The organism is Streptomyces phaeochromogenes (assembly GCF_001418655.1).
Classification (GTDB): Bacteria; Actinomycetota; Actinomycetes; order Streptomycetales; family Streptomycetaceae; genus Streptomyces; species Streptomyces phaeochromogenes.
Map to the genome: position 1 here is coordinate 1 of NZ_LIQZ01000072.1, position 49,630 is coordinate 49,630.

42 protein-coding genes and 2 pseudogenes are annotated in these 49,630 nt (G+C 68.6%); 31 read left to right on the top strand and 13 right to left on the bottom strand.

Features of this window, described 5'->3' with window-relative positions; all coding sequences use genetic code 11:
• Positions 1–2,482 (bottom strand): NACHT domain-containing protein (locus AOK17_RS10855; RefSeq protein ID WP_055612181.1); only part of this gene is annotated, 2,482 nt, incomplete at its 3' end.
• 167 nt (positions 2,483–2,649) lie between these two features.
• Between AOK17_RS10855 and AOK17_RS10860 the strand changes: the two genes are divergently transcribed.
• Positions 2,650–2,931 carry a hypothetical protein gene (locus tag AOK17_RS10860; protein WP_055612182.1) on the top strand — a complete coding sequence of 94 codons (282 nt, stop codon included), beginning with the start codon at positions 2,650–2,652 and terminating at the stop codon, positions 2,929–2,931.
• Between the two features lie 145 nt (positions 2,932–3,076).
• Here the strand turns inward: AOK17_RS10860 and AOK17_RS10865 are convergent, their stop codons facing one another.
• The gene (locus AOK17_RS10865) at positions 3,077–3,955 is read right to left on the bottom strand and encodes a nucleoside triphosphate pyrophosphohydrolase family protein (protein ID WP_055612183.1); all 879 of its coding nucleotides are present in this window, start codon (positions 3,953–3,955) and stop codon (positions 3,077–3,079) included.
• Between the two features lie 123 nt (positions 3,956–4,078).
• Here AOK17_RS10865 and AOK17_RS10870 point away from each other — a divergent pair, with 123 nt between their 5' ends.
• The 4 genes from AOK17_RS10870 to AOK17_RS10885 are packed head-to-tail and all read left to right on the top strand — an operon-like array spanning position 4,079 to position 6,467.
• A complete protein-coding gene (locus tag AOK17_RS10870; RefSeq protein ID WP_055612184.1) occupies positions 4,079–4,339 on the top strand; it encodes a phosphopantetheine-binding protein in 261 nt (86 codons plus the stop codon).
• Entirely contained in the window at positions 4,336–4,743 is a 408-nt protein-coding gene (locus tag AOK17_RS10875; RefSeq protein WP_055612185.1) for a helix-turn-helix domain-containing protein, read from the top strand. Before AOK17_RS10870 ends, AOK17_RS10875 begins: the two co-directional genes overlap by 4 nt.
• Positions 4,740–5,636 carry an ImmA/IrrE family metallo-endopeptidase gene (locus tag AOK17_RS10880; RefSeq protein WP_055612186.1) on the top strand — a complete coding sequence of 299 codons (897 nt, stop codon included), beginning with the start codon at positions 4,740–4,742 and terminating at the stop codon, positions 5,634–5,636. Before AOK17_RS10875 ends, AOK17_RS10880 begins: the two co-directional genes overlap by 4 nt.
• Positions 5,637–5,678: 42 nt before the next feature.
• Positions 5,679–6,467, top strand: a complete 789-nt coding sequence (locus AOK17_RS10885; RefSeq protein ID WP_055612187.1) for a thymidylate synthase family protein — start codon at positions 5,679–5,681, stop codon at positions 6,465–6,467.
• 39 nt (positions 6,468–6,506) lie between these two features.
• Here AOK17_RS10885 and AOK17_RS10890 read toward each other — a convergent pair whose 3' ends face one another.
• Positions 6,507–7,469, bottom strand: a complete 963-nt coding sequence (locus AOK17_RS10890; protein ID WP_055612188.1) for a nucleotide kinase domain-containing protein — start codon at positions 7,467–7,469, stop codon at positions 6,507–6,509.
• 116 nt (positions 7,470–7,585) lie between these two features.
• On the opposite strand from AOK17_RS10890, the gene AOK17_RS10895 reads away from it, so the two are divergent.
• From AOK17_RS10895 to AOK17_RS10925, 6 genes are all read left to right on the top strand, one after another.
• The gene (locus AOK17_RS10895) at positions 7,586–7,873 is read left to right on the top strand and encodes a hypothetical protein (protein ID WP_055612189.1); all 288 of its coding nucleotides are present in this window, start codon (positions 7,586–7,588) and stop codon (positions 7,871–7,873) included.
• Between the two features lie 632 nt (positions 7,874–8,505).
• Positions 8,506–10,092 carry a helicase associated domain-containing protein gene (locus AOK17_RS49905; RefSeq protein ID WP_055612190.1) on the top strand — a complete coding sequence of 529 codons (1,587 nt, stop codon included), beginning with the start codon at positions 8,506–8,508 and terminating at the stop codon, positions 10,090–10,092.
• 280 nt (positions 10,093–10,372) lie between these two features.
• On the top strand, positions 10,373–10,702 hold the full coding sequence (locus AOK17_RS10905) for a hypothetical protein (protein ID WP_342671498.1): 330 nt from the start codon (positions 10,373–10,375) through the stop codon (positions 10,700–10,702).
• A gap of 204 nt (positions 10,703–10,906) precedes the next feature.
• Positions 10,907–12,850 carry a tetratricopeptide repeat protein gene (locus AOK17_RS10915; protein ID WP_245697084.1) on the top strand — a complete coding sequence of 648 codons (1,944 nt, stop codon included), beginning with the start codon at positions 10,907–10,909 and terminating at the stop codon, positions 12,848–12,850.
• 741 nt (positions 12,851–13,591) lie between these two features.
• Positions 13,592–15,157, top strand: coding sequence for a hypothetical protein (locus tag AOK17_RS10920; protein ID WP_055612222.1), 1,566 nt, complete (start codon positions 13,592–13,594; stop codon positions 15,155–15,157).
• Positions 15,157–16,809 carry a UvrD-helicase domain-containing protein gene (locus tag AOK17_RS10925; protein WP_055612194.1) on the top strand — a complete coding sequence of 551 codons (1,653 nt, stop codon included), beginning with the start codon at positions 15,157–15,159 and terminating at the stop codon, positions 16,807–16,809. Before AOK17_RS10920 ends, AOK17_RS10925 begins: the two co-directional genes overlap by 1 nt.
• A 118-nt stretch (positions 16,810–16,927) precedes the next feature.
• Here AOK17_RS10925 and AOK17_RS10930 read toward each other — a convergent pair whose 3' ends face one another.
• Genes AOK17_RS10930 through AOK17_RS10940 form a run of 3 tightly spaced genes read right to left on the bottom strand, consistent with a single transcriptional unit; the run spans position 16,928 to position 20,028 of the window.
• Entirely contained in the window at positions 16,928–17,497 is a 570-nt protein-coding gene (locus AOK17_RS10930) for a hypothetical protein (RefSeq protein WP_157881299.1), read from the bottom strand.
• A gap of 22 nt (positions 17,498–17,519) precedes the next feature.
• Positions 17,520–19,178: a hypothetical protein gene (locus tag AOK17_RS10935; protein WP_157881300.1), complete on the bottom strand. Its 1,659-nt coding sequence runs from the start codon at positions 19,176–19,178 to the stop codon at positions 17,520–17,522.
• Positions 19,159–20,028, bottom strand: a complete 870-nt coding sequence (locus AOK17_RS10940; protein WP_055612197.1) for a restriction endonuclease — start codon at positions 20,026–20,028, stop codon at positions 19,159–19,161. Before AOK17_RS10940 ends, AOK17_RS10935 begins: the two co-directional genes overlap by 20 nt.
• Before the next feature lie 194 nt (positions 20,029–20,222).
• On the opposite strand from AOK17_RS10940, the gene AOK17_RS10945 reads away from it, so the two are divergent.
• Positions 20,223–23,051 carry a dsDNA nuclease domain-containing protein gene (locus AOK17_RS10945; RefSeq protein ID WP_055612198.1) on the top strand — a complete coding sequence of 943 codons (2,829 nt, stop codon included), beginning with the start codon at positions 20,223–20,225 and terminating at the stop codon, positions 23,049–23,051.
• 338 nt (positions 23,052–23,389) lie between these two features.
• On the opposite strand, the gene AOK17_RS48235 is transcribed toward AOK17_RS10945, so the two are convergent.
• Positions 23,390–24,175, bottom strand: a complete 786-nt coding sequence (locus tag AOK17_RS48235; protein ID WP_079052929.1) for a helix-turn-helix domain-containing protein — start codon at positions 24,173–24,175, stop codon at positions 23,390–23,392.
• A 9-nt stretch (positions 24,176–24,184) separates the two neighbouring features.
• Positions 24,185–24,418: a hypothetical protein gene (locus AOK17_RS10955; protein WP_055612200.1), complete on the bottom strand. Its 234-nt coding sequence runs from the start codon at positions 24,416–24,418 to the stop codon at positions 24,185–24,187.
• A gap of 817 nt (positions 24,419–25,235) precedes the next feature.
• On the opposite strand from AOK17_RS10955, the gene AOK17_RS10960 reads away from it, so the two are divergent.
• Both AOK17_RS10960 and AOK17_RS10965 read left to right on the top strand, forming a co-directional pair.
• Positions 25,236–25,652, top strand: a complete 417-nt coding sequence (locus AOK17_RS10960; protein WP_055612201.1) for a hypothetical protein — start codon at positions 25,236–25,238, stop codon at positions 25,650–25,652.
• 107 nt (positions 25,653–25,759) lie between these two features.
• Positions 25,760–28,138, top strand: coding sequence for a hypothetical protein (locus tag AOK17_RS10965; RefSeq protein ID WP_157881301.1), 2,379 nt, complete (start codon positions 25,760–25,762; stop codon positions 28,136–28,138).
• Between the two features lie 372 nt (positions 28,139–28,510).
• On the opposite strand, the gene AOK17_RS48240 is transcribed toward AOK17_RS10965, so the two are convergent.
• Complete coding sequence (locus tag AOK17_RS48240; protein ID WP_245697085.1) at positions 28,511–29,185, bottom strand: hypothetical protein; 675 nt, start codon at positions 29,183–29,185, stop codon at positions 28,511–28,513.
• A gap of 829 nt (positions 29,186–30,014) precedes the next feature.
• Between AOK17_RS48240 and AOK17_RS52105 the strand changes: the two genes are divergently transcribed.
• The gene (locus tag AOK17_RS52105; RefSeq protein ID WP_425424603.1) at positions 30,015–31,817 is read left to right on the top strand and encodes a DUF2637 domain-containing protein; all 1,803 of its coding nucleotides are present in this window, start codon (positions 30,015–30,017) and stop codon (positions 31,815–31,817) included.
• A gap of 176 nt (positions 31,818–31,993) precedes the next feature.
• Here AOK17_RS52105 and AOK17_RS10980 read toward each other — a convergent pair.
• Positions 31,994–32,656: pseudogene (locus AOK17_RS10980) on the bottom strand (protein-L-isoaspartate(D-aspartate) O-methyltransferase); the annotation flags it as partial.
• 137 nt (positions 32,657–32,793) lie between these two features.
• On the opposite strand from AOK17_RS10980, the gene AOK17_RS10985 reads away from it, so the two are divergent.
• The gene (locus tag AOK17_RS10985; RefSeq protein WP_055612205.1) at positions 32,794–33,807 is read left to right on the top strand and encodes an NAD-dependent epimerase/dehydratase family protein; all 1,014 of its coding nucleotides are present in this window, start codon (positions 32,794–32,796) and stop codon (positions 33,805–33,807) included.
• On the opposite strand, the gene AOK17_RS10990 is transcribed toward AOK17_RS10985, so the two are convergent.
• Positions 33,808–35,133, bottom strand: coding sequence for an NsdA family TPR-like regulatory protein (locus tag AOK17_RS10990; RefSeq protein ID WP_055612206.1), 1,326 nt, complete (start codon positions 35,131–35,133; stop codon positions 33,808–33,810).
• Between the two features lie 406 nt (positions 35,134–35,539).
• Here AOK17_RS10990 and AOK17_RS48245 point away from each other — a divergent pair, with 406 nt between their 5' ends.
• The 13 genes from AOK17_RS48245 (at position 35,540) to AOK17_RS11050 (ending at position 47,620) form a co-directional block, all read left to right on the top strand.
• Positions 35,540–35,998: an ATP-binding protein gene (locus AOK17_RS48245; protein ID WP_245697086.1), complete on the top strand. Its 459-nt coding sequence runs from the start codon at positions 35,540–35,542 to the stop codon at positions 35,996–35,998.
• 14 nt (positions 35,999–36,012) lie between these two features.
• Entirely contained in the window at positions 36,013–36,495 is a 483-nt protein-coding gene (locus AOK17_RS10995) for an ATP-binding protein (protein WP_055612207.1), read from the top strand.
• Positions 36,496–36,659: 164 nt separating this feature from the next.
• On the top strand, positions 36,660–37,655 hold the full coding sequence (locus tag AOK17_RS11000; RefSeq protein WP_157881302.1) for a hypothetical protein: 996 nt from the start codon (positions 36,660–36,662) through the stop codon (positions 37,653–37,655).
• A 66-nt stretch (positions 37,656–37,721) separates the two neighbouring features.
• Positions 37,722–39,230, top strand: coding sequence for an amino acid permease (locus tag AOK17_RS11005; RefSeq protein WP_055612209.1), 1,509 nt, complete (start codon positions 37,722–37,724; stop codon positions 39,228–39,230).
• Positions 39,230–40,618, top strand: coding sequence for a glutamine synthetase family protein (locus AOK17_RS11010; RefSeq protein WP_055612210.1), 1,389 nt, complete (start codon positions 39,230–39,232; stop codon positions 40,616–40,618). Before AOK17_RS11005 ends, AOK17_RS11010 begins: the two co-directional genes overlap by 1 nt.
• A 22-nt stretch (positions 40,619–40,640) precedes the next feature.
• Complete coding sequence (locus AOK17_RS52110; protein WP_055612211.1) at positions 40,641–41,864, top strand: GntR family transcriptional regulator; 1,224 nt, start codon at positions 40,641–40,643, stop codon at positions 41,862–41,864.
• Positions 41,857–42,444 carry a GntR family transcriptional regulator gene (locus tag AOK17_RS11020; RefSeq protein WP_055612212.1) on the top strand — a complete coding sequence of 196 codons (588 nt, stop codon included), beginning with the start codon at positions 41,857–41,859 and terminating at the stop codon, positions 42,442–42,444. Before AOK17_RS52110 ends, AOK17_RS11020 begins: the two co-directional genes overlap by 8 nt.
• Positions 42,437–43,561, top strand: a complete 1,125-nt coding sequence (locus AOK17_RS11025) for a CPBP family intramembrane glutamic endopeptidase (RefSeq protein ID WP_157881303.1) — start codon at positions 42,437–42,439, stop codon at positions 43,559–43,561. Before AOK17_RS11020 ends, AOK17_RS11025 begins: the two co-directional genes overlap by 8 nt.
• Positions 43,562–43,732: 171 nt before the next feature.
• Positions 43,733–44,431, top strand: coding sequence for a nucleoside monophosphate kinase (locus tag AOK17_RS11030; RefSeq protein WP_079052931.1), 699 nt, complete (start codon positions 43,733–43,735; stop codon positions 44,429–44,431).
• A 1-nt stretch (position 44,432) separates the two neighbouring features.
• Positions 44,433–45,572 (top strand): radical SAM/SPASM domain-containing protein, encoded by a 1,140-nt coding sequence (locus AOK17_RS11035; protein ID WP_055612215.1) that lies wholly within the window; start codon positions 44,433–44,435, stop codon positions 45,570–45,572.
• A gap of 67 nt (positions 45,573–45,639) precedes the next feature.
• Positions 45,640–46,077: an NUDIX hydrolase gene (locus AOK17_RS11040; RefSeq protein WP_055612216.1), complete on the top strand. Its 438-nt coding sequence runs from the start codon at positions 45,640–45,642 to the stop codon at positions 46,075–46,077.
• Positions 46,074–46,976 carry a carbohydrate kinase family protein gene (locus tag AOK17_RS11045; RefSeq protein WP_055612217.1) on the top strand — a complete coding sequence of 301 codons (903 nt, stop codon included), beginning with the start codon at positions 46,074–46,076 and terminating at the stop codon, positions 46,974–46,976. Before AOK17_RS11040 ends, AOK17_RS11045 begins: the two co-directional genes overlap by 4 nt.
• Positions 46,973–47,620, top strand: a complete 648-nt coding sequence (locus AOK17_RS11050) for a hypothetical protein (RefSeq protein ID WP_055612218.1) — start codon at positions 46,973–46,975, stop codon at positions 47,618–47,620. Before AOK17_RS11045 ends, AOK17_RS11050 begins: the two co-directional genes overlap by 4 nt.
• A gap of 38 nt (positions 47,621–47,658) precedes the next feature.
• On the opposite strand, the gene AOK17_RS11055 is transcribed toward AOK17_RS11050, so the two are convergent.
• Entirely contained in the window at positions 47,659–47,997 is a 339-nt protein-coding gene (locus AOK17_RS11055) for a helix-turn-helix domain-containing protein (protein WP_055612219.1), read from the bottom strand.
• Between the two features lie 130 nt (positions 47,998–48,127).
• Here AOK17_RS11055 and AOK17_RS53535 point away from each other — a divergent pair, with 130 nt between their 5' ends.
• Both AOK17_RS53535 and AOK17_RS11060 read left to right on the top strand, forming a co-directional pair.
• Positions 48,128–48,253: a hypothetical protein gene (locus AOK17_RS53535; RefSeq protein ID WP_281198597.1), complete on the top strand. Its 126-nt coding sequence runs from the start codon at positions 48,128–48,130 to the stop codon at positions 48,251–48,253.
• Between the two features lie 136 nt (positions 48,254–48,389).
• Positions 48,390–48,695, top strand: coding sequence for a nucleoside triphosphate pyrophosphohydrolase family protein (locus AOK17_RS11060; RefSeq protein ID WP_055612220.1), 306 nt, complete (start codon positions 48,390–48,392; stop codon positions 48,693–48,695).
• Between the two features lie 409 nt (positions 48,696–49,104).
• On the opposite strand, the pseudogene AOK17_RS51580 reads toward AOK17_RS11060, so the two are convergent.
• Positions 49,105–49,630, bottom strand: a pseudogene (locus tag AOK17_RS51580) (hypothetical protein); the annotation flags it as partial.

Below are 49,630 nucleotides of genomic sequence, written 5' to 3' on the forward strand. Positions count from 1 at the left end.
GGGCAGGGCGGTAGGGCACGTGGGTGCGGTGGTGGGTGTCGCCGGGCGTCTGGTTGAAGAGGCTGGTCAGCAGCGTGGTCAGGTGCGCGCGCTGTGCCTGGGTGAGGCGGGTGAGTTGTTCGCTGGTGTTGCTTACGACTTCGACCCGATCGGTAAGCGGGACGTGGGAGAGCAGTGCATACAGCCGGCCGTCGTCGACGGGGTGGTCGTTGTCTGGGCTGGTGGCGGCCAGGAGTTGGCGAAGTTCGCCGGTGACCAGGCGGGTCAGCAGGTATTCGCCGAAGGTGGCGTGCAGGAATTCGTAGGCTTGGCGCTCGTGGCCGGTGACGACTGCCTGGGCTTCGTGGATGAAGAAGAAGCGGCCGAACAGCAGCGGCGTGGCGTCACCAGGAGCGGTGCCGAGCAGGGCGGCCAGGTCGTTTTCGGCGTCGGTGGCGGTGATGCCTTGCCGGTGGCGGTTGAACATGCCGATCGCGATGACGGACAGGCGCTGCAGTTCGTGTGCGACGCGGGCGGTCTCGGTGCCGGCCGGCAGGGCGTTGTGCTTGGTCACCTGGCGGCGGACGAACTCGGTCAGCAGCCGCTCGTACAGGCCCAGGCGTTGGATGTCCTCACCGTGCAGCAGGTGCAGGGCGTTGCCGGAGGCGTCGTAGAGAGCGAGCATGAGCAGCAGCAGCGGCTGGCCGGCGAGTTCTTCGTGACGGCCCACCACGTCCCAGGTGAGGGGCTGCAGGGCGTGGGTGGAGAAGTAGCGGCGGTTGGTGGTGTTCCAGACGTGGAGCCAGCCGCGGATGCGGTCGGCGTCGAAGGGTTCCAGGCGGATGACGGTGCTGGGATGCGGGGTCAGGGCCTGGTCGGCGACCACGGTGCGGCTGGTGACGATCACGATGGTGGGGCGTGCGTGGTCGGCCTCGCGTTGCTGGAACTGCTGCACGCTTTGCAGGTAGGCGAAGTGGTGTGCGGGATCCATGTGATCGGCCGCAGCCTGGAGGAGTTCGTCGAAGCCGTCCAGGAGGACGACTCTGACGACGCCTGTGTCCGGGTCGGTGACGTCGGGCCAGGGCGTGCGGCGGCCGGTGGAGCGCAGCACGGCCTCCTCGAGCTGTTCCTGGACGCCCAGGTCTGCGGACAGGTGGCGCAGTTCGACGCGCTGGCAGAAGAACTCCGCTGCGGGCAGCCGGGCGGCAATCAGCTTGGTCAGCAGCGACTTGCCGGATCCGGGGTGGCCCAGGATCAGCAGCGGCGCGCGGGTGGCGTCCTCGGTGAGCAGATGGGCTGCGAGGAAGTCCTCCAGGTCGTCCCACAGCGGCTGGACTTGCCACCAGTCGTCACGGGCCAGGTCGCGGTCACTTGAGCGGCCGGCCACGCGAAAGGCGGGGTTGATGTAGCCGGTTTCCAGGTCGGGGATGCGCGGGCCCGACTCCTCGACCTGGGCCAGAGGGGCACGGAGTTGCTGCTGGTGTGCCGGAGCAGGGGCGCCGTTGTCCTGGGCGAAGGTCTCCAACAGCCGGGACAACCCGGCAAGGCCCCGGCTGGGCAGGCCCGCCTGCATCGCGGCCGGAGGCGGCTCCAAGGCTTCGGGCGGGTCTTCCGTCTCGGAGGTAAGGCGCAGCTCGGCGCATTCCCACGTCACCTGGGCCAGCAAGGCTTCGTAGCGGCGCCAGGCGCGGTACGCGAGCTTGTCCGGCCGCTGGCCGCCTACGCCGCTTTCGTCGCATACGGTGTCGGCCGCGTAGGCGTAGGCGGCGGTGATTTCCGCGCGCAGGTCGGCGGGATGCCTCACCCGCTGCGATCCCAGGGTGACACGCTCCAGTTCGACCACCACGTCACTCGTGAGATCGGCCTGCTCATGCCCGAGTTCGGTCGTGTAGCGGATGCCGGAGGCGGCCACGGTCTCGCAGAACGCCGTCACCAGGATGACCAGATCGGCCGCGCGCAGCAGGGCGGTTCGGGTGGTGCCGCAACTGGCTCCTACCCGGTCGGCGAATCCTTCCAGCACGGCGTTCAGGTCGGTGACGACGGCACCGACCAGCTTCAGTGGCTCCAGTAGTTCTGCGGCCAGCCGATCGAAGCCCGTCCTTTCTCCGATGAGGACGCCCACGGCGCTGACGAAGTCGTCGGGCACCTCGGCGATGGTCTGGGCGGGCGGCAGAGCAGGCGGTGTGGCGCCGCGCGGCCGCGGTGGCGCCTGGTCGGCGTCGGTTTCCGCCTCGCGGTGGCGGTGGCGCCAGTAGGCCAGGTCGGGGTTGAGCCCGGACGGAGGGGTGGTGGTTGAGCGTTGGTGGCAGTACTCCACGATGCGCGCGACATCGTCCCAGGGAGGCAGGGTGGAGCGATGCCCGTTGAGGAGCATGGAGATGGCGGCGGTGCTGCGGTTCACGGCGCGTGCCAGGTCGCTTTGCTGGATGCCGCACTCGCGCACCAGGCGTCCCAGCAGCTTGCAGAAGACTGCTACCGGTCCCGAGGTCTCCCCCGCGCTCACGCACCCACCCCCGCCGTTCACGCTGATTCAGTGTGATCTCTGGCAGCGTAGGGAGTGACCTGCGCCAACTCCCGTCTGCTTTGGGACTTTTCAGCGAAACCCCGACCCGAGCCTGCCGTCCGCCACGGTCGATGAGACACAACCCCGGCCTTCTTCGAGGAGTGCGCATGTCCTGGCTCACCGACCATGTACCGGCTCTGGTGCTGGCCCTCGTGTTCTTTGTGTTTGCAGGCGTCGTGCTGCCCGCGGTGTGGTCCACACGGCCCGCACGCCGGAAGGCAGCCGCCGCCGTTCTTGCGCAGCTCCTCCAAGCCGGGCGCGATGTCGGCGGCACACGGCTGTCCATGCCGCCGTCCCCGCCTTCTGCCGGGCCTGCCACGGCCGTTCACCGGCAGACGCAGGTCCAGCCACACCACCCGGACAACGACGCGCAGGACGCGGCATCATGAGCCCGCGACATGGGGCCAGCCCGCATCGTCCGCGCTCGGCATGCCGGTGGGATGTGTCTCCTCGGCCTTGCTGTCACCGACCGGCGCGCTCATGTTCGAGGCGGTTCGGAACGCGTCGGCCGGGGCGTTCCGAACCACCGGCGTGTCAGTCCTGGGTGACGGCGAGGGTGCGCTGATCGAGGTCGAGGTGGACGGTGCCGCCGTTGTGATCGCGGAGCTGGCGCCAGGCGGCATAGCCGGTGAGGATGGCGTGTTCCCAGTCCGCTGCGCGGCAGATGCTGACCTCGAGGTGGGCGGTCATGTGACCGATAGTGGCCAGGAGTTCGTGGTCGATGTGCTTGATGTCGGTGAGGTAGCGGTGGCGGGCGGCGTAGGAGAAGACGAGGGCGGAGATGCCTTCCTCGATGGCGATGGCGCGGCCGCCGTCTTCGGCTTCGTCGGCGCGGGGGTCGCTTTTGCGTTTGCGGGCCAGCAGGAAACGGGTGACGGGGGACCAGCCCAGCACGGTGGCGTGGGCGAGGTGGAAGATGTCGTGGAAGCGGTAGTCGTCTTCGACGTGGGAGGCGCTGGTGAGGGGGTCGCCTGCGGGGGTTCCGTCTTCCCGGGTGAGGACGATGACGGTGCGGCCGTCGTCGGTCTTGGTGGGCGTGAAGGTGAGTGTGGTCTGCCGGGGCAGCTGTTCGTGGGCGGGGAAGCCGGCGTCGAAGGGGGCGTGCTCCTCTTGGGGGGTGGGGCGCCAGCGGTCTTTGACCTTCTCCAGGTTGGCGGCGGCGACGTCGTCGAGGTCGAGTCCGAAACGGTGGGTGAGAGCGGCGATGTACCACAGGACGTCGCCGAGTTCTTCGCGTAACTGGTGTTTGCCCTGTTCGAAGGCGGGTCCGTCGCGCAGGAATTTCTTGTAGGCGGTGGTCAGGGATCCGACTTCGCCGGTGAGGCCGAGGAGGGGGACGAGGACGGGGTCGACGCCGTCCGCGGGGGGTTGGAGGGTTTTGATGGCCGCTTGTTGGTAGCGCTTGAAGTCCACATACGCCCCTGTCTGATCTTGGGACAGCCTCGTTGGCTTTCCCGACAACGTGTCGTATGCTACGACAGCGCCGTTGGATATGCAGACGATTGGGGAGAGTTGTCGAACACAGGCACACCGAGCATGGACGACATCACCTCGGTCGTCATCGACTTCCTCGCCGAGTACGAGGGCGTCTCCCCCGACGGGCTCCGCTCCGAACTGGAGCAGGGCGGGCGGGAGTTGCCCGTGGACTCCCTCCTGGTGGTCGAGATCCTCACGCGCATCGAGGAGCGTTACCACGTCGCCATTCCCGCCGACCGGGAAGCGGCCCAGGCGACCGGGTCGGTGCGGGCATTCGCCGCGGCGGTCCTGGACGCGATCGAAGAAAGGCAGCAGTCATGACCCCTCCCCCCTCCGACAGCCGTGACCGCGATCCCGAGCTGGTGCGGCTCGGCGAACGGCTGAAGAAGACCCGCGACTACTTGAACATGTCCCAGCAGTTCGTCTCGGACTCCACCGGCATCCCCCGCTCGGCCATCAGCGACATCGAGCGCGGCGAGCGGCGTGTGGACAGTCTGGAGCTGAAAAAGCTGGCGCGCCTGTACCGGCAGCCGGTCGCCTATTTCCTGGCCGAGGAGAAGGATGCGGACGCCAGCGAGTACTCGCTGGCCGGTCTGCCGCGAGCGCTGGCCCAGCTCACCGACGGGGACGCCAGGACCGTGCTGGAGTTCGCCGAGTACCTCACGCTCCGGCGCGCGGCGGAACGCGAGGATCAGAGCGCCGAGGGCGGGAGTCCGACGGCGTGAACTGGGCCCTGGCACACCGGATCGCGTCGATCGCCGCCGTACAGGCGCACCGTGACCTCGGCATCGACCGCACGCAGTACGTCCACGTGCACCGGGCACTGGGAGCTGCGGAGGTGATCGGGATGGCGCAGCCGATGCCCCGCCTGTTCGGCGTGTACTTCTCCCCCGCCGACAAGGGGCCGGCCGTGCTGCTGAACGCTTCGCTGAACGCGGTCACCCAGCGGCACACCGCCGCGCATGAGCTGGGGCATCACCGGCTGGGCCATCGCACCGCGGCCGATGAGGAGCTCGATCCCGCGCTGCGCTGGGGCAACGGCAGCTGGCCCGAGGAGGAGAAGACGGCGGAGGCGTTCGCGGCGTGGTTCCTGATGCCCCTGCCGGCGGTGCGGGCAGCCCTGGAGCGGATCTGCGGCGGCCGGCCGTCGCGTCCCGAGCATGTCTACCGGGTGGCGCGCGAACTGGGTACGTCGTACGCCGGAACCGTACGCCACTTGGTCAACCTCCGGCTGCTGGACGCCGGCCGGGCCGGCCAGTGGTCCAAGATCCCTCCTGCCGACCTGCGCAGTTCACTGGCGGGTGGGGCCTCGCTACCCGGGCAGGCCCAGGTGCACGTGATCACTGCAGCCTCCGCGGGGCAGACGGTACACGCCGACGCGGGCGATGTGCTGGTGCTGCACCTGGACAACGCGGTCTTCGACGTCCTTCCCAAGGGAGTGGAGCCGTGGACCAGTGACGGCGCGACGCCGCTGGCGAGCGCCGTGGTGACCGACGAACTCCCGCCGGGCGAACAGAACCTGATCGAGGTCGCGGTGCCGACTCACGGCGCCGCGCTGCGGCTGACTGTGGTGCGCGAAGCCCCGCGTGCCGGGGTCGACGAGACCTGGCCCGCCTGAGCCCGGCTCCCCGGACCACACCCGTATGTGTCAGGAGGACTGATGCACACCTTCACCGTGACCGAACGCGACGTCACCCAGGCTTGGGTCGCCGCCTGCAACAAGCTGGACCGCAAGGACAACCCGGACCGGACCGGGCTGCACACGGTGGTGCGCATCGCCGACCCGACGAGCGACGACCCGGTGTTCCGCGCCGAACTTGACCGGCTGCGCACCGCTCGCGGGCTGTGGCCGCTGGAGACCGTGGCCAGCACCCTGTTTCCCGCGGCCCTGGCGGCACGGAGCGCCGACCCGGATGACCTCGCCGACCGCTACCGGCGGATGTATCCAGTGATCAAGCGGTACCCGGGCAACCACCGCGGCACGTACTTCGGCCGCCTGGTGTCCTACCCTGCGGCGTCGAAGACCGGCGTCGATCAGCTCGGCACCGTCATCAGCCGCCTGCGAGCCCAGGCCGCGGGCACCAAGATAGCCGCCGCGTACGAGATCGACATAGCCGCAGCCACGGACCCGGAGGAGGCTGGCGCGGATCTGCTGGTCCACACCGCCGGGAAGGACAACAGCTACATCGGCTTCCCCTGCCTGAGCCATATCTCCCTCCAACTGGACCGCGACCGGCGGGTGCACGCCGCGGTCCTGTATCGCAGCCACTTCATGTTCGAGCGCGCCTACGGCAACTACCTCGGCCTGGGCCGCCTGCTGGCCTACATCGCCCAGCAGGCCGAACTGACCTGCGGGACCCTGACCGTGGTGGCCGGCCACACCCGGCTCGACGGTCCCATCACCCAGCTGCGCCCTCTGCTGACCGGCACCAGCCGCCTCGCGGCATGACGGCCGCCGCAGGACCGGCGGGCGTCGCCCGCGGCAACCTCAAGTCCCGGGCGGGCCGTTGAGCTGCCACTTGGGGGGAAACCAGGCCGGCATCGCCTCGGCCTGCTGGCGGTAGGTCTGCTTGATGCGGCTACGGCCGCTGATCCCGGCGATGTCCGGGTGGGCGACCCTGGCGTACTTGTCGACCTCGCAGAACAGGTTCTGGCAGTCGATCAGCTGCAACGGGCGCCCGCGCAGCCCCGTGAAGGCAAGGCCCAGGCGGGCGAAGTGCTCGTCCTGGGCATCGGCCATGTAGCGGATGACGTCCGCCTCGATGCCGTCGGCCGCCGGCCCGAAGCATTTACGGATCCCGTCGCGCGCGCCGGGCCCGGGGACGACGAAGTCCATCTCCGAAAACGGCATCTCGGCCGCGTAGTTGAGGTCGATCACGAACTGGTAGGCCAGGAACGGCCCGATCGCCGGGAACCCGAGCAGGACCTCGTAGGCGCCCTGCAGCGTCGGCGCGGCCAGCACGCGCCGCGGCGCGTCCGCGGTCATCATCATCTCCAGCAGCCGCAGATGGTTCTGGTGCTTGCGCTGCTGTCCGAGCTGCGGCGGGGGCACGATGTAGGCGGCCGAGTACAACCGCTGCCCCGCAGTGAAGGCCTGCGAGAGCACCCGGTCGAAGGCCCGGTAGTCGTAGGCGTCCCACCGCACCTCTCCCAGCGCGCCGTTCAGCAGCCGCCACGTCGAGGTCTTGTTGAAGATCTTGAACAGCAGGGTCCGGAAGAAGACCTCCTCCCACTCCTGCCCGCCCCGGTAGATCACGCCGCCGATCAGGTCCTGGCTGACCCGGTCGGCGGCCCTGAAGCAGTTGGTGAAGCGGTGTCGCTGCAGGATCGGATCGTCCGTGAACGGCCCCGCTCCCCCGGCCAGTCGCGCCTCGTAGACCTTCTGTCGCGCCGCCGCGAAACGCCAGTAGGTGTCGAACACCGGCGTCACCGTCAGCGTGCGGCCTGCCACACTGATCTTCCTCGCCGGGTCGCCGTCTAAGACCCTCTGCTCTGCACGCTCTTGCAGCACCGTCACCATGGGTTCAATATATATTCAATATAGATTGGTGTCAGCGAGGGGGACGGGTGGAATTGCTGTGGCAGCGTCCACGACGCAAGACGCTGGTCGACTGGCCGGAGGATGTGGACGGAAGACTGGACGTCCTGGTCCGGGCCGCGGCCGCGGCCGGGGAGCAGACATCGCGTTCGCAGGTGCTGGCCGCACTCGTGACGGCGGCCGAGGCCCACCCCTCCGTGATCGCCGAACTCCTCCACTCCTACCGCCAGATGACCGCCGACGCCCTCGAAGCCGACAACAGGCGCGAGGACCTGCCGTCCGTACGCTCTCCCGGACGCACCCGCTCCAGAAGATGACACCGAATCAGTTCCGGCTCCTCACCCGGGTCCCCCCGGTAACCCGGTCAACGCCACCAAACGCCATCCGGTCACGGCTGCGCGCGCCGTCCCTCGACGGGCGGTCGATCGGATGTCCCGCACAACGGGGCCGACTACCCGAATGCACTGACCATCGCCGCCGGGAACAGACCTAGATGGGCCTCCCGGGCGACGAACTCGCCGCCTGGTGTGCTCCGGGCGGCGCGGTGCCGGTACCGGGCGAAACGACATGGTCGTTCCTGCACCGCGTCGCCGTCTGCTACGGCCTTGGAGTGGGTGAGCTGCTGGCGTGGGGATGGTGGCAGTGGGTGAATCCGGTCACCCGGAGCCGCGGCCGTCGTCCGGACGGCGATGTACTCCTGAACGCCACGGCCCAGGCACAGGTCGCCGCGTGGGCCGGGGTCCCGGCAGCGCATCTGGCACGGGCCTTGCCGTCATGGACGGCCGGGCCGGCGTCCTTCGGTGAGCGGGCTCGCACGGACGAGGGATGGGCACGGTGGCGGGTAGGACCTCAGGCATGGGGGCCGGTGTCTTTCGGCTGCCAGATGTGTGTCGCCCGGCGCAGCGGCCGGGTGCATCGGCTATGGCGGTACGGACAACGGTGGAACCGGGTGTGTTCCCGGCACGGACGGTGGCTGCTGGACGTCGGGGACGGCCACGACCTGGAGTATCTGGACGTGGGCGGGTGCCAGGAGCTGGCTGCCGCCCAGGCACGGTGGCCACGGGTGGCCCAGCGAGCAGCGCGCGCAGGCGCGACGCCAGGTGACGTTTTCGCGGTGGCGCGGGCAGTGGTGTGCGGGTGGTGGCAACAAGAAGCGGTCTGGCAACGGGAGCGGATATGGGGGCAGCGCCTTGAGAGAGTCGCTCTCGACACGAGCCGCGCAGCCGAGGCGGCGTCGCAGTGGCCGACGACGTGGTGGCAACTGGTCGCGCGGGACGCGGTCATCTTCCCCGAGGTAGTCGCGGTGGCGGCCGCGTTGGTGGATCCGGCCCTGCAGCTGCTGGCGACGGATGAACGGCCCCTTGTCCGGCGGTCCCGGCACCATGACCGTTTCGTGACCGCGCTCGGAGACCGGCTGGATCGCGACTGGCTGAACGAGGTGGAGCGGCCGGAGAGACCGAGCGCCCTGCAGGCATGGATGAGGGGCCTGGCCCGCGAGCTGCGCTCGCACTCGCTGCCCGGTTCGGCACACAGCGGGATGTGGCGGGTGCAAGAGGCCCAACAGCCTGCCGAAGTGGGAGCGGGACTGCGCCTGTTGGCCATCGCTTCTCCGACTACCTTCCGGCAGCACGCCCGCTCGGCGGGGTGGCGGGCCGAATTGTGGATACCTCGGCGCATGGGACATGGCGCCGGATTGAAGGCCGTATCCCAGGAGCGATTCCGGGAGGGTTTCGATCACGCACGCCTGTATGTGGCCCGGCATGGGCATCTGGCCATCCCCCACGCCGGCACCCCGCAGAACGGGTTCGACCTGGGCCGATGGCTGGCGAACCTGCGCGCCGCCTCTGCCGGCTTGCCACCCGAGTACGTGCGGGCGCTAACGGAGTTGGACGCGTGGTGGAATCCGCCCTGGCCAATCAGCTGGCAGCGAGCCTGGCACCGGGCCCATGCTCACACTCTCGCCCACGGCCCCGTCAGCGGTGGCGACAATCTGGCGGGGCTGCCGCGCTGGCTCGAGCGATGGCTGCGCCGCCAGATCACCGAGTACTCCCAGCTGGCCGCAGAACAACAGCAACTGCTCGCCCAACTCGGCCTCACAGCCGCAGAGATCGACCGCTTCCACGCCTGGCCCGCGCGGCGCCGCAGCGTGATGCACGGCCTGGAGGCTGCTCATGCCTATGCCGCCCGCCACGGCCACCTGGCCGTCTCCCAGCCCACCACCCACAACGGGTTCCCCCTGGGCAAATGGCTCAACCAAGTGCGCCACCGCCAGCGCGCCGCCACCCAGCCCACACGTCTGGGCCGGCGGCTCACTGCCCTGGACGCCTGGTGGAACCCGCCTTGGCCACTGGACTGGCAGCGGTGTTACTGGGCTGCCCGCTTCCATCTGCACGGTCTGCCCGAAGGCGTGGTGTGGTGGCCCGGCAGACCGGACGAGGGCCAGACCCGGCAGTGGCTGCACGAGCAGCATGCCTCATGGCAGCATCTGCACGACAAGCAGAGGGAGTTGATGCGCAGCCTGGCAGCGGCCACATGAGAGACCCCTGCTGATCGCCTTCGTCTTCGGGCCCTCTGTCCGACACTCCGTACGGTCTGTCGTGGGCCGGGGATCTTGAGTGACAGGACGTCACCATGCGCTGGCCGTTCCGGTCTCGGGCCGCCGTCGTGCCTTGAGGGCATCCAGTTGGTCGGGGCGCACGGGAACTGCTGTGATCGCATGAACCGTCCCTACTTCGTGCGTGCCGGTTGGCTGGTGCTGGACAGTGGCGACGCTGTGAGAGAAGGGGCAGAGCATGTCGGGTGGACGGAGAGCCGCGGTGACGGTTGCTGCCGTGTTGGTGATCGTTTCGACCCCGGTTTTCTGGCTGTTCGACGGGCCGGATACGGGGCAGTTGGTGGGGGTCTCGGTGCAGGCCGCCACGGGTGTGGGCGCTTTGGTGTGGGCCTGGATCCAGCCAGCCGTCGAGGCACGGGACAGCGCCGTGCGCACGGGGCGGGCCGAGGCGAGCGGGGGCGGGAGGGCCCATACCGGCATTCGCCGCCGTGGTGCCGGCGGCAGCGGAGCGGCTCGTGTTGAGCAGAGCGGGGATGCGGTCGCCCGCGGGCAGGGAAGCAATGCCGGCACTGGCATCGACTACACCAGCTAAGGCTGCCGTGGCCGCGGGTGGACGGCGGGAGGGCCGATGAAACGGTTTCGGAAGGGGCGTTCGTCGGCTGCTCGGGAGGGCACGAGCGCAGCAGTGCCCTCCGTCAGTGTCAGTGAGAGCGGTGATGCCACTGCCGTGGATGGTGGCGGTGCCCTGAGCGGCTACCGGGGTTCGGGGCGTCAGGCCTCGGCGGGTGGCGGGGCCGTGCGGGTGGAACGGTCGGGTGACGCGGTCGCCTTGGGCGCCCATGCGGTGGCCATCAGCGGCCATGTCAGCCAGGTGCTGCTGGCCGCTCCAGCGCCGAGCAGGCCGTTGGACTGGCCCATCCGGTTGGGTTCGGTGCCGGTGCTGGCGTCCGCGTTCCAGTCGCGGTCTGCCGTGCGGGAGCGGATCGATCGTGCCAGGGACGGCCATGCCACGGTGGTGCTGGCCCAGGTTCTGTCCGGCGGCGGGGGCGTGGGCAAGACCCAACTCGCCGCCGCCTACACCCATCAGGCATTGGTGGACGGCGTCGACCTGGTGGTGTGGGTCGACGCCAGTGACATCGAGCAGGTCATCGCCCGCTATGCGCACGCCGCGCACGCTGTGGAGGCGGCTTCCGATCGTCTCCTCGGCAAGAGTGCCGAGTCCGACGCCGGGCTGTTCCTTCAGTGGCTGGCGACCACCCGGCGCTCGTGGCTGATCGTTCTCGATGACCTCACCGACCCGGAGGCGATGCAGGCGTGGTGGCCGCCGTCCTCCGTGTTCGGGTCCGGCCGCGTCGTGGCAACGACCCGCCGCCATGACGCGGTGCTGTCCGGCGGCGGCCGGGCCGTGGTGGACATCGACACCTACAGCGCCGAGGAAGCCGAGGCCTATCTGCAAGAGCGGCTCAGCTCGGCACATGCGGATCATCTCCTGGACGGACAGGCCGCCGTGCTGGCCGAGGCGTTGGGTTTCCTGCCGCTGGCGCTGTCGCACGCTGCCGCCTTCATGGTCAACGAGGACGTTGCGTGCGCGGAGTATCTGCGCCGCTTCACCGACAGTGCCGCGCGCCTGGACGATCTGTTGCCGCGCGCGGCGGACACCGAGGGGTACGGGCGGCAGGTGGCTGCGGCTCTCGTACTCTCGTTGAATGTCGTGCAGGCAAGCGAGCCCGTCGGCCTGGCCGTTCCGGTCATGCGTCTGGCCGCGGTCCTGGACCCGGCGGGCCATCCCCGTTCCCTGTGGGCCAGCGACGCGGCCATCCGCTACCTCAGCGCCCAGTGCACCACGCCCCCGGACGGTGCTCCCACGGCAATCGGTCCCGCCCAGGCCCGGGCAGCACTGCGACTACTGCACCGCTATAGCCTGCTCACCGATCACGCGCAGGCCGGCTCCCGGGCCGTGCGGCTGCATGCCCTGACGGCACGCGCCGTGCGCGAGTGCACCCCTGATGCCGCAGTACCAGAGGTGGTGAAGACCGCTGCTGACGCGTTGACGGAACTGTGCGACGAGGTCCCTCGGGGCGATCATGAGATGAGAGCCACGCTGCTGACCAATATCGACAGCCTCGACGGATGCTCAGGGGATCTGCTGTGGCAGGTCGACGGCCACTACGTCCTGCGCTGGGCCGGGCGCAACATGGCACAAGGTGCGGCGGTCCCCTACTGGCGGGGGCTGGCTGGCATCAGCGAACGGAAGTTGGGCCGGGCTCATCCCTCGACGCTCATTGCCCGGCGTGAGCTCGCTCTGGTCTGCATCTACGGTCCTCTTCGCAAGGAGGCTTTCGCCGTGCTGCAAGAGGACTTCCCCCACCAGGACAACCGGCTGGTTCTTGAAGGGTCACGGCCCGCTGCGGGTAGCCCGGAGGCCGTGAGTGCCGTTGGGTTGCTGAAGGACACCGTCAGCGTTCGTCAACGGCTGTTGGGCTGGGCACACCCGGCGACCCTCACGGGCCAGGCCAACCTCGCCCTCCTGCACTGGTCCCAAGGCGACAGGTCGGCCGCCATCGGTGTGCTGGAGCATTCCCTCGCTGGCTACCGGGCGACCTTCGGCCCCCACCATCCGTACACAATCTCGGTGGACAACCGGCTGCGCAGCTGGCGAGAGCAGCACAAGTGGCGCTGGTGGAGGCGCACACGCGGCCCGTCCGCACCGGCCGGGCCAGCGGGACGGGCGGCGATGTGACGCGGCATGACCGGCATCGCGGTGAGCCGGCGTGAGGCGCAAGCCGAAATCACGGCCGAGTGCGGCTTTTGCGCGGTGGGTGACAGACCGGGCAGCGTTTGCCGGTGCCGCGGCGGGAGCGCTGATCGGGCGTGGCTTCCCAGCGTCCCGGACAGCCGGATTCGAACCGCAGCCACCTCGTTAGCACCTCGTCGTTTACCCATGACGGCAGATCCTGACAGCTGCCACGGACAACAGCCGTCCACGGGTTCATGCTCGTGCTGCCGGGTACCCCGCAGCGCCCCGGGAGAGCCAAGTCCCGTGCGCGGGAAGCGCGCTCGTGTCCAGGTGATTCCACGCAAGTGGCAGACTGCCGGTAGATGCCGTGTTAAAGATGTCTGTGTGCGTGTAACACGGGTGCTGATTGAAGGTTTCAGAGGTTGGGGACATCTTGATGTGCGTCCCGGCCGTCATGTGTTGGTGGCGGGGGTCCCCCGCGCGGGACGCACCGACCTGATCACCGCCCTTGCCCGTGTTCTGGATCCGGATGCCACGCGTAGCGCCGCACTGTCCGACCTGCACCAACGGCCGGTCCTCCTCGACGACATTGACTCTGCGCCGGCCGAAACAGGCGATGGCGTGGCCGAAGTACAGACGGAAGCAGCCACCGAGGAACCAGCTACCGACACCGTCGGCACGGATGATGCCGCGGCAGAAGACGCGTCCGGCGACAACGACACCACGCAAAACCCTCCACCAGCGGTGCTTCAGCAAGTGGAGGCCGCCCACGTCGAGGTGACGCTGACCGATCTCGATCCCGATGTGCAGCAGTTGCTCGATGGGGTCCTGGAGCCGCTGGAGGACTCCGGATGCGCGAGTGAGGCCCCTGATGCGTCTGCGGATGCTCCGCTGTGCGCGCGGCTGGCCTATCGCCTGAGCTATGACGAGGAAGCCGAGACGCTGGAGTCGGTGGTGTACTTCCCGGCGCGCAGCAATCCGGCGCTCGGCCAGTACTCCCGGGTTCCTGCCGCCACCCGGCGGATGCTGCCGGTGGTCACCCTCGATGCTGGCCAGCCCCTGCAGTTGCGCGCTGGCGCCGGGTTGCGGCGCATCCTCGACGAGCGGGACGCCAAGGCCGGTGCTGCGGCGTTCGAGGCGCTGGCCCAAGCCGTCACGGAGGCCGTGTCAGCACTGTCGGCCAGTCCAGCCGTGGCCGAGGCCGTCAACGCGGTACTCGCCGTCGGTGGGACGGGGGAACGGATCGGCGACACCCCGCTCACCGCCGAGCAGGTCGGTTTCCGGGCCGAGGACGGATCGGTGGCCGCGCTGCTGCGGACCCTGCGCGCGGCTCTGCACCTGGACGCAGGCGGCATGCTCGGGCTGGCCCAGCACGGCAGCACGGTCAGCGCGGTGTTGTCGATGGCCGAGGCGATGCTGCTGGCCACCGTGCCCGGAGCCGTGGTGCTCGCTGACGACTTCGGCGACCAACTGGACGCTCCGGCCACCGAACACCTGGCGGCCCTGCTGCGCGCCCGCTCCGGGCAGGTGTGGCTGTCCACCCGGCGACCGGAGGCCGCTCGGGCCTTCGAGCCCACCGAGGTCATCCGGCTGGTGCGGCACGGTGGCGTCCGCTCCCACCACCAGCTGACCAGGATCATGGACCGCAAAGCACTGGTGGCCATGCGGCAGTGGCACACCCAGCTGCTGGCCGCGCTGACCGCCCCCACGGTCGCTATCACCGAGGGCCCGCACGACGTGGCCGTGCTGAGCATGGTCGACCGCCGCAGACCCCCCTCCGCCCTCCCCCTGTCCGCCCACGGGGTGCGCTTGGTCGCTTCCGGCACCGGAGGCGAGGGGGGCATCAGCCAGATCCCCCGCATCGCCAACCTGGCACGCCAGCTGGGCTTCCGTGTCCTGGCTGTGATCGACCGCGACAAGGACAGCGCCCAGACCACCGACGAGCTCACCAAGATTCTGGCCGCCTGCGACGCGGTGGTACGGCTGCCTCCCGGCGCCATCGAGCAAGCTGTGGCCACAGGCCTCCCGCTCCAGGCGCTCGCCGACGCCAGCGCCACGCTCACCGAGTACGGCATCCCCGACCCCATGGCCGGCCAGCTCACCGAAGCCGCGGTGACCAACCTGTGCAAGGTGATCCACAAACAAGGCCTGCACGAACAGTTCCTGGAAGCCCTCTACGCCGAGCCCAACGCCCCCCACCCCCCGGTGGTCTCCATGACACTGGCCCTCCTGGAACTGGCCGCCGATTCCTCCTACAGCGGGCAGCAACTGATCGACGTGCCCACCGTGTCCCGGCCGGCAGGCACCTGATGGCCTACGAGGCGCGCGAGGACCAGCGCGCGGTGATCGAGAGCGCTGCGCCGGTCCTGGTGGTCAGCGGTGGCGCCGGCACGGGAAAGACCACTACCGCGGTCGCCGCCGCCCGCGCCCATCTGGAAGCAGCGGACGAGACCCTGCTGCGGCTGCGGCAGGAAGCGGCACGGCGCGGACAGCGCACTCAACTGCCCGCTACCACACGGGTGTTGTTCCTCTCCTTCTCGCGTACCGCCGTCGCCCAGATCATCGACCGGGCCGCGAACGTCATCGGAGAACTGCGGCCTCGGCTGGAAGTGTCGACCTTCCACGGCTTCGCCTGGAGAGTCATCACAGGCTTCGGCGCGCACCACGGCTTTCCTCCCCCGCAGAGCGTGCTCAGCAAGGCCAACCAGACCGTGCCCGGCGCCCCTCCCGGGCTGACGTACGACCAGCTGATGCCCGCCGCCCGCCGACTGCTGGCCCTGGACAAGGTCCGTGACCACTACGCCGGGCGCTACACCCTCGTCATCTGCGACGAGTTCCAAGACACCGACGCCACCGAATGGGCCTTTCAGCAGCAGATCGCGCCCGCAGCACGTCGCATCCTGCTGGGCGACGTCAACCAGAGCATCTACGAGGGCTCGTTCAAACCCGGAGTGAATCCCGCCGCCCGGATCGCCGACGCCATGGCCTTGCCCGGTGCCCGCCGCATCGACCTCCAGGCCGCCAGCTACCGCGACCCCTCCGGCGTGCTGCCCGCCGCCGCGGAAGCCGCCCGCCAACGCCGTTTCACCGACCCCGCCCTCCGCACGGCCGCGCAACAGGGCCGCCTCGCCGTCACCCGGATCACGGACGACACCGGCTACGCGCAGGTCACCGAACTCGCCCGCGCCGCCCGCCAGAAGAAGCACACCGTCAGCATCTTCACCCACACCAACATCGCCACCACCTCCCTGTCCGACGCCCTTACCGCAGCGGGCGTGATCCACGAGCAGGTCGGCTTCCCCGAGGCCCACGCGGAAGCACTCTCCGCTCAACTCGCCCTCGTCCAGTTCGCGCTCGGGCAAAAGGGCGTCCAAGTCCGGCGGGCGCTGGCCGTGTTCGTCACCGCATGCCTGCGCAGCCGCGGGCTTCCCCCTCTCGCACAGCAGATGCTGGACCAGTCCAACCCCGCGTTGCAGCGCGCCTTGCGGGCCCTTGCGCAGGATCTACGCTCGGCGGGGAGCGGCCCAAACGCCGACACCGACCGCCTCGCCGACCTCGTCACCGGCGCCTACGCACGCATCGGCACCTTCCGCGGCCAGGAGTCCTGGATCCAGGCCGCCCCCACCACCCGCCGCGCACTGCGCCTGCTCAAACAGGACCAGAGCATCACGGCGGTGGCCGAGGAACTCCACCGCGCCCGTGACGAGACCCTGGTGGGCGACACACGGCCACGCCCGCGGCCGGTCCAGGTGATGAACCTCCACCAGACCAAGGGCCGCGAAGCCGACACCACGATCCTGCTGCTGGCCGACGACGAGTATTACGGCAACGAAAGCGAGCCCTTCCCCACCAACTCACGACTGCTCTACGTCGTCATGACCCGCGCCCGCCACACCGCGCACCTCGTCGTCCCGGCCAACTCCCACCCTCTGTGGGCACCCCTCATCGCCGCACTGGAATAGCCCTCCCCCGCCCACGGACCCCGCCCGCAGCCACGTGACCAGCGCGCCGGCTCACACAGCCCCAGAGCCAGTGCGCAGGAAGGGGCCAGCGTGCACAACGAGTCCGGTGCGAAGCGCTCTACGTGACGTTGAGGACCGACGGCCGCGCGGTCCGTCGGGCTGCCTGGCGGACTTGGCGGTTGACGTCCTGTCGCATCCGGGCGAGCAGGCTGTGTCCATCGGGCAGATTTCGGGCGAGATTGACACGCACGCGCCAGTCAGGGTCATCGGCGAGGAGGTTCCTGCACAGACTGAGGCCAGCGCCGTCGACGTTGCTGAGGGACGTCGCAAAGCAGCGGATCCACGGCTGGTGGTGGACGGCCAGAGTGGTCAGCGGGGGCAGAAGGTGCGGTGCGAGGCGGTTGAGGGCCCGGGCGATCAGCCGCGCTTCCGCGTCGGCGGCATGCCGGAGCTGCATCAGGGCCAGAGTGACGATACTTTCCGCCGTGCCCGGGTCGGTACCTGCCAGCCGTGCGGCACTCACCAAACCCTGCTGAGGCAGCAGAGACGGGCCTGTCCGGAAGCCGAAGCGGTCCAAAGGGTGCTCCTCCCCCTGGTCGGCCGTAAGTTCGCCGCGGGCAACCCGCAACGCAATGTCGACGTACGGTTGTTGCTCGTCACGGGGCAGGGCCAAGGCGGCCACGGTCATTGCGTCGAGAACCCAGCGCTGTTCACCCCGTCCCGTGGGCTCTTGGACCTGTGCGGCGAGCCGCGGCGCCCAGGGCGTGAGCACGGTGGGCGGCAGTACCTGTTCGCCCAGCAGGACCAGTTCTGCGGGGCCGACCTGCGGGCGGTCGCCAGGCTCGGCCCCGGGGTCCCGGCCGAGCCGGCCGGAGATGATCTCTCGGCAAGCGACCGGTTCGGCACCCGCCAGCAGGAGCAAGCGCAGTGCGTCGAGGCTCCCTTGGCGTGCCGGCGCCGTGCAGGCCTTGGCGACGATCTGCGGGTGACGGCTGAACAGTTTCTCGCCATGGGTGACGACGGTGCTGATGAGGTCGCTGTTGCTCAGCGCGGCTCGGGTCAGCCGTTTTACGGCTGCGGCGGCCAGCGTGTCGTGTGCCTCGGATGCCGCGGCCAGGCCCACGCCTGTGCCCGCATCGTGGTGAAGCGGGCTGGCGCTGCGGCCGGGTCGGCCAAGGAAGCTGTGCGCCGTGCCTGGGAGGGTGTGGCCGCAGGGCGAGTTTGGCAAGGGCGCCCCAGACGGCGTCGGGGAGGGCGATCAGGCTGGTCTCACGGGCGGCTTCCGTGGCCACCTCTTGCAGGGCGGCGTCGATCCATGTCCTGGCCGAGCTGTCGGTGAGCGCGTCGGCCATGCGTTCGGTGATGGCGAAGGCGCAGGTGCGTTCCCACGTCGGCCGGCTGGCTAGGTCCTCGGGCGCGGGCCAGTCCAGCGCCTGGGCAGGCAGGTCCGGGATGAAGGTGCGCACGGCCTTGGCGCTTTCGGCTACACCGGAGTTCATAAGGTGGGTCATCGCCGTGGCGGTGTTTCCGACTTTCATGTGCAGCCGGGCCAGGAGCTGTTCGGCCTCGCACTGGTGTCCCCAACTGCCCATGGCGACGGCACGTCGGCGGTACTGCAGCAAGTGTTGGCGGGCGTCGTGGAACTTCTCTCGTACCAGGTCGAACATGGCCGATGCCCGGGTGTCCTGGAGGGCGGGCAGAACGCTGTCACGGCTGGCCTGGCGCAGGACCTGCTCGAAGCCGTGGGCGCTGAAGATCTTCTCGGGGTCCTCCAGGGCCTGCGGAGTGCGGCTAAGGACCAGGCGCTGGGCAGCAAGCCACTCCCCTGCGTCCTGGTGGGTGCGGGCCGCCAGTGCGAGCTCGACCGCGTCGTAGTAGCCGTCGACGGCGCCGTGCATGTCCCCGGTGGTGGCCAGGAAGCGGGCGCGGCGGGCAGCGAGCAGACCACGGACGGGAATCGGGTAGGTGTGGCGGGCGGTGCGGTGCAACTCGCGCCAGGCGTCGCCGCTGGGGTCGGCGTCGGCCAGGCAGGCTCGCAGGCGGGCGGTGTCCAGGTCGCTGGCGGTCTCGGCAATCGCGGCGAAACGTTGAGCGCGCTGGGTCACCAGCTCAGTCCGGTGCTGTGCCAGGGCGTGCTCGGCGAACAGTGTTGCTGCCTGGAGCACGCTGGGATCGTCTTCCTGTTGGGCATCAAGGTGTTCGGCGATGTCGTCGAGGGTGACGTGGTGCTCGAATTCGAACTCGGCCAGACTTCCCAGGGTGTTCACTGTGCGGATCAGCGCATCGTCCGCCTCCACGTGCTCGTCCGCCAAGCGGAGCAGGATGGCGCGGGCCTCAAAGGCACGGTCCTCAACCAGATCGCGGGCCATCCGAGCCACGTCCACACGCACGGCCGCGTCGGTGTCGTCGGCTGCATGCAGGGCCGCGGCCCTGCCGGGCGCGCAGCGCCCGGGCATAGGGACGGTACAGGGTCTGTTCGAGCTGTTCGGCAATCCGGCCGTAAGCGGCGGCGGCCGTCGCGGGATTCTCCGGCCGGGCCTGGTCCGCGGCGGCGAGGTCCCCGTCCAGCCCGAGATGGGCTACCGGCCCGCGCAACAGGGCCTGCGCGTCGGGCCCCTCGTTCGCCTCGGCGGGCGAGAGGATGGGCGCCGGGGGTGCCGGGCAGAACAGCTGGGTGGTAGCCACCCCGAAGAACGCGGTCACGATGTCAGGGTGCGGGCGCAGCAGGTCCGACAGGTGCTTGCGGTTCCACAGCTCGATCTGCAGGTCCGGGTAAGTGCCGCGCAGCTCGAACAGCTTCTCGCCGATCTCCGTGCGGATTGCGTCATGGGTGGTGACCACGACCAGCCGGCGTGCCCCGAAGGGCCGCTTGCCCTGCGCGTAGCGGCCCACCGCGTGTTCGAGGTCGTACGGGGTGAACTCCTTCAGACGTTTGGCCTGGAAGACCGCTGCGTTCCTCCCCGTCACACCGACGACGTCGATGCCATGCTGGTTTTGCCCCCGCTCCCCGTAGAGCCAGGTCTCCTCCCAGCCCTCCACCCGCCGTACCAGCCACGCCACCAAGTGCTCGACGCTCTCCCACTGAAGGTCTCCGGTGTTGAGCAGGTGCGGCGCCGACACCGTCAGCGGCCGCGCCGTCGCCGACGGGGCCGCCAGCAGGCGGTGGTCCCCCTCCACCCTGCGGACCAGCTCGTCGCGCGCCGCTTCCTCGTCAGCCATGGCAGCGACCCTACGGCCCGCCGCTGACAACACCCTGCCATGCACGGCGGCGGAAGCTGCCCAGCAGACAGGGCAGTCGGCCGCAGCTTCCACAACGGCTCACGGCTGCTCCGGGTCGCGCGGCCTGCACCACATGACGGGGTGTCACTATGCTGCGCCGGAGGAGACCGGCCCATAGAGGGGATCATCGGGGGATGCAGGATCCAGGCCGTCTTCCGGCACCTGACAACACGGGCTCGGCGACCGAAGTGCGTTTCACCTACCAGGCGCAGGCCGCGCTCCGTGGGGTGTTGGAGATGCTGGCGGGTGGCGGAGTGCTCCATGTGACGTGCGAGCATTTCGAGGATGTCCTGGTCGCCCGGACCGGCGGCGTGGTGTCAGGCGGCGTGGCGCTGTGGGACTTCCAGCAGATCAAGTCCCGGAAGAAGCAGGACAGTTGGACCTTGTCCAAGGTGCTCCGGAGCAAGGCTCTGGCAAGCCTTCTGCGCACCCATCGGGCCTTGCGGGAGCACAAGGACCTTCCGTACGTCCTGACGGTCGGCGTGGAGGGTCCACTGAGCTCCGAGGCGGATGTGCTGGCCCTCGCGCAGGGACAGGGAGGCGACAGCACGAAGCGGCTGGGCCGGATCGCCAGGCATCTCGCTGCGGACGCTGCCGAGGCTGCGGAGTTCCTGCGGCTGGTACGCATCGAGGAACTGCCGGACCGTTACGAGCTGGAGCGCCGCAACCGCGATGTGCTCTTCGCCCTGGCCCCTCATCTGCGGGCCGGGGACGTCGAGGTGCTGCACGCGGATCTCCTCAACCGGGTCAGGCTCGCGATGAGCGGGAGCCTGGGACCGCGCTGGCAGGCGCTGGTGACACAGCCCGATGTACCGGAGCCGGTCCTGCGCAAGCGCCTGACGCCGCAAAAACTCCGCGACGTCGCGCTGCGTCTGACCCGCCCTGACCTGGCCGACTACGTGCGCGCGAGCCGGCTCGCAGCACAGACGCATCCCTATCCCGAGGCCGGGCAAGCGGGCGTGCCGTCGCTGAGTTCCGTCTACGTGCCGCAGCGCCTGCACCGGGTCTCCTCGGAGAACGGGCGCAGGCGCGACAGTCCGGCAGATCAGTCTCCCGGCGATGTTGCCGACGCCTCCGCGCTCTTGGGACATGCACCCATGTGCCTGGTGCTTGCCGGCCCGGGCGGCGGGAAGTCCAGCCTCCTGCGCGCCGTGCAGGCCGACTCGGCCGAACGCTGGCCGGCCCGCGAGGACCAGCGGATGCTCGGGGTGACCGTGCCGGCAACAGCGCTGCTCGGCTCGCCCCTGCCAAATGCTCTGGCAGCAGCGGCAACCACACAGCTGGCCGCTTCCGCACTGCAGCGGACGCTGTCCGACGAACTCTTCCTCAACAGGCCCGCCCCGGGCGCCTGCTGGCTCGTGCTGGTCGACGGACTCGATGAGATCACCGACCCGGACGACCGACAGAACCTCCTGCGCACCCTGGCCAACTTCGCCGCCGGGCCCGACCCCCTGTACCGGTTCGTCGTGGCCACCCGGCCGCTTCCCGGGAAGGACCTCCGCATCCTGGGCCACGACGTGCCGCGCTACCAGTTGGTGCCCTTCTCCCGCAGCGAACTGTCCAGCGCGGCCCAGCGCGTCCTGGACGGCCTGGGCATACCCGACTCCCGGGACGCGGCGGGCCGGTTCGTCCGCATGTTGGACGACGCGCACCTGACCGGTTTCGCCCGTACTCCGCTCATGGCGACGATGTTGTGCCAGCTATATGCCGCAGATCCCGGGCAGTCGCTGCCGGCCACCCGGGGGGCTCTGTACGCAAGATTCACCGATCTGCTGCGCCACCGGATGAGCGGCAGGGGCCTGTCGGGGGTGCGGAGCCAGGCCGAAGCCGCCCTTGCGTGTTTCGGCCCCACGGCCGTGTCACGAGCCCATGACCTGCTCGATCAACTGCCGGACACGATCGACAACCTGGCGTATGACCATCGCAGCGGCAGCGTAACGTCCTGGGTCGATGCGCTGGCCGCCCTGGACAGCGCGCGGCGCCCCCGCGCCGTGCCGCAGGACAACTGGAACGGTTTCCTGGCCTCGGTCCTGGGGCGCAGCGGGCTGCTCACCCACAGCGGGGACGGTTTCACTTTCCTCCACCAGACCCTGCAGGAGTACTGCGCTGCCCGCCACCTCGCGCGCACCCCTTCTGCCCATGCCCGTGAACTCGACCGGCTGCTCGGCCCGTGGGAGGAAGACTGGGGGACGACCCCGTGGGGTGCACCGCTGGACACCGCCTCCTACATCGGCTTCCTCATCGACCCCGGAACCGCCCCGCCCACCGACCCCGCCACCTCCCTTGAGGCCCTGGCGGTGCCCGACAACATCCGCGGGTGCCTGCTGATCGCCACCCAGCTGTCCCTGGGCACCCTGCTCGCCGACACGTGGAAACCACTGGTCCAGACGGCCGCACAGGCCATGGCAACAGCGAGCACGGATGACGACAGCGACGCCACCTCACGCGTCTGGGCGGCGAGCGTGCTGGCGGAACTGGACCTGCAGGAGGGCATCACCGCGCTCGAGACGCTGGTGGACGATCGGCTCCTGGACGAGGAGTTCAACGAGGACCCGCACAGCCCGGATTTCAGCGACCGTCTCCTGGCTGCCAGGTCTTTGCTGGAGCTGGACGCGGTGCGTGGAAGAGACGCCTGCCACCGGCTCGTCCGCGACTCTCACCTGTACGAGTCCGTCCGGGTACGAGCCGCTGAGGTACTCCTGTCTGTCGGGGACGAACGCGCCCGCCCTGCCTTGGTGTACCTCGCCGGAGCGGACATCCACTTCGACGACCGCCTCGAGGCAGCGAACCGCCTCTCACCCCTGGACCCCGAGGCGGCAGTTCGCGCGCTGCACAAACTGATCGAGGACTACCGGGGCGATCCGGACTGGCTCGACTGGTGCGTAGCCGCCGCCCAGGCCCTGACCGAGCTGGGCGACCCGCGCGGCCGACAGATCACCGGCGAGCTCTCAACCGGCCTCTGACACCCGAGCCAGCTCCGAAACCCCGCGTCCTACTCAAGATGCTTGACGGACGGACGAAGGCGCTCCTCGGATCCCAACTGCGCGCCGGGCAACTCCTCACCGCCACAGTGGAGATCTTCACCGCGCTTCTCGACATCTGGTCTTGTGCCAGTCACGAAGAGCGTCCGCCGGTCGGCGGGCCAGCTGACGCCAACCGCTATGACGTGGGGCGCAAACAGCGGTTGAGAGCTGCGCTGCACCGGGGTGCGGCCCGACGCGGCGAGATCTGCCGGGCCGGGCCCCACTTCAACGCTACCCCTGGCCACGATTCGCCCCTGCGTGCTAGGACCGTTCTGCTCTCACCCGCTTGTTGTCGCTGCCGAAGACGGCGTGAGGCGTAGTCGTGTGTCGTCAGTGACCTCTTCCCAGGCCCTCCTGCGGGAGAAGCGGCCCTGGTGAACATAGTGTCTGCGGAGGCGACCGGGGTGATCGTAGGCATAGGCGTGCCGGTCGTACTCCACGACGCGGTGTCCGGGGCGTGCCACCTCCGCAAGGCGAGTAGTCGGGTCATGGAACTGGGCGTTCCAGGCGCGCTGCCAGGCATCGAGCCAGTCGCCGTGCTCCTTCCCGGGGACGCCGCACACCTCTAGAAATGCCTGGAGTTGGCGGTGGCTGAGCATCGTGTCGCCCTTGAGCATGCGGCTGACGGTGGTCGTCGGCAGACGGCCGTGCCTAGCTCGCCGTTCCATTTCACGCAGGGGCATGTAGCCGGCCCGTGCGTAGGCGGCCTGCAGAGCGAGGCGGAGCTCAGCTGATGTGTTGATCAGCCGCGGCCGGGGCACAACCGCTGGTCCGCGGCGTGCACGGGAGCGGGCCTCGCTCCAGCAGGTGCGGGCCGCTGTTACGGAGGCTCCGCAGGCCCGGGCGTATGCCTCTACGACCGGCAGGCGCGGGATGGTGTTACCGCTGGCGGCTCTTTGGAGGGTGCTGACGGAGCAGGGGTGTTCGCTGGCCTGGGTGCGGGCTGCCAGTTCCGCGTAGCACAGGCCGGCTTCCTGGCGGCGTTCGCGCAGCCACGAAGCCAACGCGAGCAGAGCGAGGTTGTGTTGTCCGGAATAGTTCAGGGGCTTCTCTGGGCGTCCCATGACTCCTCCTCACGCCACCGTCATGGCCCAGGACGTGCGCCGGGCCCAGCGCAGTGCGGTGACCGTACCGGCACCGGTGAGGCCTGCGCCGCCCAGGAGCTGCAGGATGGTGGTGGGCTCCAGCCCGCGCGGGGCCAGCCAGGCGGCTGTGAGCACGATGACGATGATGAGGACGGTCTCCGGACCGGAGGGGTGGTGCGGTGCGGGCGTCGTGACGCCCGTGGCGTGTCGATGGCGGCTCATGTGGTTCTCCCCCTTCATTGGGGATCGGTCGGCGGACGACCTGGGGGTCGTCTGCCGGCGGCTGCGGACTCCTCGCGTGCGCGTCCGGTGGTGGCAGCCGACCGGGCGCGTGAAATAAATCGTGCCCTACTGTGCGGGCCTGCGGGCGAGTTGATTCATCCGTGTGCCCTTCCTAGGGCGAGCCCGCCGTGAGGCCCCTGCGAGTCCAGCGGTGCAGTTCGCTGACCTGCTCAAATACTGGATCACTCGGTGTCGTGTTCCCGTGGGAGGGCGAATTGTTTCAACGGTGCTCCACCTCCCGTTGCCTCATCCCTGTCTCGGTGCCACGCTCTGGGCAGGTTCTCCTCGACGGTTGCGGACTCCTTCGCTTTGGTCACAGGACACAAGAGCCTTCGGCGCCCATATGTGTGGCAGCACATGGGTGCCCCCTGACGAGGGCCGGGCGTCAGACCCGGCCCTCGTCACGCCGCGGCCCCGTGCAGGGCGCTACCGACCGTTTCGGCTCTTTGGCCGACGGCATACTGCGGCCATCGAGCAGGGCAGAACACTGACGACCGCCCGCGCGCTCAACTGCTTCTAGTGCTGCGCGCCCAAGCATGCCGCTGTGCTCGACAGCGAGCGTGTGTTGGCGTGGGCGGTCGAGCTCGACGTCGCCGGGGTCTCGGAAGCGGCGTCGGAGGCGGCGAGCCGACCGTGTGGCACAAGGTCCGCGGTGCGCCAGGCAGCAGAGCAACCGCGCAGGGCCGAGAGGTGCGGCGCACGTCTGCCGTCCTTCGGTTAGGGTGCCGCAACAGATCAGAGACGGCGGGGTGTTGTGATGGCGGGCTGGCATCGGGGCGTGTTGTGGGTGGTGACGGGAGTAGCCGGTCTGACCTGCGTGGGGCTGGCCTTGTTGTTGTGGCTGAAGGATCTCGGCACGGCGGGCACCGTGGCGGGTCTTGCTGCCGATACCGTCACGCTCGTCATGACCGTCTTTGCTGTCCGTGGCTTGCTGCTGCAGTCCGCGCAACAGACCGCCCAGGCGGTCACTGCGTCCGGCGCAGGTTCCGTTGCCGCCGGTGGCAGCATTGGCAGAGCTGTCACGGGAAACCGCAGCCAGTTGTCGAGCCCGGCGCCCTCTCCTCTCCCAGGGCCGGCAGCCCCGAGCGGGCCGGTGGAGGCGTCGGGCCCGAAGTCGGTGTCGGCAGGCGGTTCCATCGGTGAGGCGGTCACCGGGGACGGCAACAGCGCGTGAAAGCCTGGTGGAGCCGCTTCGGTTTCCGGCCGCGCAACGATGCATCTCTGGGCCCGCCCCAGACTTCGGCCGTGCCGGGCACAGTGTCGGCATCGGGTGAAGGAGCCATGGCGATCGGCGGGTCTGCCGGGATTGCCGTGTCCGGGCACGGCAACACCGTGTGCGTGGGGCAGTTGTGGTCTGATGAGCGGGTAACGCTGGATGATCTGGCCGCCGCAGGCCGGGCCCGCATGGTGCAGCGCTGGCACGCGGCCGGTGTTCCCCTCGCGGTGGCAGCCGAATTCGCTGACAGCTCGCAGCTGGGAGCCCTGCCCACAGCGGTAGTAGCCTCCTTGCCGGAGACCGGTGTTGTCGTTCTGGAGGGCGGCTTCGGAGCGGGTAAGTCGCTGGCCGCCGAGCGGCAGCACCAGCAGGACATCGCCGCCGTCCGCGCCGACGCGCAGGCTCCCATTCCAGTTCACCTCGTCGCTCAGCACATTCCGGGCAACGTGATCGACGCGGCCACCCGCGCGGCACGCGCGCTCGGAGATCCTTCCGCACGCGGTGTTGCGCTGGTAGTGGACGGGCTGGATGAGCCCGGTCCGATCCGCGGGAAAGAGCTGCTGGACCAAGCCCTCAGCTGGGCCGCGTCTGCGACCGGTGGGCGCTGGCGCATCCTGGTCACCGCCCGTCCCGGCCTTGAGATGGACGCCGAGGTGCGCAAGGTCATGCCGGAGCTGGCCGAAGAGGAAGCGGCGGCGCTGATGGACCGGCTCGGCGGAAGCGGCCTCGCGGTGCGCAGCCAATCGAGCATGGTACGCAGCGTGCTGCGCCGGCCTCTGTTCGCCATCATCGGGGCGCAACTCCAGCGCGATCACGAGCGTCTGCCGAACAGTCCGGTGGCCTTCCTGGACGCTCTGGTCACCCGGGCGTTGCGCGATGTCGAAAGCGTCCAGGAAGAACGTGCCGAGCACCTGTTGCAGCGGCTGGCCTCGGCCTGTGTCAGCACCGGGGGCGTGGCGGCGGCCGCTGACGTGGGCAGCTCGAGCGTGGTACGGGCCTTGCTGGACACCCGGCTGGTGGTGCGTCTCGGGGACCGGCATCTGGCCTTCGCTCTGCCCGTGCTCGAGCAGTACTTCGCCGGCCAGGCCCTGCTGGCGGGCGGGGTGCTGGCCGAGGTGGTGCAGAGCGTGGAGCTGCTGGACCGGTGGCGCTACGGGCTGGCCATGGCGATCGCCTCGGGCGGCTGGGATTCGGTCGGCACGGTGCTTGATCCTTTGCTGCGTGCCCAGCCGGGGATCGCGGCCTGGGCTGTCTACGAGGCCATCCCGCGTGACGTGTCGGAGGGGGAAGGCCCGTGGCCGGATCTGCCTGCCAGCGTGGTCAGCCGGCGTCTGCAGACGACACTTGAGGCCTGGCAACGCACGCTCAGCCCGGCGGGTGACCGTATCTTCCTCTACGCGGGATGGACCGGTCCGGTGACGGTCGATGCCCGTCTGGAAGGCAACAGGCTGGGGCTGCACATCCTGCGCCGCGACGGCGACCACACTCCGGGACTCGCGATCCCGGTCGCCCATCGCTGGTCGGAGCCGCGTGGGATACGTCCCATGACGGCATCGTTCGGGCCGATCGCGGCGGACCATGCCGCCTGGCCCTGGCAGCAGACACTGGGCGTACTCGCCTCGGGCCTGCACACGCTGTGCGAGCGCAGGGTCTTCGACCTGGCCGGCTGCGACGCGTACACCAAGGAGCGCCTGTGGTTGGCGGGACAGGGCCTTCTGGGACGTACCTCCCGTCGCTTCACCCCGCTGCGGGCAGATGAAGTGCACCAGGCCCTGCGCCAACACCTCTACTCCAAGGGAAGCCTGCCGGTCCGGTCCAGCTACGGCCGACAGTTCACCGCCTGGCGGGCGGAGTTGCTCCGGATCGACAAAGAACTCGCCAGCGGTCGATGGGCCGACGCCAACGGCATGCTTCATCACCCCTACGCCGTCCCCGACCAGGGGCATGGCCCTCACGTACGCTGGGTCTGGGACACCTACAGCGCACAACAGCTCAGGCTGCGCACCGAGCAAGTCCTCACCGCCGCAGTCGAGATCTACACCGCACTCGTCGACACCTGGTTCCCCCACCTCAAGCAGGTACTCGGCCTGGCCAGCGCCGCCCCCTTCGCACTCGGCGCCGACCTGTACTGCCCGCCCGGCGGCAACGACTCGTATGAACCGCCCCTTATGCGGCTCTCTCTCCGCCCCTCGCCAAGAGGTTCGGTCACCGTCCGTCTCGTCCCGTCAGAAGACGACCTCTACGCTCCGGTGCCTCCTGTTCCACCCGGGAACGAGCCAGCAAGGTCTCCGTGGGCACGCCCGAGTACGCCGGTGCTCAGCGAACCGGAAGTCTTCGGCGATGCCCCCGCCATCAACTACGCCTACGCCTGGCTCCACGAAGACCTCCACCGCCTCCACCTCACCGATAGCGGGCCGCGAAGTCTGCGCACGGGTCTCCCGTAGCGCCTGCCCGCGAGCTTGTACCCCGGGTCCGGGCCGAGGAACGGACTGCCTGCGGGTGCGTGCTGTCGCGGACCAGCAGAGCGTCGGCGTTCCCACGCCATCTGTCGAGATCCCCGTAGTTGATCACTTCGAACCGCACGTGTCGCTCCGCCCCCGCTTCATCCCACTGGCTGCCCTGATGCTAGACAGGCCCTGTGCCATGCCGGACTCCGGGGAGCCGTTGCGATGGGATTCCGCCCCACCCCGAAGGCCTCCAGACCTCCCTCACCGACTCCGTGACCGCACACGCCGGCACCGGCCTCCGGCGAAGAGCTCCTGCCCTAACCCGTGCCTGCTTCGCCGCCCGCCCTGTCGCGCTTCGCCGGTCAGCCTCTAGCGCCACACACCGGGATGCGTCGCGATCGCCAACTGGGCTGCATCCAGGAACGCTTGCGTCTGCCGCTCGACAGGAGCGGGTCCCAGCCTGCTCAGTGCCTCCTCGTCCCTGTCTGCCGACATGCGCTCGATCATCTCGTGGCCTTTGCGGATGGAGTCCTTCTCCAGGGCATCTGACACCTCGGCGGGCTCCTCACGGACGTCCTGGACAATCACCAGGACGAGGCGTTCTCGGGCATAGCCCACGGTCCGCACCCGCCACCCCAACTGCCGTGCTGCACGACGCATCGCGGCCCGAATGAGCTCCATGCCTCCCAGCATCTCTGCGTCAGCCGGGTGGAGATTAGCCTGCAACGCCCCGCCGTACCCGCTTGCTCCTGGAGGGCAGGTCGACTCAAGCACCGGCTTCAACGCCTCGGCCAGGGCGGCACAGCGCGGGTCCTTGGACAGTGCCGGCTGCCTGACCGTCACTGCCTTCGCCGAAGCCGTTTTCGTCGCTGCAGCGGTCTTCGGCTCCGCACCGGAACGGGCCTTCCTCGTCAGGCCGGGTGCACCAAGGTTCTGCTGCAGAACGACGAGAGCCTGCTCCATGCCTTCATGATCGAGCCGGGCCGGGAGGAGTCCAGCTTCGCTACAGGCGATCACATGGGCCAGAGCCTTCTGGTAGGCCATGGACTGAGCGACGGCGAAAGCCCGTGCCAGACGAGTACGGTGAGTACGACCGGACATCACGATCCCATCAGGCCTGCTCTCACTGCAGATACATCCCACCGCACCATGTATCCAGCAGGCCTTGGACGTGAAGGGTCAGATCCGAGCCGGGGTACATCGTCGCGGTCCTGGCGGCGGCCGGGTTCACCCAAGGCGGTGGCCCTAAGGGTGGTGTGCGCCCACAAACGCAGGCCCCAGTATGCCATCGCGGTCGCCTCGGCGCCGGGGATCCGGGCTACCTTCCATCGCGACGGCCAGTCACCCCGAAGGCATCAGCGCCGACCAATACCGCTTCCCCAACAGAGGCATCCTGCTTGAGCTTTGGCCACCACTCGGCAAGCTCATCAGCACCCCCATCAAAGACCTCCGGGAGGAAGCGTTCCCCACGCCACGACCATGATCAACACCCCGGGCACTCCCCCAGCGCCGCCACAATAGGCGTTCTCATTGCATCTGCGGCAGTCTCACGCAACCCGCAGGACCGCAGGTCAAGCTGCTCATACAGGGTCCGGAACCCGTCGCAACCGACTTGCAGCACCACAGGTCAACGGAATGCAGTCACCGCAACAATGGTGAGACCTCACACTGGACTGTTCACTCGAGACGGCCACCGAGCAGCTGATCAACGAACTGCTCGGCACGACCCGAGACGATCAGGCGCGAGGAATCGTGAGCGTCCCGCACTTCACGTCGTCTGGCTCCAGCGGTCGCAAGGCGCCCCACCGGACAGGCGTGAGCGCCGAATCACCCGACGCGCAGTCGTGAACACCTTGCAGATACGAGGCCGTTGATGAACCAAGGGCAGCAGCGACCGAGCGGCGGGAGCACGAGCAGAGCCGTGGAGGCCGGGCGTGCCCACCGCCTGCTCATCGGGGTGGTCGTCTTCGGAGCCGTCGTCATCGCCGGGATCGGCTTCGCCGGTTCGTACGCGGCGGTGCGCGAACTCGCCCTCCAGAAGGGCTTCGGGAAGTTCAGCTACGTCTTCCCGATCGGTATCGACGCGGGAATATGCGTCCTGCTCGCGCTCGATCTGCTCCTGACCTGGATCAGGATCCCGTTCCCACTGCTGCGCCAGACGGCGTGGCTGCTGACGGCGGCGACGATCGCGTTCAACGGCGCCGCCGCCTGGCCGGACCCGCTGGGCGTCGGGATGCACGGTGTGATCCCGATCCTGTTCGTGGTCTCCGTCGAGGCGGCACGGCACGCGATCGGCCGGATCGCGGACATCACGGCCGACAAGCACATGGAGGGCGTGCGCCTCACCCGCTGGCTGCTGTCCCCGCTGCCCACGTTCCTCCTGTGGCGCCGGATGAAGCTGTGGGAGCTGCGCTCCTACGAGCAGGTCATCAAGCTGGAGCAGGAGCGTCTCGTCTACCAGGCACGGCTGCGTTCGCGCTTCGGCCGCGCCTGGCGCCGCAAAGCCCCGGTCGAGTCCCTGATGCCGCTGCGGCTGGCCCGCTACGGCGTGCCCCTGGCGGAGACGGCCCCTTCGGGTCTGGCCGCGGCGGGCATCGAGCCTGCGCTGCTGCCCCCGGCACCCCGCCAGCAGACCGAGCCTACGCAAGCCGCCACACCCCCCGACGCGGCCACCTGTACAGAGCCAGCAGCGCACGAACCATCCGCAGCGCAAGCGGACGCGCCAGGACGTCCGGGCGCGCAAGCACCGCAAGAAGAGCAGCGCCGCCAGGAACCCGACCGCACCCCTGCCTTCGGCGAACAGCAGCAGTCGGACCGCGCGCAGGAGCAGCCGGAGTACCACCTGGAGGAGGAGCCGGAGTCGAGCCCGTGGTTCGCTCCCCCGCAGCAGGAGGTCGCGTACGAGGGCGGCTACGACCCCTCGTACGCGCCGGACCAGATGTGGGCCCAGTACGAGGTGCAGCAGGCACAGTACGAGGCCGAGCAGCGCCAGGCGTACCAGAACGGGCAGGTGCTTCAGGAGTACGAGGAGCGGGAGCCCTCACCCATGGACACCGGCATCCCCTCCGCCCCGAAGGGAACCGGCCGCACCCGCCAACCCTGCCAGAGCAGCGCCCTGGAACCGGAAGCCGCGCAAGGCCCGCATCAGGCCAGCCCTGTTGAAGCTCCCGCACAGGAAACCGCACCAGCTCTGGTGGCTCTTCCAGCACTGGCCGAGCACACCCGCGCTGTGAAGGCCTCCCTCAAAAACACACCGAGAGGCGACACGCCAGCGCCTACCACGACGCTGTCCGAGCTGACCACTGTCGACCGCTACTACCTGGCCTGGCACACCTTCCAGCAACAGCACGGCCACGAACCCCAAGGCCCCGAATTATCTCAATATCTGGCCGACTGCAACGTATGTGACCGTGAGGGCCAGCCCATCAAACCGAGAACACTGGCGCGCTATTACCTGGAATTCCGGTTCTACACCACATGGGCAGAGCACCGCGACCATACAACCAACCCCCGCCTCGACCAGGTTGCCCGCGATCTCACCCAACGCGGAGTCACCGCCCAGTACAACAAACCAATCCGGGCAGCCGACCTCAGTAAATACCTCGACACCTTCCAACGCCGCTGGACCACGCTCCAGATACGCTCAGGAGCAGCCCCCATACGCGCCCCGCGGTAACCGCGTCGCCCATGCGAAATGCCTGCCAACCGGTTGCGGTCTCAACATCGGGCCGAACAGTTCAGTCACACCCCAGTTGAACGCCCCCCGGGTCGCAGGAGGCGGCTGTGAGTATGCAGGCCAGAGGCGGTACGCAAACTCGGTGTCACCCAGTTCGTGCGTCGATTGTGAAACAGCTAGGGGACGTGGGCTCCGCGCACCGGCAGTTCGCCGTACTGGAGCCAGTAGGCGCGGATCTCGTCGAGGGTGTCCCACAGTCGACGGCTCCCCCACTGGTGAACCCTAGGCGGGTCGGAGCCCACGGTGGTGGCGCGGGCCCATGAACCGTCCGGGTTCTCGAGCCACGCCGTGCGCAGCCCGGCGTCTTCCGCGTAACCACACAGGACGCCCGGCACCATGATGTCGAGTATGGAGGCAAGGTTCCACGCCTGCTCGACGTCGAAGACCGGATCAGGGCCGGTGGTAACGTCCTCTCCGTCCTGCTCGCGCGCCTCGGCAAAGTTCTCCCGCGGCCCTGGTGGGTAGTCGGCGCCGTGCCGGGTACGCATGAAACCGGCACGGTCCCACTCGACTCGACCGACGGCACTGCCATCCTGCTGCTTCTCGGCAGTGACGATGAGCGATGTGCTGCCGATCGTCGTCACCAGCCGGCCACTGGGCCGGAGCGCGGCGAGCCAACTGGCAGGCACCGGCCGGACGCCGACGGTGGCCACGATGCGGTCATAGGCGCCGGGCAGTTCGCCGGTGGCGTCCAGAGTCGCGAGACTGGGGCGCAGTTTGATGTGCTCCAGGCGCTCGCGGGCGGCGTCGACGAGGTAGGGGTCGACATCGATGCTGGTGACCTGGAGGTCGCCGAGGCGGCGGCAGGCGAGGGCCGTCCCGGAGCCGGTGCCGACGTGGCTCCGGACCCTTGTCTCTGTCCATTTGACCGGCGGCTGCTTTGTCTTCCTCCGTCCGGACGGGGCAGGATCGGCGCATGAGGATTCTCGTCATCGGCGGAACTTGGTTTCTGGGCAAGGCCATTGCGAAGAGTGCGCTATCGCGGGGGTGGGACGTCACCACCTTCAACCGCGGCCGGTCGGGACCAGATGTACCCGGAGTTCAGCCCGTACACGGTGACCGGACGGTTCGGGAAGACCTGCACAAGCTCGCACAGCGTGGCCCGTGGGATGCGATCATCGACACATCCAGCTCGGAACTCGCGCCCCGTGACGTCCTCTTGGCCACCACCGCGCTACAAACGCGTACGCGGCGCTGGATCCACATCTCCACCGTGTCTGTCTACCAGGGGTGGCCGCACAAGCCGCTGACAGAGGATTCTCCGCTGTTGGAGTGCCCTGCCGACGCTAACGAGGCTTTTGGCTACACGGGCGAGGACGGAAGCCCTACGAAGTACGGCTTCCAGAAGGCTGGCGGTGAGCGTGCTGTCGCGGAAGCCTTTGGTGACGGAGCGGTGTTTCTGCGGCCAGGTGTGGTGCTCGGACCCGGTGAGTACGTCGGCCGACTGCCCTGGTGGCTGGAGCGGGCGAAACGCGGCGGCCGCATCCTTGCTCCTGCGCCAGCCGAGCAGCGGATTCAGCCAGTAGACGTCCGCGACGTCGCGGAGTTCGCTCTCCATCAGGCGGCGGCCTCAAGCAGTGGTGGCTTCAACGTGACGCATCCTGAAGGAATCTCGTTCGGCGATTTTCTCGACGAGTGCCTGCGGACCACCGAGGGCGACGGTACGCCGCTCTGGGTGGACCCCACCGTACTTGCCAGTCACGGGGTGAGGCAGTGGACCGAACTCCCGTTGTGGCGGACCCACGCCGGAGTATGGGCAGTGGACTCCCAGCGTGCGGTTGATGCGAGTCTTCGCTGCCGTCCCATCGCTGACACAGTCCGGGACACGTGGCAGTGGTGGGCGTCGGATGGGCGTCCCGTGGACCACCCGCGATGGGTGGAACACGGGATCGCTACAGAGAAAGAGGCACAGATCCTCGCCTCCCTGTAATCAGGAGCCGATGGCCAAGAGAGGCACCGCCGAGCCGAGCCGGTACGGCGGGGAGACCCGGGTGAACTCCTCGATCTGTTCGCGCAGTTCCGTGGGGAGCTGTGCGCCGTGGTAGCGCGGCGCGGCAAGGTACCGCCCGATACGGGCCGCCCTCACAACGATCCCGGTCTTGCGCTCCTCGGGCGGCACCTCCCAGATCGGCGTCAGGGCGGCGGCCGCACCCTCCACGTTGTCGGACAGGAGACGAGCGTGGGCGAGGTCGGCGGCTGCGCCCGCGCGCACGTGGGTGGACTGCTCGCTCTGCGCCTTCCCTCCAAGGAGAACGAGGGCACGGCCAGCCTCCGCTTCAGCCTGCTCCGCATCGCCCATGATCAGTGCGGTCGTGCTGTTGGACATGGCCAGTCGCTCCTCGGAGAACCCGAATTCACCGCCCACGGCGTCGTGCAGGTCGTCGCGAACGTCCCGGCCGCCATCCTCGGAGAGCTGGATAGCGTGCCGAGCGGAGGCGACATCGCCTAGGTAGGCGTATGCGCGGGCCACGATGGCGCGCAGACGGCGCTGGGCGATGTCGCCGAGGCCGCTGTAGCCCAACGCCCGTTGGGCCTTCGCGAGGGCCTCGTTCGGTTCGCCGGAGTGGTAGGCGATGTACGCCAGGGTGCCGTCGGCGTAGGCCTGCAGGGGCACGAACCGCGTGCTCTCGCCATACACAGCGGCGGCTCGGGCCAAGGTTCGAGCGCTTGGGAAGTAGCCCAGGTCGAACGCCGCGACGGCGAGGAGCGCGGCCGTCTGTCCGTTGAGGATCATCAGGGTCTGCTGCTGGACCGGGATCTGCGTGCGGTCACGGTGCTGCTCGACCTCTCGCCGGAGGTCGTCGGCCGCCTCGTACGCCTGCGCCGCCGGCATGCCGTGGTATCGGCGGGCGAGGCTCACCAGTTGGTCACGCAGTTCGTCGATGGTGTTGTCGGAGATGGACGCCGCGGCAGTTGCGTCGGCGCCGTCATGGGCTTCACGTGCGGTCATCTGAACTCGCTCTTCAAGGTCAAACGCGGGTGCCTGGGGATCGACCTCCAGCGGCGGCCCGAACAGTTGCTCCACCGTGTAGCCCGGCCACATGGCTTCCAGAATCTGGCAGCTCTCGGGGCTGGGCAGGGTCACGAGCTTGCCGCCCGTCCAGCGTCGGAACTGTGTCTCGCCAAGGGTTGGGTTGCTGGGGTCTGGCCCGAAGAGACGAATACCTGTCGCGGTGAACTTCTTCTCGAACTGACGGTAGGGAAGCCTGTCCCGATCACACAGCCACTTCAGCAGTGTCCTCGGCGTGTCACCCATACCGCCCCCAGTTTCCGGCGCCACTGGTCCCGCAGCGCGCCTTCGGATCGATCCCTTCTTGAAGAAGAGGAATCCGCAACACCACGTCATGGCAACAGTCCCCAAACATGAGCCACTTCAAAGCTACTCCGACGCCACGTTCGTCGCTCACATGCGGCTCAGAGGACACCTTGTAGGCCATGGCGGGGCCACGCGGAATGAGAGGAGCCTGATCGCCAACCCCGCTGAGAGTGTTTGACCAGGCACGAGAGCGTGTAATCAGGGAGTCCCCCGTGAAGCCGGAGATGCAGCGCACCGCAGACCTTCCCGTGAAGGCGCAGACAATTCTTCCCGCAGTGGCCTGCTACGTCGAGCAAGCAGCCATTTGGCTGGCATGCGTAGTTCTCGGACGCGCGGAGGGCTCGGCGTGACACCGACTGCAACTATTGCGCGGCCGGGCATCAGAACCGCCTCTCAACACCGCGCGTACACCAGCTTTGACCTGACCTTCGTTCGTGCCAGCGGTTCCACGGTCGGCACCATCGCAGAAACAGACCGCGCTTGGCCACAGCGCATACGCCGCATCATCCGGGCAAGGCTGAGGCACTGGGAACGACCGGACCTCACAGATTCCACCGAACTCCTCGCCACCGAGCTGGTCACGAATGCGCTCAAGCACGGACGCGGTGACGTCAGGGTGCGCATGTACCCCACAGCCGACCGCGTCCGGATCGAGGTGCGAGATGGCTCTCACGACCGTCCCGTGCCGCGCGTCGCAGCTCCTGATGATGAGGACGGCCGTGGCCTGTCCCTCGTCATTGCCATCGCCGAGGACTGGGGTGTCAGCCCCGACGGCACGACGACCTGGTGCACCCTCCCCTTTTGAGAAGGACCGACGACATGGAACTCGCCGTGGCCTCCAGCTTGGATGAATGCTCCGCCGACCCCCCTCTGCTCCGGCCCGAGCGTCCTCAGGAGTGGAGCAGAGACTTCTCCATCCAGGCGGAGGCGGTGCGTCTCGCTCGCCTGCACGCCCGTACGCGGTTCACGATGATGAGCTGGTCAGGAGACCAGGAGGACGCCGTCACCGTCGTTGCGGAGCTGATGCAGAACGCGGTTGACCACGTCGGTGCGGAGCATTCTGAGGGCGGCCTTGTGCTGAAGCTGGCCGTTGCCGATGACGAGACGCTGCTGATCGCTGTGACGGACCCGAGCCCCGCGTTCCCCGATTTCCTCACGGCCATCACCGCGCAGAAATGCACAGGCCTTGCGCGAGTCCGTGAGCTCGGCGGAGAGACCACCTGGCGACGGTCCGAGGACGGGGACAAGAAGACCGTCCAGGTCCTGATCAGGCATCCCTCTCCGGCTGCCGACTCCCACTGACCGACCGCCGGGCCGCGGCTGTCAGCCGAGCCTCCCCGGGATCGCCCCCCGCGGCCGCGGTCTTCACCCCACCTGCTTTGAGGACTCCACCCTCATGTCCCTCTTACGCACGCCAGGCAAGTCGACCGTGCCCGTCGCGATCCGCGGACTGCGGAGGCACCTCCGTGCCCAGTAATGGCATGCCCCTGATCGACCACCCCGCCGGCCGCGATGCCGCGCTGTATCCCGTCTTCGAGGATCTCAAGATGGGCCGCTACCGGCGCGTGAAGGAACTACTTGCCGAGACAGGCCACAACTGGCAACTACGCACCTTCCGCAGCCAGGTCATTGCCCTGTACGCCGCGCACACCCGGGCCATCGACTACTGGCACCAGGAAGAACCCACCAACCCTGACGCTCTGATGATGTGGGCCCGCGTGCTCACCCAGCGCATGTTCCATCTCCGGCACCCCGCGAACAACCCCGCAGTGATCAACGCGGCCAATCACGCCCGCCGCGCCTGCCACGCCGCCATACAAGCCTGTCAGCAGTGCCCAGTGGCATGGATATGTCTGCTGGCACTGGCCCAGTTCGACGCCGACCCGAGGTACAAACAGGACGCCGATCACTGGTCGCCCTCGCAGACCGTCGATGCCCTGCCGGACGGGCCTTGGCCCCTGTTCTGGGCGGTGCGCCAGCGGGATCCGGAGAACCGCGAGGGCTACCAGCGCATGCTCCAGTTCTTCTACGCCTGCGGCGGCGGAGCGCACGCCTTCGCCCAGTGGACGGCGATGCGGGCAGGAGAGTGCTCGATCCTGCACATGCCACCGCTGTACGCCTACGCCGAGGACTACCGGCGCCGGCGCAACAGCCACCAGACCAGCGACTTCATGTACTGGAACAACCATCAGATACGGCACTACGTAGAACGCGCGAGAGACGGCTGGTTCACGTACCTCGACGCCGACACGCGCAGCTCACCGGCGCTCTCCATCGACCTCAACCTGCTGGCATACGCGCTCACCGTAACCGGAATGGAAGGCGCCGGCCCCGTCTTCCAGGCCATCGGCCCCTACGCCACCGCGATGCCGTGGCAGAGCATCGCTCCCCGGTCCAACTGGGCCGAGGACTTCCATCAAGCCCGTGCCTACGCCCTGGACCAGCAGCCAGCCAGCCGCTGAACAGGCCTGGCAAGCCCTGCCATCCCTGCTCGCACCTTCCCTACGACACTACGAGGACACACTCCTTTGTCTCGAAGAAGAACAGTCGCCCTGCCCGACGATGACGCCGTGCTGATCGCGGAAGGCATCACACCTGCGCTGGCCCGCAAGATGGGCGGGTTCGGGAACTACGCCATTTCCTTCTCCGTCATCTGCGTCCTGGCCGGCGGCATGACGCTCTTCGGATTCGGCCTGCACAACGGCGGTCCGGCCGTGATGGTGTGGGGCTGGGTCGGCATCTTCGCCATGACCCTGGTCCTGGGCGCCTGCCTGGGAGAGGTGACGTCGGTGTACCCGACCTCCGGCGCCCTCTACCACATGGCCGACCGTCTCGGCGGCCCCGGCTGGGCGTGGCTGACGGGCTGGCTCAACCTGCTCGGGCTGGTTGGCGCCATCGCCGGCATCGACTACGGCGCGGCGGCCTTCATCGGGGCGTTCGCCAGCCTGCAGTGGGGTTTTGAGCCCACGCCCGAGAACACCATGGCGATCTTCGTGTGTGTCCTGTTCCTGCACGGCCTGCTCAACAGTTTCGGGGTGGGCCTGGTCGACGTGCTGAGCAAGATATCCGTGTGGTGGCAGTTCAGCGGCGTCACCCTCATCGTCGGCACGCTCCTCCTGGCCCCCGGCGAACGCCAGTCCCCCACCTTCGTCTTCACCGAGTACTACAACGACTCGGGCATCAGCAACCCCTTGTACGGGGCCGGAGTCGGGTGCCTCATGGCGGCCTACACATTCTGCGGCTACGACGCCTCCGCCCACATGTCCGAGGAGACCACCCGGGCACAGAAAACGGCACCTTGGGGCATGGTCCACGCCATCCTCTGGTCGGGCATCGCCGGCTTCGTGCTGATCGTCGGAATGCTGTTCGCCATGGAGAGCTACACCGGCACGCTGGACACGGCCACGGGTGTGCCGCCCGCGCAGATCTTCATCGACGTCCTGGGCACAGGCGTGGCCAAGGCCCTCCTGTTGGTGGTCATCGTGGCTCAGTTCCTGTGCGGCAATGCCGAGACTGCGGCCGCGAGTCGCATGGTCTATGCCTTCTCCCGCAACCGGGCGCTGCCGGGCTGGAGGACGTGGAGCCGGGTCAGCGCCCATACCGAGAACCCCACGCCCGCGGTGTGGCTGTCCGTGGGGATCGCCCTGGTTCTGGCGCTGCCGAGCCTGTACTCGCCCGCCGCGTACGCCGCGGTCACCGCGGTCAACGTCCTGGGCATCACGCCCGCCTACGCGATCCCGGTCTTCCTGCGTCTGCGCGCCGGCGACACGTTCCAGCAAGGCCCCTGGAACCTGGGCCGGTTCAGCAAGCCCCTGGGCTGGATCGCCGTCACCTACGTGGCCGTGCTCACCGTCTTCTTCTGCCTGCCCCAGGCCTACCCGATGCAGGTCGACAACTTCAACTACGCGCCCGTCACCTTGGCCGTGGTGCTCCTCTTCGCGTGGATCTCGTGGATCACCACAGGCAGAAAAAGCTACGACATGCCCACGCCGACCCGCACCGCTGAAGAGGCTGCGATCGCTGGAGGCATGGTCTGATGAACGCCGTCGACTCAACGCCGCGCGCCGGACACCTGACCTTCGAGGAGTTCAAGACTGCGGTGAACAGCGGTGACATCACCACGGTGCTGCTCGCCGTCCCCAACATGCTCGGTCAGCTGAAGGGCAAGCGCCTCGACGCCTCCGGCTTCCTGAAGACGATCGAGGACGGGTCGGAGGGTGGGGCGGAGGTGTGCGCATACGTCCTGGCCACCGACGTCGACATGGAGCCGCTCGACGGCTTCGAACTGACCGGCTGGGAGGCGGGGTTCGGGGACTTCGGCGTCGTCCCCGACCTGGCCACCATCCGCCGCCTGCCGTACATGCCGGGCACGGTCCTCGTCCACGCCGACGCCCTCCACCACAGCGGTCTTCCGATCGACGTCGCGCCCCGCACCATGCTGCGCACCCAGATCGACCGCCTCACGAAACTCGGCCTGGACGTGAAGGTCGGTCTGGAGAGCGAGTTCATGCTCTACCAGGGCACCGCGCAGCAGGCACACGCGGCCGGATACCGCGCTCTGGAGCCGGTGGCGCCGCACAACCTCGACTACGCCCTCGACCATCCCGTGGCGCTGACGGACTTCCTCGACGACCTGGAGGAGGCCCTGCGCGACACCAGCACCCCGGTCGAGGCCGTCAAGACCGAGGGCGCTGCCGGCCAGGTCGAGGTCACGTTCCCCTACGGCGAGGCGCTGGCAGCCTGCGACGCGTACACCGTGTACCAGCACGCCGTGCGGCACCTGGCAGAGCGTCACGCGATGGTGCCCACGTTCATGGCCGCCCCGCAGACCGGGGTGGGCAGCGGTCTGCACCTGCACCTGTCCCTGTGGCGCGAGGGCCGCAACGCCTTCGCCGTCCCGCACGAGGGGGATCTGCCCGACACGATGCGGCAGGCCATTGCCGGGCTGATCGCCGGCCTGCCACACCTGGCCCCGCTGTACGCGCCCCACATCAACTCCTACAAACGGTTCGTGGCACGCTCGTTCGCCCCCACCCATTTCACCTGGGGCCGCGACAACCGCGGTTGCGCCATCCGCATCACCGGCCACGGCGACGGGGCACACCTGGAGATCCGTCTCGCCGGCGCCGACGCCAACCCCTACCTCGCGCTCGCCGCAGCCCTCGCCTCCATCCACCACGGCCTCACAGAGCGGCCCGACTTCCCTCCCGAGACCACCGGTGATGCGTACCAGACGGATGATGGCCTGCCCGTACCAGCCGACCTCACCGAAGCCCTCGCCGACTTCCGCTCAAGCAAGACCGCGCTGGACGCTTTCGGGCCGGCCGTGGTGCGCCACTACGCCTACGCGGCCCGGCACGAGATCCGATGGCACCGCCATCGCGTCACGGATACCGAACTGGAACGGGGGTTCCTCCGTGCCTGAACCCCCATCGTATCGCCGCCTCATGACCCCCGAACTGATCACAAAGATCATCAAGGGGCGAGTTGCCGATGGCACGTACGGCCGCGGGACGGTGTTGCCCGCGGAGAAGACTCTGGCCGCCGAATTCGGCGTGTCCCACTGGACCCTTCGCCAGGCGCTCCAACCTCTCAAGGACACGGGGGTCGTGCAAGCCATCAGCGGCAGGGGAAACCTCGTCCCCGACCCGCAGGCCGCGCAATCAGCCGCCCGCCAAGTTCAGGGGATCATAAAGATCATCCGGGAACGGCTGGCCGATGGCACATACGCCGTGGGGACATGGCTGCCAGGGACGAGCGTCCTTGCTGCCGAGTTCGATGTGAGCCCCAACACGGTTCAAGCGGCCCTTAGACCGCTGAAGCAGGAGAAACTCCTCGCCGCCCTCAACCCTCAGGGAACGTACGTCATCGACCCGCAACACCCCTGCGCGCCCCCGCCCGACACGCGATCACACCACGTGGCCATCGAGAAGGTCATCCGGGAGCGACTACGCAACGGCACCTACCCACCCGGCAGCCGACTGCCCACCTATGCCGAGTTGGCATCCGAGTTCGGCGCGGGCCACACCACGATCTCTAACGCCCTCCAACTGCTCAGGAAGGAAGGGCTCGTCAGCGAACGTCAGCGCAGCAAAAGGGTCTACGCAGTCCGCTCGGCTTCCGAGCACCCCGGAGCCGACAGGAACGTCACCGGGGAGGAGATCGAGCAGATCGCCCGTTCGCGGCTCAGCAACGGCACGTATGCCGTCGGGACGTGGCTGCCGTCAGCGACGACCCTTGCCGCCGAGTTCGGGGTGGTGCACGCCACCATCCGCGAGGCCCTGGCACCACTGAAGGGGGAGAAGCTCCTGGCCTCGCTCGAAACGCTGGGGACGTACGTCGTCGACCCGCAACAGCCCGGGGTTCCGCCGCCCGGCAGGACGTCGCGCACCGTGGCGTACGTCGGGAAGGTACTCCGGGAGCGGCTGCGTGATGGCACCTATCCGCCCGGCAGCCGACTGCCCACCAATGTGGAACTGGCCACCGAGTTCGATGTGGGGGTCAACACGATTTCGAGGGCAATCAACCGGTTCAGGGGCGAGGGGCTCGTCTTCAGCGGGCTGCATTTCAGGGTCTACGCAGCCAGGCCGCTTTCCGAGTCCCCTGGCCTCGCAAGCAACGCCACCCGCGTCCTGGACGGGGACCTGAAACGGGGGTTCGACCATGCGTGACGACGTCAACTACGTGCCCCGCAGGTTGCGGGTCCATCCCAGCACGAAGTTCGCCGACACCCTGCGCAAAGAGATCACCGATGGCACCTGGGCCCCCGGCACAGTCCGTCGATCCGGTGAAATGGCACGGCGCTTCGGGACCACCCCGCACGTGATCAGCAAGACCCTTCAGCAGCTCCGGAACGAAGGACTCGTCGCCACACGAGCCGGCGGCGGAGGCGGTGTCACCCCGTGCGGCACCACGCCCTCGAAATGGCAGGAGCGCGCACGCCGCGACGACATCGCAGACACCATCCACAAACGGATCAGTGACGGCACCTACCCCGTCGGTGAACTCCTCCCCAGCATCACCGCCTTGAGCAAGGAGTTCGGCGTCGCAAGATCCACCATCTCGCTGGCCCTCAAGCCGCTCAAGGACGGGAGCATCCTCACGAACGCCGGCCCGACCGCCCACTACGGCACTGTGGTCGCCAAGCGCACTGCCTCCGACGCCTGTCCCCATCCTGATGCAGGTCACGCGGACACGGATTGCGGCCAAGTCCCTGACGCCGGCCGCGAGCGGGGGTTGTTCCATGCCTGACAACGCAGCACCCGCCCGACGTGCTGACCTGGCGGATCTGGCCCATGAAGAGCAGGATGCGGGGGCCACCGGCGCTCACACCACCGACTCCACAAGCCAGTCCCCGATTACCGGCCGACCGCCCGTGTCCTGGAGCGCGGCACGCGCGTACGTACTGGCACTCACGCTGTTCGCTCTCGCGGGCGGTCCTCATCTGGTCGGCGCCGTCGTGGCTGTCGTGCAGCAGTCCGGCGCAGAGGTCCCCGTCGAGGTTCTCCGCGTTGAAGAGATCGGCCGGCTGGTCGGCCTCGCAGGGGCCGCGGTCTGGCTGCTGGGGCTGATCCTCACACGCCCTCGCCCGCACGGCGTGGACCGGCCGTTGCGGCAGCTGACGGTGCTGGTGGGGGCGCTCGCCGTGATCGTGGCGGACGAGGCCGGAGAGTTCACCGCTGACCGTGCCTCCACGCAGATCGCCGGGCATCTCGCCGAGCTGGTGGTCTGGGTCTGGCTATGTGTCGAGGTGACCGCCCGCTGCGGAATCACCCTCCAACGGCTGAATCTGGCTCGCCCGGTGCGGCTGTTCCGCAAGCGCACCAAGGCCGAGCGGGCGCAGGGGGAGCTGGTCTTCTATGCCCACGCGGCAGCGATCTGCGCGTCGGTGTTCCTCATGGGGGTGCTGGCGCGGCTGCCTGGCCCTGTCCTCAACGGCGATCAGGCGACCGCGGCCGGGGTCCCCGACCTCGGACCGCACCTGGCCCACGCACTGTGGTCCGCGACCGTGGAGGAAGTGCTGGCGACGGCGGTGGTCGTGGCCGTGCTGACGGCCGCACGCCGGCCCTTGTGGGAGGTCCTGCTCGTCACAGCATTGATGCGTGCCCTCCCCCACCTCTACCTGGGCCTATGGCCGACAGTGGCCGTACTGCCGTTGGGCATCACGGCCGGGTGGCTGTATCACCGCTACCGCCGGGTGATCCCGCTCATCCTGGCCCACGCCACCTACAACGTCGTCAACATCCTGTTCGGGATGCCGCCGCTCCTAGGTGTATGCATGATCATGCTCGCCGGGGCCGGATGGTCCTGGCTGGAGACCCGCACAGTCCCGCCCCGTAGCAGATCACGCCCCGATCCCCGCGGCTGACAGCGACCCCGGCCCCCTCTTCCGTTCCTGACGGTGGCGAGCGAAGAGAGGGAACTGTAGCCAGGCCCCCCCAAGGGGAGCCCGGCATGACCACCAACGGAGGGCTATGCCGACGCGGATCCCCGCACCGGGCCCCGGCCCCTCACACTCTCGCGTGGAAGGCGGACTTCCGTGGATGTTGTTGCGCTCCTTGGACCTCCCGGCAGTGGGAAGAGCACCGTGGCCGCAGCCCTCACCGCCGAACGCCGCGACCTGCGCACGTTCAGACTGCGGGAGTTCGCCCAGGAACAGGCCCGCACGGACCGTGCGATGGCGATGGCCTTGGCCAACAGCCGGGACGCCTTGGGGTGGCTCCCCGACGGCTTGGCTACCGGGCTTGCCCGGCGCGCGCTGGAGGGCCATGTATGCCACGGTGGCGTGCTGCTCATGGAGAGCTATCCAGGCATCCACCTCCAAGCTGCGTGCCTTCTGGACGACATGAAACGCCTCGGATGCACCGGCGGGGTGATTGAACTGACGGCCCCCGAGTCAGTCTTGCTCCACAGGATCGAGCGCCGCCTTGTCTGCTCGGCCTGCGACCCGCAACGCCGACGTCCTGCCCAACCGGACCCGGAGAAGCCGGACACCTGCGCCTCGTGCGGCGCAGCACTCCAGCGGCGCCCGAACGACGCGCGCACGGTCGCTGCGCGAAGGCTTGCCCGCTACCGGCAATGTGCCCCTCGGACCCGCACTTTATGGCAGAGCAGCGGACTCGACTGGCGCACCGTCGACGCCGACCAGGACGAGCCGCTCGTCGTCACCGCGGCATTCTCCGCATTTCGCTCCCTTGCAGGAGTTCCCTCCACCATCTCGACGAAAGGACATGCCTAACATGGCTGTTTCCTTACCGATGCCCAGCATCGGCCCCCCGCCGGACACGTACGGACATGCCCGCATGCCGGCCCCTGGCTCCGCCCCGGTACCGGAGAAGATCGACCGCATCGAGTACGGCCGGTTCCGGAACGTGTACGTCTACATCACCGAGGCCTGCCAACTGCGCTGCTCGGGCTGCTACATGGGCGACCGGCTGGAGCGCGCACTGAAAATGCCGTTCGAGCAGATCCAGTCGACGCTCACCTCGTGGCGGCAGATGGGCGGCTCGAAACTGACCGTCCTCGGCGGCGAACCGACCCTGCATCCGCGCTACGAGGACACCATCCGTCTCGCGAACGTCCTGGGCTACGAGCACGTGATCACCACCAGCAACGGGCTCGCGCCCGCACGCCGCAAGTTCGAGCGCCTTGAGCCGGCCGACTTCGCGTACGTGCAGATCAGCCTGGACGGCGGCAGCGCCGCAACCCACGACGCGGTCCGCGGCGAGGGCAAGTTCGACGAGACGCTCGTGACGGTGAAGGAGCTGTGTAAGCGAGGTTTCGACACCCGCATCATCTGCACGGTCAGCAAGCGCAACGAACGCGACTGCCTCCGGCTCCTCGACCTCGCAGACGAGTTCGGCGTCGGCTTGGTGAAGTATCACGTGCTGTCGGTGATCGGGCGCGGTCATGGCAGCCCGGAGGACGGCATGGAGCCCCCGGAGTGGCTGGAGTTCTGCGACCGCCTGCGCACAGCGGCTCAGGGCTACCGGACCCGGATCTGGTATCAGCCGACCTTCGCACGCCGCTCGGACATGCCGCGGTTCGAGGCCGAGGGATACCGGGGCTGCATCGGCCGCACCCTGGACCGAATCTCGATCTTCCCGGACGGGCGGGCCTACGTGTGCTCCTTCCTGTTCGACACTGACCTGCACTTCGCCGAGATGCGCGAGGGCCGGATCGAACTGAACCGGCGCGAGAACGAGTTCGACCTGTTCACCGGCGCTCTCACCACGCCCGGCTGCGGAGGCTGCAAGGCCCCAGGCTCGTGCATGGGCGGTTGCCCCGCAGAACAGATCGTCGACGGACGGTCCTCCTGCGACGCATACGAGGACATCGTCCCGGTGTGCCGACTGTGGAAGTCGGTCCCGGCCAACTAGCCCCACGCAACCACGGTTGCTCGGTCTCGTTGCACGGGCGACCCCACGACACGAAGGAGATCCCATCATGTCCACCGACCGCTACCTGTCCTGCATCGACCTTCATCTCGTTCTGCAGGACGACCAGGGCCGTGTCCTACTCGGCGAGCGGAAGAACACCGGCTACATGGACGGCGCATTCCACTTCATCGCCGGCCACCTGGAGGAGGGCGAGCCGGCCAGCCGGGGCGTGATCCGCGAGGCTCTGGAAGAGGCCGGCATCATCCCCGAGGATCTCAAACTCGTCCATGTCATGCACCACTACACCGACAGCGGCCGCATGGCGCTCTTCTACCAGGCCACCCGCTGGAACGGCGAGATCACCAACCGCGAGCCGGACAAGTGCGCCGGGTGGCAGTGGTTCGCCCCCGACGCCCTGCCCCAGATGATCCCGTACGCCACCGACGCGCTGGACCACATCAGCAAGGGTGTCTTCGACTCCGAGCGTGGCTGGGAACGACGATGACTGTCCGTCAGTCGCAGTGGGATCTGGCGTGCTTCAGCTACCTGGCGCACGCCCAGGTCTCCCATGTCGCCCGCTACCCGGAAGCCAACCAGGGCGCAGAGGTGACCAGGACGTTCTCCTCGCTCGCCGGGGACGGGCCGATCATCGCTCAGGACTGCGCCGCGCGCGGTCTGCGAACGGCGCTGGTCGCCAACCAGATCGGCGACGACCCCACCGGGCGCCACACCCGGCAGCGCCTTGCGGCCGTCGGAGTCCACTACCGTGCCAGCCCCGGCTCGGCGCCACGGCGCACGCCGCATCTGACTGTGATCACCGACGATGCGAGCACGCGCACCTGGTTCGCCGACCTCACCCACGCCTACGCCAGCCTCCACCAGGCCGACACCAGCCCCATCGAGCAGGCACGGCTGGCCTACATCGACGGCTACACGGTCATCGCCGACGCGGCGGCGGGCGCCTTGCTCGCCGCGGCGGGCGCGGGTGTGCCGGTGCTGCTGAACCTCGGCGGCGACCGGCTCCACCCCAAGCTCCACCAGGCCGCCCGCCAGGCCCATGTGTTTGCGGTGCAGACGAGTCTTCCTGAGTTCCAGGCACAGGACGCGGACGACACCGCGCGCAGCCTCCTGACCGAACTGGGCGCACACGCGGCCGTGGTCACCGTGGGGGCGCTGGGTGCCGTTGCCGTCACCCGCACCACCACACACCAGATACCCGCTCGGAAGGTCGACGTCGTACACACGCACGGCGCCGGCGCCGCGTTCTCCGCCGCACTCGCCGCCGCCCACCTCGACGGCCACGACCTGCCGACCGCGCTGCACCTCGCAGGTGAAGCAGGCACAGCACACTGCACCACCGTCCCCGGTACCGATGCCTCCACCCCAGAAAGGACCGCATCATGATCGCCGAGCTCACCAAGCCCCTGCACAACCTCAACTGGGAAGACACACTCGCAGTCGAGGCACAGACCGGCAAAGTCCTTTCCGCCCTCGCCGACGACAAGGACCTCCTGCATCGCCTGGCCCACCGCGTGCCCCAGGACGAGCACCTCAGCGGCCTGTCCGAGCACTACGACATCCTCGACAAGCTGGTCCTGCACGACGACCCGGCCGGATGGCGCCTTCGCCTGCACGTCTTCCTCCCCGGCTACTACGACCGGCCCCACAACCACCGCTGGACGTACTCCTCGCGGATCCTGCGCGGCAGCTATCAGCACACCCTCTACGGCCTGGACGACATCCTGGACGACACCATGGACGTCGCCCTACTGCAGCCGTACATGGCCCGGACCGAGACGGTCGGCGACTCCTACACCCTGCACCACCGAATGATCCACGCCGCCGTCGCCGAGCCCCACACCGTCACCCTCATCGTGCGCAGCCCGGCACTCAAAGACCGGTTCCTCGTCAGCGACCGGGAAACCGGAAAAGCCTGGTGGCAATACGGGGCCGCGATGGAGCCCCACGCCGAGGGGCAGAAGAAGCGCATGAGCCGCGCCCAGATCAATCAGGCCCTCAACAGCCTCGCAGACATGGGGACCATCTGACCATCAGGCGGTGGCGTCCGGTGCGTGACACGGGCACCTCACCCGCACTTCCTGCTCAACGACGGCAGCGCCCCGGGAACCTCCCCTCCCGGGGCACAGCCGCTGGGGTGTAACAGAACACGGCCGTTGACGCTCCGGCAGTGAAGGGGGGAGGCGTCGGTGCGCTGCCATGCCTGCCACAGTGCTCCGCCGGCGTCGAGTTCGGTGTCCGCCCGGCGGGCGAGCCGGGAGCTGCCGTGTTCCCGGCCGGCCTCAAGGTGGCTCACGTACGAGGGGTCGATGTTCAGGCGCTGGGCGAGAGCTGCCTTCGACAGGCCCCGCACGTTGCGCCAGTGCGTGAGTTCCGCAGCGAACGTAGCCCGCTCCTCCCTCTCCAAGGTGGCTTTCCTCACGCACGTTCAGGGGCTTGGGGCCGTCCTTGACGCCACAGGCCGAGCACACCTGGCTGGTGGGCTCGGGTGCAGGCGGTCGAAAGTCCACGATCGCGGCTACCTCGCGTCGGTACCAGTGGAACGACCGCACATCGTCGACGCCGCTATGGAGGCCTACGGGCAGGTGCGGCACGAGGCAGCGCTGATGCTGCTGGACCGGCTCCCTGTGATCGAGGAGGCCCTGCATGACGCTCTTCGCTGAGTTCACGACCCCATGGCCGACGTAACTCACGCAAGCCGCAACCCCGGACAGCGAACTCGCCTGTCCGGGCCTGCGGTAGCAGCGGGGCACTTAGTGTTCCCCGAGAGAGACCGCACCACGCCACCAAGGGGACACCGTGGACATCGCCGAAGCCCAGAAGCTCGCCTGGCGGAACAAGCTCACCCAGGGCTTCAACACCACCGACATCCCGTTGGAGTTCGGCCTGCTCACAGCCGAAATCGGTGAGGCATTCACTGCTTGGCGCAAAGACCTGCCCGACAAGGGCGAAGAACTCGCCGACATCTTCCTCTACCTCACCGCACTCGCCGAGATGCAGGGGCTCGACCTCGGCGAAGAGGTCAGGCGGAAGATCGAGAAGAACGCGAGCCGCCTGTACGCCCCCGGGGCAAACGGCACACTCGTACGGACCAGTAAAGAGTAGGTGCAAATGGCACCAAAACGGAGCGACTTGCTGAGCGCGCCGCTGTGAGATCTCGCCGGTATCCACGCAACACGAATGACGGAGCGTCCAGATTTCTCTGCACATCGGGACGGAACGCGGCTGGCAGGGCCGTCGTTCCAGCGCGCCGTAGCCTCGGATCTTCCTTTCGCGCCATCCGCGCGGGCATCCCGGGAGAGGACACACGGCCATCGTGCAGGACGGTCCGATTTACGCCCAGTTGGTTGCGGAACGAGGCGATGTCCCGGAGGAGGCACGCGCATTGGCACAGCGCACGCGAGAGTCGCTCGCGCGTGTGATGCCGTCTTCGAGCGTCGCCCGGGAAATACGGCCTGACGCGGCACGTCACCGCTGACGACGTTCGGCAGGCTCTGTCGCCCGGTGGTGGCAGTCACCCGCACGCCCGAAGGTACGAGCGGGCTTGCGGGTCTGGCGGGGTATCGAAGTGTGCGGGTATTGCCCAGGTGGGCCGGAAGGGATCGGAAATGTCCCATCCACGCCATGCCTCATCGCGCAATTCGCCAGTCTCCGTGTCGACGACGCCGGCGGGTACGAGGACGAGCCGTGGCGGACGGGTGCGGCGCTGTCGTTCGTCCAGCAACTGCCAGTGGTGGGCGCGTTCGCGCTGGTGGCGCTGCGTGCGGGACAGGCTCCGTCCGCTGGCGCCGCGTTCGTGGGCACTGGTGTCCAGGACCTCCTCGTCGCGGCGCACTCCGTCAGTTCCGGGTAGGGCGTGGTAGAACTTGCGGTTGCGCGCGAGGACCAGGCCGTCGTCGACGAGGCGGCGCAGACGGCGCTGGACCGTGCTGCGGTGCAGACCGGTGACAGTCTGCAGGGCGCGGCTGTCGTGGCCGTCGAGCGGGTCTAACGAGCTCGTGCACGGTAAGCGGTGAGAGGTCGAGAACTTCGCTGTGGCC

Excerpts from the sequence above, each read along its gene's own strand:
- AOK17_RS10925 (WP_055612194.1), top strand. The coding sequence starts at position 15,157 with ATGGCCTACGAGGCGCGCGAGGACCAGCGCGCGGTGATCGAGAGCGCT.
- AOK17_RS10960 (WP_055612201.1), top strand. The coding sequence starts at position 25,236 with ATGGCGGGCTGGCATCGGGGCGTGTTGTGGGTGGTGACGGGAGTAGCC.
- AOK17_RS10885 (WP_055612187.1), top strand. The coding sequence starts at position 5,679 with ATGCACACCTTCACCGTGACCGAACGCGACGTCACCCAGGCTTGGGTC.
- AOK17_RS10875 (WP_055612185.1), top strand. The coding sequence starts at position 4,336 with ATGACCCCTCCCCCCTCCGACAGCCGTGACCGCGATCCCGAGCTGGTG.
- AOK17_RS11010 (WP_055612210.1), top strand. The coding sequence starts at position 39,230 with ATGAACGCCGTCGACTCAACGCCGCGCGCCGGACACCTGACCTTCGAG.
- AOK17_RS10995 (WP_055612207.1), top strand. The coding sequence starts at position 36,013 with ATGGAACTCGCCGTGGCCTCCAGCTTGGATGAATGCTCCGCCGACCCC.
- AOK17_RS10860 (WP_055612182.1), top strand. The coding sequence starts at position 2,650 with ATGTCCTGGCTCACCGACCATGTACCGGCTCTGGTGCTGGCCCTCGTG.
- AOK17_RS10990 (WP_055612206.1), bottom strand. The coding sequence starts at position 35,133 with ATGGGTGACACGCCGAGGACACTGCTGAAGTGGCTGTGTGATCGGGAC.
- AOK17_RS48240 (WP_245697085.1), bottom strand. The coding sequence starts at position 29,185 with ATGGCCTACCAGAAGGCTCTGGCCCATGTGATCGCCTGTAGCGAAGCT.
- AOK17_RS10955 (WP_055612200.1), bottom strand. The coding sequence starts at position 24,418 with ATGAGCCGCCATCGACACGCCACGGGCGTCACGACGCCCGCACCGCAC.
- AOK17_RS11040 (WP_055612216.1), top strand. The coding sequence starts at position 45,640 with ATGTCCACCGACCGCTACCTGTCCTGCATCGACCTTCATCTCGTTCTG.
- AOK17_RS10930 (WP_157881299.1), bottom strand. The coding sequence starts at position 17,497 with ATGACCGTGGCCGCCTTGGCCCTGCCCCGTGACGAGCAACAACCGTAC.
- AOK17_RS10985 (WP_055612205.1), top strand. The coding sequence starts at position 32,794 with ATGAGGATTCTCGTCATCGGCGGAACTTGGTTTCTGGGCAAGGCCATT.
- AOK17_RS11045 (WP_055612217.1), top strand. The coding sequence starts at position 46,074 with ATGACTGTCCGTCAGTCGCAGTGGGATCTGGCGTGCTTCAGCTACCTG.
- AOK17_RS11050 (WP_055612218.1), top strand. The coding sequence starts at position 46,973 with ATGATCGCCGAGCTCACCAAGCCCCTGCACAACCTCAACTGGGAAGAC.
- AOK17_RS10965 (WP_157881301.1), top strand. The coding sequence starts at position 25,760 with ATGGCGATCGGCGGGTCTGCCGGGATTGCCGTGTCCGGGCACGGCAAC.
- AOK17_RS52110 (WP_055612211.1), top strand. The coding sequence starts at position 40,641 with ATGACCCCCGAACTGATCACAAAGATCATCAAGGGGCGAGTTGCCGAT.
- AOK17_RS11020 (WP_055612212.1), top strand. The coding sequence starts at position 41,857 with ATGCGTGACGACGTCAACTACGTGCCCCGCAGGTTGCGGGTCCATCCC.
- AOK17_RS10945 (WP_055612198.1), top strand. The coding sequence starts at position 20,223 with ATGCAGGATCCAGGCCGTCTTCCGGCACCTGACAACACGGGCTCGGCG.
- AOK17_RS11025 (WP_157881303.1), top strand. The coding sequence starts at position 42,437 with ATGCCTGACAACGCAGCACCCGCCCGACGTGCTGACCTGGCGGATCTG.
- AOK17_RS10870 (WP_055612184.1), top strand. The coding sequence starts at position 4,079 with ATGGACGACATCACCTCGGTCGTCATCGACTTCCTCGCCGAGTACGAG.
- AOK17_RS10935 (WP_157881300.1), bottom strand. The coding sequence starts at position 19,178 with ATGGCCCGCGATCTGGTTGAGGACCGTGCCTTTGAGGCCCGCGCCATC.
- AOK17_RS48235 (WP_079052929.1), bottom strand. The coding sequence starts at position 24,175 with ATGGGACGCCCAGAGAAGCCCCTGAACTATTCCGGACAACACAACCTC.
- AOK17_RS52105 (WP_425424603.1), top strand. The coding sequence starts at position 30,015 with ATGAACCAAGGGCAGCAGCGACCGAGCGGCGGGAGCACGAGCAGAGCC.
- AOK17_RS11035 (WP_055612215.1), top strand. The coding sequence starts at position 44,433 with ATGGCTGTTTCCTTACCGATGCCCAGCATCGGCCCCCCGCCGGACACG.
- AOK17_RS10940 (WP_055612197.1), bottom strand. The coding sequence starts at position 20,028 with ATGGCTGACGAGGAAGCGGCGCGCGACGAGCTGGTCCGCAGGGTGGAG.